Source organism: Pengzhenrongella phosphoraccumulans, assembly GCF_045689905.1.
Classification (GTDB): Bacteria; Actinomycetota; Actinomycetes; order Actinomycetales; family Cellulomonadaceae; genus Pengzhenrongella; species Pengzhenrongella phosphoraccumulans.
Genome location: NZ_CP144210.1, coordinates 4,740,866 through 4,795,305, shown reverse-complemented (window position 1 = coordinate 4,795,305; position 54,440 = coordinate 4,740,866). Strand labels below are relative to the sequence as shown.

The 54,440-nt window shown below is 70.7% G+C and carries 65 protein-coding genes (2 of these 65 running past the window's edge); 38 read left to right on the top strand and 27 right to left on the bottom strand.

Translation table 11 applies throughout. The features are described from left to right. The 3 genes from VTA80_RS22280 to VTA80_RS22270 all read right to left on the bottom strand — a co-directional run. A protein-coding gene (locus VTA80_RS22280; protein WP_407343248.1) for a MarP family serine protease crosses the window boundary here: on the bottom strand, positions 1-43 show its start. It extends 1,124 nt beyond the left edge of the window; 43 of the gene's 1,167 nt are visible here — the first part of the coding sequence; it begins with the start codon at positions 41-43; the stop codon falls past the left edge of the window. A 24-nt stretch (positions 44-67) separates the two neighbouring features. Next, a complete protein-coding gene (locus VTA80_RS22275; protein WP_407343247.1) occupies positions 68-1,087 on the bottom strand; it encodes a magnesium transporter CorA family protein in 1,020 nt (339 codons plus the stop codon). A gap of 381 nt (positions 1,088-1,468) precedes the next feature. Then, on the bottom strand, positions 1,469-2,089 hold the full coding sequence (locus tag VTA80_RS22270) for a class I SAM-dependent methyltransferase (protein ID WP_407343246.1): 621 nt from the start codon (positions 2,087-2,089) through the stop codon (positions 1,469-1,471). 189 nt (positions 2,090-2,278) lie between these two features. On the opposite strand from VTA80_RS22270, the gene VTA80_RS22265 reads away from it, so the two are divergent. After that, positions 2,279-3,472 carry a multicopper oxidase domain-containing protein gene (locus VTA80_RS22265; protein WP_407343245.1) on the top strand — a complete coding sequence of 398 codons (1,194 nt, stop codon included), beginning with the start codon at positions 2,279-2,281 and terminating at the stop codon, positions 3,470-3,472. Here the strand turns inward: VTA80_RS22265 and VTA80_RS22260 are convergent. The 4 genes from VTA80_RS22260 to VTA80_RS22245 form a co-directional block, all read right to left on the bottom strand. Further along, positions 3,454-3,813, bottom strand: coding sequence for an AsnC family transcriptional regulator (locus VTA80_RS22260; protein ID WP_407343244.1), 360 nt, complete (start codon positions 3,811-3,813; stop codon positions 3,454-3,456). The two genes, VTA80_RS22265 and VTA80_RS22260, sit on opposite strands and share 19 nt — an antisense overlap. A 66-nt stretch (positions 3,814-3,879) precedes the next feature. Next, on the bottom strand, positions 3,880-5,019 hold the full coding sequence (locus VTA80_RS22255; protein ID WP_407343243.1) for a TerC family protein: 1,140 nt from the start codon (positions 5,017-5,019) through the stop codon (positions 3,880-3,882). Beyond that, the gene (locus tag VTA80_RS22250) at positions 5,016-6,170 is read right to left on the bottom strand and encodes a hypothetical protein (protein ID WP_407343242.1); all 1,155 of its coding nucleotides are present in this window, start codon (positions 6,168-6,170) and stop codon (positions 5,016-5,018) included. The genes VTA80_RS22255 and VTA80_RS22250 overlap by 4 nt, the downstream gene beginning before the upstream one ends. 276 nt (positions 6,171-6,446) lie before the next feature. Further along, on the bottom strand, positions 6,447-6,707 hold the full coding sequence (locus tag VTA80_RS22245; RefSeq protein ID WP_407343241.1) for a hypothetical protein: 261 nt from the start codon (positions 6,705-6,707) through the stop codon (positions 6,447-6,449). Positions 6,708-7,554: 847 nt separating this feature from the next. Between VTA80_RS22245 and VTA80_RS22240 the strand changes: the two genes are divergently transcribed. The 12 genes from VTA80_RS22240 (at position 7,555) to VTA80_RS22185 (ending at position 19,859) form a co-directional block, all read left to right on the top strand. After that, a complete protein-coding gene (locus VTA80_RS22240) occupies positions 7,555-8,301 on the top strand; it encodes a hypothetical protein (RefSeq protein WP_407343240.1) in 747 nt (248 codons plus the stop codon). 166 nt (positions 8,302-8,467) lie between these two features. Next, complete coding sequence (locus VTA80_RS22235) at positions 8,468-9,043, top strand: fasciclin domain-containing protein (protein ID WP_407343239.1); 576 nt, start codon at positions 8,468-8,470, stop codon at positions 9,041-9,043. Between the two features lie 42 nt (positions 9,044-9,085). After that, positions 9,086-9,301, top strand: a complete 216-nt coding sequence (locus VTA80_RS22230) for a hypothetical protein (RefSeq protein ID WP_407343238.1) — start codon at positions 9,086-9,088, stop codon at positions 9,299-9,301. A 25-nt stretch (positions 9,302-9,326) separates the two neighbouring features. Next, complete coding sequence (locus tag VTA80_RS22225) at positions 9,327-10,835, top strand: dihydrolipoyl dehydrogenase family protein (RefSeq protein ID WP_407343237.1); 1,509 nt, start codon at positions 9,327-9,329, stop codon at positions 10,833-10,835. A gap of 166 nt (positions 10,836-11,001) precedes the next feature. Then, entirely contained in the window at positions 11,002-11,550 is a 549-nt protein-coding gene (locus VTA80_RS22220; protein ID WP_407343236.1) for a CDP-archaeol synthase, read from the top strand. Beyond that, positions 11,550-14,126 (top strand): PEP/pyruvate-binding domain-containing protein, encoded by a 2,577-nt coding sequence (locus VTA80_RS22215; protein WP_407343235.1) that lies wholly within the window; start codon positions 11,550-11,552, stop codon positions 14,124-14,126. The genes VTA80_RS22220 and VTA80_RS22215 overlap by 1 nt, the downstream gene beginning before the upstream one ends. Beyond that, on the top strand, positions 14,123-14,728 hold the full coding sequence (locus VTA80_RS22210; RefSeq protein ID WP_407343234.1) for a CDP-alcohol phosphatidyltransferase family protein: 606 nt from the start codon (positions 14,123-14,125) through the stop codon (positions 14,726-14,728). The genes VTA80_RS22215 and VTA80_RS22210 overlap by 4 nt, the downstream gene beginning before the upstream one ends. After that, positions 14,728-15,627 (top strand): phosphatidylserine decarboxylase, encoded by a 900-nt coding sequence (locus tag VTA80_RS22205; protein WP_407345838.1) that lies wholly within the window; start codon positions 14,728-14,730, stop codon positions 15,625-15,627. The genes VTA80_RS22210 and VTA80_RS22205 overlap by 1 nt, the downstream gene beginning before the upstream one ends. Continuing rightward, positions 15,624-16,553, top strand: a complete 930-nt coding sequence (locus tag VTA80_RS22200; protein WP_407343233.1) for a hypothetical protein — start codon at positions 15,624-15,626, stop codon at positions 16,551-16,553. The genes VTA80_RS22205 and VTA80_RS22200 overlap by 4 nt, the downstream gene beginning before the upstream one ends. Further along, positions 16,553-18,541: a hypothetical protein gene (locus tag VTA80_RS22195; protein ID WP_407343232.1), complete on the top strand. Its 1,989-nt coding sequence runs from the start codon at positions 16,553-16,555 to the stop codon at positions 18,539-18,541. Before VTA80_RS22200 ends, VTA80_RS22195 begins: the two co-directional genes overlap by 1 nt. Next, positions 18,538-18,813: a PEP-utilizing enzyme gene (locus VTA80_RS22190; RefSeq protein ID WP_407343231.1), complete on the top strand. Its 276-nt coding sequence runs from the start codon at positions 18,538-18,540 to the stop codon at positions 18,811-18,813. Before VTA80_RS22195 ends, VTA80_RS22190 begins: the two co-directional genes overlap by 4 nt. Beyond that, positions 18,810-19,859 carry a hypothetical protein gene (locus VTA80_RS22185; RefSeq protein WP_407343230.1) on the top strand — a complete coding sequence of 350 codons (1,050 nt, stop codon included), beginning with the start codon at positions 18,810-18,812 and terminating at the stop codon, positions 19,857-19,859. Before VTA80_RS22190 ends, VTA80_RS22185 begins: the two co-directional genes overlap by 4 nt. A gap of 18 nt (positions 19,860-19,877) precedes the next feature. Here the strand turns inward: VTA80_RS22185 and VTA80_RS22180 are convergent, their stop codons facing one another. Beyond that, a complete protein-coding gene (locus VTA80_RS22180; RefSeq protein ID WP_407343229.1) occupies positions 19,878-20,492 on the bottom strand; it encodes an alpha/beta family hydrolase in 615 nt (204 codons plus the stop codon). Between the two features lie 149 nt (positions 20,493-20,641). On the opposite strand from VTA80_RS22180, the gene VTA80_RS22175 reads away from it, so the two are divergent. Beyond that, complete coding sequence (locus VTA80_RS22175) at positions 20,642-20,869, top strand: hypothetical protein (protein WP_407343228.1); 228 nt, start codon at positions 20,642-20,644, stop codon at positions 20,867-20,869. Positions 20,870-21,069: 200 nt separating this feature from the next. Next, complete coding sequence (locus VTA80_RS22170) at positions 21,070-22,509, top strand: hypothetical protein (RefSeq protein WP_407343227.1); 1,440 nt, start codon at positions 21,070-21,072, stop codon at positions 22,507-22,509. A gap of 76 nt (positions 22,510-22,585) precedes the next feature. On the opposite strand, the gene VTA80_RS22165 is transcribed toward VTA80_RS22170, so the two are convergent. The 9 genes from VTA80_RS22165 to VTA80_RS22125 all read right to left on the bottom strand — a co-directional run bounded on the left by VTA80_RS22165 (position 22,586) and on the right by VTA80_RS22125 (position 26,072). Continuing rightward, a complete protein-coding gene (locus VTA80_RS22165; protein WP_407343226.1) occupies positions 22,586-22,852 on the bottom strand; it encodes a GlsB/YeaQ/YmgE family stress response membrane protein in 267 nt (88 codons plus the stop codon). A 67-nt stretch (positions 22,853-22,919) separates the two neighbouring features. After that, the gene (locus tag VTA80_RS22160; protein ID WP_407343225.1) at positions 22,920-23,093 is read right to left on the bottom strand and encodes a CsbD family protein; all 174 of its coding nucleotides are present in this window, start codon (positions 23,091-23,093) and stop codon (positions 22,920-22,922) included. Positions 23,094-23,181: 88 nt separating this feature from the next. Continuing rightward, entirely contained in the window at positions 23,182-23,751 is a 570-nt protein-coding gene (locus VTA80_RS22155; RefSeq protein WP_407343224.1) for a hypothetical protein, read from the bottom strand. Further along, positions 23,748-24,347: a DUF6286 domain-containing protein gene (locus VTA80_RS22150; RefSeq protein ID WP_407343223.1), complete on the bottom strand. Its 600-nt coding sequence runs from the start codon at positions 24,345-24,347 to the stop codon at positions 23,748-23,750. The genes VTA80_RS22155 and VTA80_RS22150 overlap by 4 nt, the downstream gene beginning before the upstream one ends. Next, entirely contained in the window at positions 24,344-24,718 is a 375-nt protein-coding gene (locus tag VTA80_RS22145; RefSeq protein ID WP_407343222.1) for an Asp23/Gls24 family envelope stress response protein, read from the bottom strand. Before VTA80_RS22145 ends, VTA80_RS22150 begins: the two co-directional genes overlap by 4 nt. Beyond that, complete coding sequence (locus tag VTA80_RS22140) at positions 24,711-24,890, bottom strand: DUF2273 domain-containing protein (protein ID WP_407343221.1); 180 nt, start codon at positions 24,888-24,890, stop codon at positions 24,711-24,713. Before VTA80_RS22140 ends, VTA80_RS22145 begins: the two co-directional genes overlap by 8 nt. Further along, positions 24,887-25,183 (bottom strand): hypothetical protein, encoded by a 297-nt coding sequence (locus tag VTA80_RS22135; RefSeq protein WP_407343220.1) that lies wholly within the window; start codon positions 25,181-25,183, stop codon positions 24,887-24,889. Before VTA80_RS22135 ends, VTA80_RS22140 begins: the two co-directional genes overlap by 4 nt. Next, on the bottom strand, positions 25,180-25,572 hold the full coding sequence (locus VTA80_RS22130; protein ID WP_407343219.1) for a hypothetical protein: 393 nt from the start codon (positions 25,570-25,572) through the stop codon (positions 25,180-25,182). The genes VTA80_RS22135 and VTA80_RS22130 overlap by 4 nt, the downstream gene beginning before the upstream one ends. Positions 25,573-25,586: 14 nt before the next feature. Next, positions 25,587-26,072 carry an Asp23/Gls24 family envelope stress response protein gene (locus VTA80_RS22125; RefSeq protein ID WP_407343218.1) on the bottom strand — a complete coding sequence of 162 codons (486 nt, stop codon included), beginning with the start codon at positions 26,070-26,072 and terminating at the stop codon, positions 25,587-25,589. Between the two features lie 223 nt (positions 26,073-26,295). Between VTA80_RS22125 and VTA80_RS22120 the strand changes: the two genes are divergently transcribed. The 3 genes from VTA80_RS22120 (at position 26,296) to VTA80_RS22110 (ending at position 27,812) form a co-directional block, all read left to right on the top strand. Next, positions 26,296-26,904: an RNA polymerase sigma factor gene (locus VTA80_RS22120; protein ID WP_407343217.1), complete on the top strand. Its 609-nt coding sequence runs from the start codon at positions 26,296-26,298 to the stop codon at positions 26,902-26,904. Beyond that, positions 26,901-27,380 carry a hypothetical protein gene (locus tag VTA80_RS22115; RefSeq protein ID WP_407343216.1) on the top strand — a complete coding sequence of 160 codons (480 nt, stop codon included), beginning with the start codon at positions 26,901-26,903 and terminating at the stop codon, positions 27,378-27,380. Before VTA80_RS22120 ends, VTA80_RS22115 begins: the two co-directional genes overlap by 4 nt. Before the next feature lie 186 nt (positions 27,381-27,566). Beyond that, on the top strand, positions 27,567-27,812 hold the full coding sequence (locus VTA80_RS22110; RefSeq protein WP_407343215.1) for a hypothetical protein: 246 nt from the start codon (positions 27,567-27,569) through the stop codon (positions 27,810-27,812). On the opposite strand, the gene VTA80_RS22105 is transcribed toward VTA80_RS22110, so the two are convergent. From VTA80_RS22105 to VTA80_RS22090, 4 genes are read right to left on the bottom strand one after another with little or no spacing between them, the layout of a single operon-like run. After that, the gene (locus tag VTA80_RS22105) at positions 27,796-28,758 is read right to left on the bottom strand and encodes a glycoside hydrolase family 43 protein (RefSeq protein WP_407343214.1); all 963 of its coding nucleotides are present in this window, start codon (positions 28,756-28,758) and stop codon (positions 27,796-27,798) included. The two genes, VTA80_RS22110 and VTA80_RS22105, sit on opposite strands and share 17 nt — an antisense overlap. A gap of 33 nt (positions 28,759-28,791) precedes the next feature. After that, the gene (locus tag VTA80_RS22100; RefSeq protein WP_407343213.1) at positions 28,792-29,700 is read right to left on the bottom strand and encodes a carbohydrate ABC transporter permease; all 909 of its coding nucleotides are present in this window, start codon (positions 29,698-29,700) and stop codon (positions 28,792-28,794) included. 9 nt (positions 29,701-29,709) lie between these two features. Continuing rightward, the gene (locus VTA80_RS22095; RefSeq protein ID WP_407343212.1) at positions 29,710-30,648 is read right to left on the bottom strand and encodes a carbohydrate ABC transporter permease; all 939 of its coding nucleotides are present in this window, start codon (positions 30,646-30,648) and stop codon (positions 29,710-29,712) included. Then, on the bottom strand, positions 30,641-31,942 hold the full coding sequence (locus tag VTA80_RS22090; protein WP_407343211.1) for an ABC transporter substrate-binding protein: 1,302 nt from the start codon (positions 31,940-31,942) through the stop codon (positions 30,641-30,643). The genes VTA80_RS22095 and VTA80_RS22090 overlap by 8 nt, the downstream gene beginning before the upstream one ends. Before the next feature lie 222 nt (positions 31,943-32,164). Here VTA80_RS22090 and VTA80_RS22085 point away from each other — a divergent pair, with 222 nt between their 5' ends. Beyond that, on the top strand, positions 32,165-33,193 hold the full coding sequence (locus tag VTA80_RS22085; protein WP_407343210.1) for a LacI family DNA-binding transcriptional regulator: 1,029 nt from the start codon (positions 32,165-32,167) through the stop codon (positions 33,191-33,193). Between the two features lie 81 nt (positions 33,194-33,274). Continuing rightward, positions 33,275-35,269 carry a glycoside hydrolase family 2 protein gene (locus VTA80_RS22080; RefSeq protein WP_407343209.1) on the top strand — a complete coding sequence of 665 codons (1,995 nt, stop codon included), beginning with the start codon at positions 33,275-33,277 and terminating at the stop codon, positions 35,267-35,269. Here VTA80_RS22080 and VTA80_RS22075 read toward each other — a convergent pair. Next, on the bottom strand, positions 35,247-35,597 hold the full coding sequence (locus VTA80_RS22075) for a YrdB family protein (RefSeq protein ID WP_407343208.1): 351 nt from the start codon (positions 35,595-35,597) through the stop codon (positions 35,247-35,249). The two genes, VTA80_RS22080 and VTA80_RS22075, sit on opposite strands and share 23 nt — an antisense overlap. 8 nt (positions 35,598-35,605) lie before the next feature. Beyond that, positions 35,606-36,100 carry a MarR family winged helix-turn-helix transcriptional regulator gene (locus tag VTA80_RS22070; RefSeq protein ID WP_407343207.1) on the bottom strand — a complete coding sequence of 165 codons (495 nt, stop codon included), beginning with the start codon at positions 36,098-36,100 and terminating at the stop codon, positions 35,606-35,608. Positions 36,101-36,185: 85 nt separating this feature from the next. On the opposite strand from VTA80_RS22070, the gene VTA80_RS22065 reads away from it, so the two are divergent. From VTA80_RS22065 to VTA80_RS22035, 7 genes are all read left to right on the top strand, one after another. Continuing rightward, entirely contained in the window at positions 36,186-37,193 is a 1,008-nt protein-coding gene (locus VTA80_RS22065) for an EamA family transporter (protein WP_407343206.1), read from the top strand. After that, on the top strand, positions 37,162-38,250 hold the full coding sequence (locus tag VTA80_RS22060) for a lactate/malate family dehydrogenase (RefSeq protein WP_407343205.1): 1,089 nt from the start codon (positions 37,162-37,164) through the stop codon (positions 38,248-38,250). The genes VTA80_RS22065 and VTA80_RS22060 overlap by 32 nt, the downstream gene beginning before the upstream one ends. Continuing rightward, positions 38,247-38,702 (top strand): hypothetical protein, encoded by a 456-nt coding sequence (locus VTA80_RS22055; RefSeq protein ID WP_407343204.1) that lies wholly within the window; start codon positions 38,247-38,249, stop codon positions 38,700-38,702. The genes VTA80_RS22060 and VTA80_RS22055 overlap by 4 nt, the downstream gene beginning before the upstream one ends. Before the next feature lie 89 nt (positions 38,703-38,791). Further along, complete coding sequence (locus VTA80_RS22050) at positions 38,792-39,778, top strand: ABC transporter ATP-binding protein (protein ID WP_407343203.1); 987 nt, start codon at positions 38,792-38,794, stop codon at positions 39,776-39,778. A 2-nt stretch (positions 39,779-39,780) separates the two neighbouring features. Then, entirely contained in the window at positions 39,781-40,947 is a 1,167-nt protein-coding gene (locus tag VTA80_RS22045; RefSeq protein ID WP_407343202.1) for an ABC transporter permease, read from the top strand. Continuing rightward, entirely contained in the window at positions 40,944-42,107 is a 1,164-nt protein-coding gene (locus tag VTA80_RS22040; protein ID WP_407343201.1) for an ABC transporter permease, read from the top strand. The genes VTA80_RS22045 and VTA80_RS22040 overlap by 4 nt, the downstream gene beginning before the upstream one ends. Before the next feature lie 63 nt (positions 42,108-42,170). Beyond that, a complete protein-coding gene (locus VTA80_RS22035; RefSeq protein WP_407343200.1) occupies positions 42,171-42,989 on the top strand; it encodes an isocitrate lyase/phosphoenolpyruvate mutase family protein in 819 nt (272 codons plus the stop codon). 1 nt (position 42,990) lies between these two features. On the opposite strand, the gene VTA80_RS22030 is transcribed toward VTA80_RS22035, so the two are convergent. Together VTA80_RS22030 and VTA80_RS22025 are read right to left on the bottom strand one after the other, a co-directional pair. Next, the gene (locus VTA80_RS22030) at positions 42,991-43,647 is read right to left on the bottom strand and encodes a PadR family transcriptional regulator (RefSeq protein WP_407343199.1); all 657 of its coding nucleotides are present in this window, start codon (positions 43,645-43,647) and stop codon (positions 42,991-42,993) included. Between the two features lie 57 nt (positions 43,648-43,704). Then, positions 43,705-44,280, bottom strand: a complete 576-nt coding sequence (locus VTA80_RS22025; RefSeq protein WP_407343198.1) for a GrpB family protein — start codon at positions 44,278-44,280, stop codon at positions 43,705-43,707. A 59-nt stretch (positions 44,281-44,339) separates the two neighbouring features. Here VTA80_RS22025 and VTA80_RS22020 point away from each other — a divergent pair, with 59 nt between their 5' ends. The 3 genes from VTA80_RS22020 to VTA80_RS22010 are packed head-to-tail and all read left to right on the top strand — an operon-like array spanning position 44,340 to position 47,660. Then, positions 44,340-45,035: a TetR family transcriptional regulator gene (locus VTA80_RS22020; RefSeq protein ID WP_407343197.1), complete on the top strand. Its 696-nt coding sequence runs from the start codon at positions 44,340-44,342 to the stop codon at positions 45,033-45,035. 52 nt (positions 45,036-45,087) lie between these two features. Beyond that, positions 45,088-46,011 (top strand): ATP-binding cassette domain-containing protein, encoded by a 924-nt coding sequence (locus VTA80_RS22015; protein WP_407343196.1) that lies wholly within the window; start codon positions 45,088-45,090, stop codon positions 46,009-46,011. Further along, the gene (locus VTA80_RS22010) at positions 46,008-47,660 is read left to right on the top strand and encodes an ABC transporter permease (RefSeq protein WP_407343195.1); all 1,653 of its coding nucleotides are present in this window, start codon (positions 46,008-46,010) and stop codon (positions 47,658-47,660) included. The genes VTA80_RS22015 and VTA80_RS22010 overlap by 4 nt, the downstream gene beginning before the upstream one ends. On the opposite strand, the gene VTA80_RS22005 is transcribed toward VTA80_RS22010, so the two are convergent. Beyond that, on the bottom strand, positions 47,584-48,147 hold the full coding sequence (locus tag VTA80_RS22005; RefSeq protein ID WP_407343194.1) for a hypothetical protein: 564 nt from the start codon (positions 48,145-48,147) through the stop codon (positions 47,584-47,586). The two genes, VTA80_RS22010 and VTA80_RS22005, sit on opposite strands and share 77 nt — an antisense overlap. A 151-nt stretch (positions 48,148-48,298) precedes the next feature. Further along, complete coding sequence (locus VTA80_RS22000; protein ID WP_407343193.1) at positions 48,299-49,300, bottom strand: LacI family DNA-binding transcriptional regulator; 1,002 nt, start codon at positions 49,298-49,300, stop codon at positions 48,299-48,301. 113 nt (positions 49,301-49,413) lie between these two features. Here VTA80_RS22000 and VTA80_RS21995 point away from each other — a divergent pair, with 113 nt between their 5' ends. From VTA80_RS21995 to VTA80_RS21960, 8 genes are all read left to right on the top strand, one after another. After that, entirely contained in the window at positions 49,414-49,614 is a 201-nt protein-coding gene (locus VTA80_RS21995) for a hypothetical protein (protein ID WP_407343192.1), read from the top strand. Positions 49,615-49,738: 124 nt separating this feature from the next. Next, complete coding sequence (locus VTA80_RS21990; RefSeq protein ID WP_407343191.1) at positions 49,739-50,026, top strand: hypothetical protein; 288 nt, start codon at positions 49,739-49,741, stop codon at positions 50,024-50,026. Between the two features lie 65 nt (positions 50,027-50,091). After that, positions 50,092-51,453 (top strand): hypothetical protein, encoded by a 1,362-nt coding sequence (locus tag VTA80_RS21985; protein WP_407343190.1) that lies wholly within the window; start codon positions 50,092-50,094, stop codon positions 51,451-51,453. 34 nt (positions 51,454-51,487) lie between these two features. Further along, positions 51,488-52,090, top strand: coding sequence for a hypothetical protein (locus tag VTA80_RS21980; RefSeq protein WP_407343189.1), 603 nt, complete (start codon positions 51,488-51,490; stop codon positions 52,088-52,090). A 59-nt stretch (positions 52,091-52,149) separates the two neighbouring features. Beyond that, positions 52,150-52,770, top strand: coding sequence for a hypothetical protein (locus tag VTA80_RS21975; protein ID WP_407343188.1), 621 nt, complete (start codon positions 52,150-52,152; stop codon positions 52,768-52,770). After that, positions 52,767-53,417, top strand: coding sequence for a hypothetical protein (locus VTA80_RS21970; protein WP_407343187.1), 651 nt, complete (start codon positions 52,767-52,769; stop codon positions 53,415-53,417). Before VTA80_RS21975 ends, VTA80_RS21970 begins: the two co-directional genes overlap by 4 nt. A gap of 64 nt (positions 53,418-53,481) precedes the next feature. Next, positions 53,482-54,075 carry a helix-turn-helix domain-containing protein gene (locus tag VTA80_RS21965; RefSeq protein ID WP_407343186.1) on the top strand — a complete coding sequence of 198 codons (594 nt, stop codon included), beginning with the start codon at positions 53,482-53,484 and terminating at the stop codon, positions 54,073-54,075. A gap of 171 nt (positions 54,076-54,246) precedes the next feature. After that, positions 54,247-54,440, top strand: the 5' end (the start) of a protein-coding gene (locus VTA80_RS21960) for an MFS transporter (RefSeq protein WP_407343185.1). The gene runs 1,183 nt beyond the window's last position; the window shows 194 of its 1,377 coding nt (coding positions 1-194); its start codon is at positions 54,247-54,249; its stop codon lies off the right edge, out of view.

Sequence of the window (54,440 nt, the reverse complement as noted above, 5' to 3'; positions counted from 1 at the left end):
CGATGAGCACCGCAACGATCATGATCCCGGTGACGACATTCATGACTGGTCCACGCCTTACTTGTCCCTAGAGCCAGTCTCGCCGCTTGAACGACACATAGAGCGCAAGCCCGATACCGACGATGACGGCGGCGCTCAGGACGAATCCCCACTCCTGCGCGAACCCCGGGTAGGGGACGTTCTGGCCGAACCACCCCGTCACCGCGGTGGGTACCGCGATGATCGCCGCCCACGCCGTGAGCTTCTTCATGACCGTGTTCAGGCGCGCGTCCTGCAGGGAGAGGTTCGTCTCGAAGATGGTCGTCACCATGTCGCGCAGCGACTCGGTCCATTCCGAGGCGCGCAGGACGTGGTCGTACAGGTCGTCGTACCAGGTGTCGAGCTCGCTGGGGGCGTTGATGTCTTTGCGGTGGCGCAGGACGGCGTTGACGACCTCGCGCATCGGCAGGACGACCCGCCGGAGCTCGACCAGGTCGCGTCGGATGCGGTAGGTCTGGCGCTGCAGCTCGTTGCCCAACGTGCGCTCGTCGAACAGGGCACCCTCGAGGTCCTCCATCTTGTCGTCGAGGATCTGCACCGCCTCGAAGTGGCCGTCGACGACGACGTCGAGCAGCCCGTGCACGAGTGCGCCGACGCCGTACTTCAGCAGGTCGGGGTTCTCGTCCCAGCGGGCCACGACCTGCTCGATGTCGAAGGAGTCGTCCTGACGGACGGTGACGATGCCCCGGCGCAGGATGAACGCGGAGATCCGGGACGCGCGCAGGCCCCGGACGCCCCGCCCGGCCGAGGCCGCGTCGTCGTCGTCCGCGATCGTGGTGGCGAAGACGGTCAGGAACGTGTGGGTCGCGTACCGGACGGACTTGGCCCGTTCCTGTCGTGCCAGGGAGTCCTCGACCGCGTGCGGGTCGAGGGTGAGCTCCTCGGCCAGCTCGCTCAGGTGCTGGGGATCGGGCGCGCACAGGTCCACCCAGACGAGGGCTCCCTCCTCCTCCAGGTACTCCGAGATGCGTTCGAACGGGAAGTCCTCGCTCGCGAGCACGCCGTTGCGCCATAACCGGCACCTGACCATCTGAGTGTCGGTGTTCATGGACACGAGTCTGCCCTTCCTCGACGTGTAGTTGCGCACGTTCCCGCGACGGCGGCGAGTCCTCGGCTCGGCGCGCCGGTGGGTGGCCCGGAGCTTGCCGAGCACCGTCGGGCCGCTGAAGCCGGCCGTCGCGGCGACTCGGACTTGCCGCCACGAGCCCCAACGCACCCTTACTCATGTCGCCCCTTGGCGAGGAGCGCGGCGGCAAGGTGGCTCCTGTTCGCCGAGCCCTCCACAACCCAAATTGATGAGTGGCCCGCAGGTCCCGGTGGTGCCGGAGTGCCCTGTTCGTGAGAGTCTTCACAGACTCGCCTCAACCGAATTCGCTCGACGATGCGCGAGGGAGCTCCCGGACGAGCAAGGCAAGCGAGGTCGCGACACCTACCGTGGCTGCGGTGTGCAGATCACGTAGAGCCACGGCTCGAGTCGTCCATTCACCTGCTCAATGCTGACCGCGGTCCAACCAGCGGTCGTGAGGTGCGCGCGCATCGCGGGCTCGCGCCAGTAGGTGAAGAACCGGGGTCGGTCGAGCTTGGTGGTGGTCCACTCCGTTCCGTCTCCTTCCTTGACCGTGAAGACCAGCAGCCCGTCGGGGTGAACCGCCTGCGCAGCCTTGGCGAGGACTGTGTCGAACTGGTCGACGGTCAGGTGGAGCAAGACCGCATTGGCGAACACGACGTCGAACGGTCCGCCGAACTCGTCGGTTGTCACGTCCAGGACGTCGGCCTGATGCCCGTTGGACCGAAGCCGTTCGACAAAGGCCCGGGTGCCGTCGGTTCGTCGGACAAGAAGACCGTGTTGCTCGAAGAAGAGCGCGTCGTCTCCGGGGCCGAATCCGAGCTCGAGCATGCGTGAGCCCGCTGGAAGCAGCGCCACGACGCGGTGCAAGAACTCCTCGTACGGCGGGTGCGGTGTCGGGTTCGAGGCGCCCAAGTAGGCCTCGACTCCCTGCTCGTAGGAGGCCAGCGTCACGGCGACGGTTGATTGTCTGTCGAAGTCCACAGGGACATTCTCCAACTGACGAGTTGTTGGCGGCCCCGGGATCGGGCACGGCCCCCGGCGGGCAACCTTGGCCGCCGATGCCGATGCCGATGCCGATGCCGATGAGGTGCGGTCGAGACGCCGATCGTGGTTCCTGTGCGTAACCTGTGAATGCGGGGGAATCGGCACTTTCGACCGAGAGGAATGAGGATGAGTCTCACGCGTGCTGTCACAGGAACTGCGGTGGCTGCGATCGTCGTCTTGGCCGCGTACGGGGCTCTGATCTCGTCCGCGGCCTCAGAAGACGGCGAAGCAACCGATGCGGCCACGGCCGCGAACCTTCCCGGAAAGCTGCGTACCTATTACATTGCAGCAGACCCGGTGCTTTGGGATTACGCCCCGGACGGCACCAACGACATCACCGGAGACCCGTTCACCCCGTCCGAGGAGGTCTTTACGCAGCAAGGACCGAACCGGGTCGGCCACCGCTACTGGAAATCGCTCTACCGCGGCTACACGGACGCGACGTTCACCCATCCGATCGCCGTGCCGACGGACTGCGCGCCAACCGCCAGGATCTGTGACGACAGCCTGGGCATGCTCGGTCCGGTCGTGCGGGCCGTCGTCGGCGACACGATCAAGGTCGTATTCAAGAACAACACGGCATTCCCGGCCTCGGTGCATCCGCACGGGGTGTTCTACCGCAAGGACGCGGAGGGGGCGCCATACTCCGACGGCACCGCGGCCGCCGCGAAGGCGGACGACACGGTCGCTCCGGGTGCCAAACACGTCTACACCTGGGCCGTCCCCGATCGCGCCGGGCCGGCGGCGATGGACGGGTCCTCGGTCGTGTGGATGTACCACTCGCACACCGACGAGGTGGCCGACACCAACTCGGGGTTGATCGGCGCGATGGTCATCACCGGCAGGGGACGCGCGGATCCGGCGACGGCGACCCCGCTGGACGTCGACCGCGAGATCTTCTCGTATTTCACCGTGGAGAACGAGAACGAAAGCCTCTACCTGGACAAGAACCTCCGGGAGCTCGCTGGTGAGCCGCACTCGGTCCCCCTGGATGACGAGGAGGGCTTCGAAGAGAGCAACCTCATGCACTCGATCAACGGCTACGTCTACGGCAACGGACCCGTGCCGACGGTGCGAAAGGACCAGCGGGTGCGGTGGTACGTCATGTCACTCGGCACCGAGGTCGACCTGCATACGCCGCACTGGCACGGGAACACCGTGACGATCGGCGGCATGCGCACCGACATGGCCGAGCTGCTGCCCGGAAGCATGATGGTCGCCGACATGCAGCCGGACGACGTCGGCACGTGGCTGTTCCACTGCCATGTGAATGACCACATCGTGGCCGGGATGCAGGGCCGCTACCGAGTGATCTCCTGACCGGCGGGTGGCCGGCGAATGCGTGGGCCCGGTTCTAGCGGACGGGGGACGGGGTGGCCAGGGTCGTGCTCGGTAAAGATGGCCAGGAGCTCGTCGACCCGGTGGTTGGCGGTGGCGGGGTGGCGAAAGGGTTGACCGGAGTGCACCGTATAGGTCGTCCGTCGGCCGGTCCGATTGCGGTGCAGGTAGCCGGCGGACTCGAGGTCAGACAGGATGGTCAGGGTCGCTCGCTCGGAGATGCCCACGATGGCGGCGAGGTCGCGTACGCGTGAGTCGGGGGTTTGGGCGACGGCGAGCAGCAGATGCGCGTGGTTGGTCAGGAAGGTCCATTCCGCTGTCATCGGGTCTCCTTACGTCGCTCCCGTGTCCGCCGCCTGGCAGAAGGATGGCACGAGGGCGGGGCCCGGTCATGGTCGGGCCCGCGGCTCAGGCCTGGCGCTCGGTTCTGCGTCGTCCGCAGCGCCGGTGTCGCGGGACGCACCGTCGAGGGGGTCCTTCGGCGGCGCCGGTAGAGACCGAGTGCGCGATCGTCTCTGGGGGCGGCGCCACAGCGGTTCGAGCGCGGCCATCTCGTCCGGGGTGGCGGCGCGAAACGGTGGGAAGCCCGCGGCCGGGGTGCGAGATTCCTGCCCTCGGGTGGCGCGCAGGCTCGCGGCGATGGCGACGGCGAGGATGGTCGCGATCACCGCCAGGGACAGCGTCGTGGGGATGTAGTACAGGTCGATCTTGAGAATCATCTTGATCCCGACCCAGATCATCACCAGTGCCAGGCCGACCTTGAGATAGACGAAGCGGTGGATCAGGTCGGCGAGCAGGAAGTACAGGGCCCGCAGGCCGAGGACGGCGAACGCGTTGGCGGTGAACACGATGAACGGCTGATCGGTCACCGCGAAGATCGCCGGGATCGAGTCGACCGCGAAGACGATGTCGGTGACCTCGATCAAGACCAGCACAGCCAGCAGCGGCGTGGCCAGCACGACGCCACGGGCGCGGATCACGAATTTCTGCCCGTGGAAGGCGTCGACCATCGGCACGTACCGGCGGAACAGGCGCAGCGCGCGGGACTTGTCGGGATCGAGGTGGTCGTTGCGCTGGCGGATCATGCGGTAGCCCGTGAAGAGCAGGAACGCCCCGAACAGGTACAGGATCCAGCCGAAGCTGGCGATCAGGACCGATCCGGCGGCGATGAACACCCCGCGGAACACCAGCGCGCCCACGACGCCGAGGAACAGCACCCGGTGCTGGTACTCGCGCGGTACCGCGAAGTAGGTGAGCAGGATGGCCCAGACGAACACGTTGTCCACGGCGAGGGACTTCTCGATCAGGTAGCCGGTGAAGTACTCCTGGCCGCGCTCGGCGCCGTAGACGGACCACACCCAGGCCCCGAACGCGACCCCGATCCCGACCCACACGCCGGACCAGACGGCCGCTTCCCGTACGCCGATCACATGTGCGTGGCGGTGGGCGAACAGGTCGACCGCCAGCATCGACACGATCAGGCCCAGCACGCCCGCCCAGACCCACCAAGAGACGTCCACCGGGGTCATCGCCAGCTGCGCGGCCGCAGTGTGAGGGCCACGCCGTCGTGGTCGGCCAGGGTGCCCGGCCGGGCCAGGGCGATCCAGCCACCGCGGTGCATGACCAGCTCGATCAGCTCGTCGATCAGGTCATCGATCACGTCGGGGGCGGTCGGGTCCTGGACCGGCTCGACGAGGTCCCCGTCCTCGCTGAGCCTGGCGGGCACAGTGAGGGAGTCGTCGACCACCAGCATCTCGGGTTGCTCGTGCCGCGCGGCGAACCACACCGCGGCCAGGCCCGACACCGCACGCTGGGTGCCCATGCGTTCGTCCAGCAGGGCGAGGGCTTCGTCTTGGCGTGAGTGCAGGTAGCGCTCGAGCACGGGCCGGGCCCGGGCGGCGAGCATGGGTGCAGACTCGTGGACCAGGTCCGCTTCGATCGTTCCGGCGAGCCGGTCGAGGTGCCGCGAGATGGCGGTGAAGCCCGCAACGGTGCGCGCCGACCCCGCGAGCACCAACGGTGAGGGGTGCAGTCGCAGGTGGGCACCCAGCGCCGCGTCGACGTTGCGCCAGAACGCCGCGGCGTCGGCCCGGGCGAGCCCCGGCCGGGCCGCGTCGCGGCGCCGGTCACGCACGGCCTGCATCGGGAATCGTCCGCCGCCCGCGGGGCGCAGCTGGTCGCCGGCGCCGTGGAGCAGGTTGGCCTGGCGGCTGCCCAGCACCAAGATCGCGTGGCGCGGGGTGCGGTGCATCGCGCGCACGAGGTCTCGGGTGGCGAACGTCGGGTCGACCACCACGCGCGCCGCGACCGGGACCGGCAGTCGCACGCTGACGTTGATCCCGCCCAGCGCGGCGTACAGCGCGAGACCCGACGCGGTCGGCTGGTTGGCGCACTCGAGCGCGAGTTCCGCGACTGCATCCGCGAGCTCGTGCGCGTCCTCGACGCCGTGCGCCTGCAGCCGGCGTCGGGCCGTGTCGAGCAGGCCGCGCAGCACGGCCCGGTCCGGCTCGCTCATCACGGCGCCCGGCGTCGTGGGAAGCAGTACCGACAGGGCCGGGTGCCCGGTCGCGCGCAGGAGTGCAGCCACCAGATCGGCTGGTGGTGGGCTGGGCACGTGCCGTGGTTCGGTCCAGCGACCAAGGGCGGCGGGACGGTCGGGGTGGGGATGAGACAGGGTCATGGCGGATACCTCCGGTCGGTGACGTGCCAACCGAAGGTCTCTCCCAGCCGGGGCCCGCTGCACCGGGCCCTTGCGGGCCGTCCTGACGACGCAGCGCTCGGGGATACTCCCCTTCGTCGAACAAGACCAGTGAAGCCTGCTTCATGTGTTGACGCAAGTCCTCTGGTGTCGCAAGACCCTCTCCCAAGGGCCCGGCGGTCGGCAACAACGTCGCGGGACCCGAGACACCGGCCCTCCCGGACGGAATTGACCTCCTCCTGTGGCCCGATGCGCGTGTCACATTCGTACGCCACGCATGACGAGCCGGGCGCGGAGGCGATGCAGCTGCGGCATGAGGCCGTAGATGACGATCGGTACCGCGATCGTCACGAGCGTGAGCGTGCGGAGCACGGTCGGCAGGGTCCGCAGCCAGTCGCCGAGGACGAGGTTCAGGATGGTCAGTGTGGGGAAGACGGCCAGCCAGATCATGAGCGCGAGGTGGTGCTTGCTCGGCGGCGGGACGGCTGAAGAACGTTGGGTCGGTCGATTGTTTGACATCGTCGGGCTCCTTGAAGTGCTTAGCGGGCTATGCGGAGTCGTGGCGTCTTTGTCCACATCGATGAGACTGCGGCACGCATCCCAATCCCGACAACATTCGTTGCTGTTTTCGGGACGAGGCGGTCGGCCCGGCGAGTGGTCGACGGCGCTCCCAGGGTCCCGCCCGGGGGGTCGCGGCGCTGGCCGTCGGCTACGCCACGAAGGACGAGGCCCGCGCCGAGATGGCCGGCCTGGTGGCGGCAAACCCCACCGTCGCGTTCGTCGACCTCACTGACTAGCAGCGGTCATGGATCCGGACGTCCTCGGGTCGTAGGGTCACCGATGTGATTGGCGACGTCGTGCTCCCGGTGCCCGGTGTCGGTGCGGAGACGGCCGTCGCCTGGGTCCGTACCCATCTCGGCGACCTCACCGCCGCCGACGTCGTCGCGAGTCCGGCCGTTCGCGGCGGGCAGCGCGCCGCGGACCGACACCTGGCCGAGTTCGAGGTCGCGGGCTACGCCGCGCGGCGCAACGAGGTCTGGCCGCCCGAGCGGCGGGGTGCCTCCGGGCTCTCGCCGTACGTGCGGCACGGCCTGATCGGGCTGCCCGCCCTGTGGCGGCACGTCGCGGGCGGTCCCGCACGCGACGTCACCAAGTTCCGCGACGAGCTGCTCTGGCAGGAGTATGCGCGCCACGTCTACGCCCGGTTCGGTTCCTCGATGCCCGGCGCGACCCGCTTCGCGGTAAGCCCACGCATGCCGGGTGGTCCGCCCGCGGCCGCCGTCGGCTGGCCGCGTGACCTGGCCTGCCTCGACCTCACGGTCGGTGAGCTCGAGCGCGACGGCTGGGTCCCCAACCAGGCCCGCCTGTGGCTTGCGTCGCACTGGGCCGTGCGCGGGGTTTCGGGTGGCGTGACGGCGAGGACCTGTTCTTCCGCCACCTGCTTGACGGCTCGCGCGCCGCCAACCGGCTGGGGTGGGCCTGGACGGTCGGCGCGGGCACCGGCAAGCCCTACGGTTTCGCGCGTCGTCAGGTCGAGAACCGCGCGCCGGGACTGTGCGCCGGGTGCGTGCGCCGAGATGACTGCCCGATCGAGTCCTGGCCCACGATGTCGGCGCCCGAGACGCGGCTCGACGCAGACCGCCGCTGGCGGCACGACCCCGACCTGGCCAGGACCACCGGCCCGACAGTGCCCGACGTCGCCCCCACCGCCGGCTCCGACCCGACAGCGCCCCCGCCCACGGTCGTCTGGCTGACGGCGGAGTCGTTGGGCGACGACGACCCGGCCCTGGCCGCGCACCGGGACCTACCCGCGGTGTTCGTGTTCGACGCACCCCTGCTCGCGCGGCTGCGGCTCGATCCACGGCGGCTGGTGTTCCTCGCCGAGTCGCTCGCCGACCTCGGGACGCGCCGCGAGGTGAGCGTGCTGCGGGGCGACCCCCGAACCGCGCTCGCCGGCCGGCAGCTGGCGACGACCTACGCCCCGGTGCCCGGCTGGCGCGCCCGTGCCAGGGTGCTGCGGCCCGCCCTCGTGCATCCCTGGCCGTGGCTCGTGCCTCCGCACGCCGGCCCCGTCGGCTCCTTCAGCGCCTGGCGTGCCGCCGCGCAGGGGTGACCGTCGCCACGACCGGGACCGGCAGCCGCAGCCTGACGTGTATCCGCGCTCAGCGCGGCGTGCAGCGCGAGGCCCGAAGCGGTTGGTGGGGCGAGGGTGCATCTGCGGACGCGGGTGCGCTCGTAGAGGTGGCAAGAAGATCGCCACTTGTTGAAAGGACCTCCCGATGCGCCGCCAAATCTCGCTGGTAGCCGTTCTCGCCCTTGCCCTGGCAACGACCGCCGCCTGCAGCAGCACCGACACCGCCGAGACGGCCACGACGGCCGCCACGACCGTGGAGACACCGATGGAGACGGCGAGCCCCGACGCGATGATGGCGAAGGACATCGTCGACACCGCGGTCGCTGCGGGGGACTTCACGACGCTCGCCACTGCGCTCACCGCTGCCGGGCTGGTCGACACGCTCAAGGGCGAGGGACCCTTCACGGTCTTTGCCCCCACCGATGAGGCCTTCGCTGCGCTCCCGGCGGGCACTCTGGACACGCTTCTCGCGGACCCCACCGGTGACCTCACGAGCATCCTGACCTACCACGTCGTACCCGGGAAGGTCATGGCGGCCGACGTGCTCACGCTGGACGGCCAAGAGGTCAAGACGGTCAATGGTGCACCGATCACCGTGAACGTCGACGGCAGCACCGTCTCGTTGACCGACGCCAAGGGCAACACGGTCAACGTCACCCAGACCGACATCGAAGCCAGTAACGGTGTCATTCACGTCATCGACGCAGTCCTCATGCCCTGACCAAGCTCTTCCAAAACCCATTCCGGATCTGAGGAGAATTCCATGCTCGTGCAGCAGATGAACAAGCTCGGTATTTCCAGTGACGTTCTGCAGGTCGCCGGTTTCGCGTCGATCATCGCCTCCATCGCGACCTGGCGGATGGCCAAAGGCTCCGGAGACATCCCGCACGCGGAGCGGTTCGGCATCTTCATTGGGTTGTGGGCACCGACGTTCTTCGCTCTCGCGGGACAGGTCGCGCAGGCGGAGGACCAGAAGTAGAGCCCTGTCGTTTCAGGAGACAACGATGACCGTCAGCCAGATCGGCTCCGTCGACAAGACGGTCCGGCTCGCGACTAGCCCCGGCCGGCCGGCTCGAGCCAGCACCCCAAGGACCTACGACGTCGTCGTGATCGGCGCGGGTCCTGCGGGGGTGAGCGCCGCGGTGCGGGCAGCCGAGCTGGGCGCGCGAACGGTGCTCGTGGAGGCGGCACGAGTGGGCGGGACGTGTGTGAACACGGGCTGCGTGCCGACCCGGCTCCTGGCCCGCACCGTCCGGGTGCTGCGAGATGCTCGGACAGCCGGCGACTTCGGCGTCGAGGTCCCGGCCGCGAACCTGGTCTGGGCGCGCACGGCTGCGCGTGTGCGTGCCGCGATCGAGGAGGTGCACACGGCGAAGGACATCGCCAGCCGGCTGGACGCAGCCGGGGTGCACCTGATCACGCAGGGCCGAGCGCGGTTCATCGATCCGCACACGATCGAGCTCGCGGGTTCAGGGCTTCGACTGTCCGGCGCTGCATTCGTGATCGCGACGGGCGGGAGCTCACGAACGCTCCCCATCGAGGGGATCGAGCTCACGACGGTGGCCGAACGGATCGTCGACCTCGATGCGCTGCCCGCGTCGGTGGCCATCATCGGCAGCGGCGCGACCGGGTCGCAGCTCGCCACGGTGTTCAGCGGTTTTGGGGTGGCCGTGACCCTGCTCGAGCTCGCCGACCGTGTGCTTCCCGGAGCTGATCGCGACGTGAGCCACGCGATCGAGGCAGCCTTCATCGCCGTCGGGGTCGACGTACGCACCGGGATCGGCGGAATCCGGAGCGTCCACGAGCTCGGCGACGGTCGACGCCGGGTCGTGCTGACCGGGCCCGTCGGCAAGATCGAGAGGCACGTCGACGCTGAACTGGTCGTCGTGTGCGCCGGGTGGCCGGCGCGCCTGGACGGGCTCGGGCTGGCTGCCGCCGGTGTGCGGACCACCCGCACGAGCATCCCGGTCGACGCGCACCAGCGCACGAACGTGGCGCACATCTTCGTCGCGGGGGATGCCGACGGCGAGGCCCAACTGGTCCAGGCGGGCGAGGCGAGCGGAATCGTGGCTGCGACCAACGCCGTCGTCGGCGCACGGACGGGTTCCTACCTGCGGACTGACCATTCAGTGCTTCCCGCGGGCGGCTTCACCGATCCGGACTACGGACAGGTAGGCCTGACCGAAGATCAGGCGCTCGCTCGCCACCCCGGCGCCCTGAGCGCGACCGTCCCCTATGCGCGGGTCGATCGCGCCGTGATCGACCAACGCACGACGGGTTTCCTGAAACTGGTGTCCACCCCTGACAACAGGCGCTTGCTGGGTGCTCACGCGGTCGGGGAGGAGGCGCTGGAGGTGATCCAGGCGGTGGCCGTGGCGATGGCGGCCGGGGCTGACGTCGCCACGCTCGCCTCGATGGAGTTCGCTTACCCGACCTACACCTCGATCATCGGCCTCGCCGCTGCCGCCCTGCTGCGCACGGGTGCTGACCTCACGGTGCGCCAGCCGGCCTGAACTCGCCCGGCTCGCGCTGAACGGACACGGCACCACAAGTCCGACGCCGCCCGGTCAGGGCCTCCCACCTGCGGTAATCCCGTGAGCGAGGGCATGGGACCCTAAGCCGGTGAATTCCCCGGCGCTCGGCCTCCTGGTCGCTCAGGCCTACACCACGCTGGCACCGGTGATCGTCGCCGCGGTCCTCAACATGGTGTGGGTGACGTCGTCATGGGCCCGGGCGCTCAACCGTCCGATCGATGCCGGTGCGACCCTGGCCGATCGCCGTCGGGTCTTCGGTGACAACAAGACCTGGAAGGGCCTGCTCGGCATGGTCGTGCTGGGGGCCCTGGCGGGGCTGGTCTGGGGTCTGCTGATCCACGGCACCCGACTGGAGCCGTACAACTGCTTCTACGCTTGCCACGACAACACGCCGGGGTTCAACGCCTTCGTCGGCGCGCTGCAGGGCCTGGCCTATGCCGTCTTCGAGCTTCCGAACAGCTTCCTCAAGCGGCGGGTGGGGATCAGCCCCGGCGCCCGGCACGGCGGAGCCTGGACGGTGCTGTTTGTCGTGCTCGACCAGATCGACTCCGTGGTCGGGTGTGCGTTGCTGGTTCTTCTGTTCGCGCCGGTGGGCTGGGCCTTCGTGCTCGTCACCGTGGTGGTCGGCGGAGTCACCCATCTGGTGCTCAATCTTGTGCTGTACGCGCTGCACCTGCGAAAGCACCCGCTGTGATGGCCTTCTTCATCGACCTCGGGTCGCCGGTCGCCGGCCTCGGGGGCAAGGGCCGATCCCTGGCCGAGCTGGTTGCGGCCGGCTTCGACGTACCTCCCGGCTTCGCCGTCACCGCGACGGCGCTGCGCCGCGTCGTCGAGCACAACGGTCGCCGGGAGGCGGTCCTGGCCGCGCTCGGTCGCCTGGACAAGGCGAGCCTGCCCGACGTCGTCGTCGATCTCGCGACGGCCCTCGCCGGACTGGAGTGGCCGGCGGAGCTGCTGGCGGACCTTGCCGACCAGATCCGCGTGCTCGACGGGAAGCCGGGCGGACGCTTCGCGATCCGGTCCTCCGCCCTGGCCGAGGACGGCGCGGCGCTGTCGTTCGCCGGTCAGTACCGGACCCTGCTGGAGGTCGAGCCCGCCGACGTCGCGGACGCCGTCCTGGACTGCTACCGGTCACTGTTCGACGAGCACGTCCTGCACTACCACCTCGACCACGGCGTGCCCGTCGACCCGGACGCGATGACGGTCCTCGTCCAACAGCTGGTCGACGCGGAGGTCTCGGGGGTCACCTTCACGGTCAACCCGGTGACCGGCCACGACACCGAGCTGGTGATCGAGGCCGTGCGCGGGCTGGGCGAGGACCTGGTGGCGGGCCGGGTGCGGCCCGTGCGCTACGTGCGGGACTGGTTCGGACGCACCACCGGCACGATCGCCCCCTCGGCGGACCACCCGGCCGACGGTCCGTTGTCCGCGGGGCACCTCGACGCGGTGGCCGACGTGTGCGTGCGCGTCCAGCGGCACTACGGCTTCCCGGTCGACGTCGAGTGGGCGATCGCCGACGGCGAGGTCAGGCTGCTGCAGGCCCGGCCGATCACCCGCCTCGGCTACGCGGGCATCCGCGACCAGTGGACCACCGCCAACTTCAAGGACAGCGGCGTCTCGTCGACGGTGTGCACCCCGTTCATGTGGAGCCTGTACGAGTACATCTGGGAGGACTGGCTCCCGAAGTACCTGCTGGACTCGGCGCTCCTGCGCCCCGGTGAGCTGCGTCGGCTCGGTGACCTGTTCTTCGGCCGCGTGTACTGGAACCTCTCGGTCGTCAAGCACGCCATGGCGGTCGCCCCGGGCTACCCGGAACGCGCGTTCGACGCCGAGCTGGGCGTCAAGATCACCTACGGCGGCGACGGTACGGTCACGGCCCTCACCCCTCGCACGCTGGCCCGGGTGGCCAGGGCTGCGCTGCGGCAGCGCGCGATCGTCGCCGAACGCCGCGCCACCGTGACGTCGTTGCGAGGCGAGCTGCTGGCCACGTACGCCGCTCGCCTCGACGAGCTTGCCGACGCCTCGGGCGCCGTCGAGATCACGCGGCTGTGGCGCCAGATCGTCGTGACCGACTACCACCGGAGCGAGGGCATCTACTTCTGGCAGGTCTTCATCAATCAGGTGCACCTGGCCCTGGCCCGCGACGCGATCGTCGCAGTGGTCGGCCACGAGGGCTACCTCGACCTGATCGGCGGCCTGGACGACGTCTCCCACCTGCGCCCCTTCGACGGCGCCCTGGCGCTGGCGCGTCGGGTCAGAGCTGAGCCTGGCGAGCTGGCCTGGTGGCGGAGCACGCGTCCGGACGAGATCGTTGCGGCACTGGACGCCGGGTCGACTGAGAATCGGCTCGGCGAGGTGCGGGACCTCATCGAGCGGTTCGGTTATCACTCGCTGCGGGAGATCGACGTCACCCATCCCGACTTCGACACCGACCACCGCCCGGTGGTCGCCATGGTCCTCGACGCCCTCGGGCTCGACCCCGACGACGACCCGCACGCCGACGGCCGTCGCCGCACGCGGCGGCGCGTCGAGACGTTGGCGCGCGCGCGAGACCGGCTCGTGCGACGGGTCGCCGGTCGTGAGGTGGGTCGGCGCCGGTACGCCGCGTTCGCCCGGCGCGTCACCCGGACCCGGGAGCTGCTGTGGTGGCGGGAGGAGTTCCGCGACTGCTCCACCCGTCAGTACCACCTGATCCGGCTCGCGTCCCTACGGCTGGGCGAGGTGCTGGTCGCCGAGTCGGTCCTGGGGCTGGCCGACGACGTCTGGTTCGCGAAGGCTTTCGACCTCGTCGCGTTCCTCGACGGGTCGATGAGCGGTGCCGAGCTCCGCCGACAGGTCGCCCGCAACCGTGCCTACTACGACTCGTTCCGCAACTGGGAGCCCGAGAACGAGATCGGCCACGCGTTCGACGGCGCCGGTGAGGAGCTGGTGGGCACTCCGGGCGCCGTGAGCGGCATCGGCAGCAGCACCGGCTCGGTCACGGGCACCGCCCGCGTGATCGCCGGCCTGGACGACATCGGCCGGCTGAACCCGGGCGAGATCCTCGTCACCACGTTCACCGACACGGGATGGACCAGCAAGTTCGCCCTGATCGCGGGTCTCGTCACCGAGTACGGCGGCATCCTGTGCCACGCGGCGACGATCTCGCGCGAGTACGGCATCCCCTGCGTGGTCGCGGCCACCGGCTGCACCACCCGGATCCCGGACGGCGCGACGATCCACGTCGACGGACCGTCCGGACAGGTCCGCATCCTGAGCGAGGCTCGATGATCATCGGCAGCTGGCACCCGTCTGTGGTGCTCACGTACGCGGGCGCGGTGACGTCGGCGCTCGGGATGAGCCTGGCGCTCAGCGGTCACCTGCGTGGTGCGGTGGCCTGCCTGGTGGTCGCCGGGCTGGCCGACCTGTTCGACGGTCCGGTCGCCCGGGCCATGTCCCGGAGCGAGGCGCAGCAGGCGTTCGGCGTCCAGGTCGACTCGCTGGCCGACGTGTTCTCGTTCGTGGCGTTCCCCGTCGTGCTGGTCGCGGCTCTGGTCGGCCACTGGTGGGTGGTGCCGGTGCTGGCGCTGTACACCGTCGCCGGCCTGGCCCGACTCACGCACTTCACCGTCGCGGCGGCCGTGGACGACGCGCCGCGGCGCTTCTTCCACGGACTTCCGGTCACCTACGCGGCGCTGGTGCTCCCGCTGACCGCGCTGCTGCGGCCGCACCTGGGCGCGACGTTCGGCCCCCTCCTGACCCTGGTCACCGCCGCGCTGGCCGTGCTGTTCGTCCTCGACGTGCCGGTCCCGAAGCCGCGCGGCGCGGCGTACGTCGCCCTCGGCCTGCTAGCGGTGGCGATCATGGTCGCGCTGGCTGTGGTCGGCCTGTGATGGTCGACGTCTGGGACCGTCGCAGCGCACGCACCTACGCCGAACGCCAGGTCGCAGGCGGGGCGCTGCGTCTCCTGTACGGCACTCGCCGCGGTCGGCTGCTGCTCCCGGCGGCGACCAGCCGCCTGCTGTCGGAGCTGCTGACCCTGAGCCGGCGGGGTCGCCGGTCGGCGGCGGGCATCCCGGCGTTCTGCGCCAGGTACGGCGTCACGCTGGACGACGTCGTCCGTCCGCCCGTGACCGATCGCCATCCGCAGGGCTGGACCAGCTTCGCCGACTTCTTCGTCCGCGACTGGGCACCCGGCGCGCGACCGGTCCCGGACGATCCCGCCGCCCTGCTCAGCCCGGCCGACGGCAAGCTGCTGGTGGGCCCGATCGATGCGGGCTGTCGCCTGCAGGTCAAGGGGATCTCGTACGCGCTCGCGGACCTGCTCGGTGGGGACCTGATGGCCGATCGGTTCGTCGGGGGCACGTGGTTCGTCGTCCGGCTCACCGTCGACGACGCCCACCGCTTCGTGCATGTCACCTCGGGCCGCTGCGTGGCACGCGGCCGCGCCGGCCGCGCGCTGCACACTGTCGGGCCGTGGGCGGACGGCAGACCCGTGCTGGTCAGCAACCGGCGCTGGTACACCGTTGTCCACAGCGAGGTGCATGGCCTGGTGGCCCAGATCGAGGTCGGGGCGATGCTCGTGGGTCGGGTGCGCAACCACGACTGCACCACGTGTCGGCGGGGCACGCCCAAGGGACGGTTCGAGCTGGGCGGCTCGACGATCGTCGTGCTCTGCCAGCGCGGGGCCGTCGTGCCCGACCCCGACGTGGTTGCTCGGTCCGCGCACGGCATGGAGACCCGCGTACGTGCGGGCGAACGAATCGGCGTCGCCGCAGAAGGAGAAGCATGAGCGTGTCAGTGATCGTGGCTCCGACCCGGGTCGGGCGGATCTGGACGTACCTGAGGGAGATGTTCCCGGTCGGATCCCGCCTGCTCGTGGCAGCGATCCTCTTCTTCGAGATCTACTTCGTCCTGCTCCTCAACGAAGGCGTGACTGAGTTCCACCTCGGTGCCGGGGAGCTCGTCGGCGCCTGGTCGGTCTTCGCGTTCCTGCTGGTGCTGCGGCTGGCCGACGACCTCAAGGACGTCGAGGTCGACCTGCGGCTGTTCTCGCACCGCCCGCTGCCGTCGGGACGCGTGCGCAAGGCCGATCTGTGGGTGCTGCTGGGGATCGTCGTGACGGTCACGACGGCGCTCAACGTCGCCTTCATGAACAACCTGCCGTACTTCGCGGTGCTGTTCGGCTACGGCACCGCGATGAGCCTGTGGTTCTTCGCGAAGAGCAAGATCCAGCCGAACCTCTTCCTGGCCCTGATCACGCACAACCCGGTGCTGATGGTGCTGAACGTCTACATCCTCAGCTTCGGCGTCATCAAGTACGACCTGGACCCGTTCACCCGCACGACGCTGCTGCTCGCGTGGACGATGTACTTCCCGGGCCTGATCTGGGAGGTCGCCCGCAAGATCCGCGCGCCACGGGACGAGACCGCATACGTCACGTACTCGAAGCTGTGGGGCTACCAGAAGGCGGCCAAGTTCGTCCTGGCGCTGATCTGGCTCGACATCGCCACGAACCTCACCCTGGTGTTCGCCGTGTCCCGGCTCGCCCTGATCCCGCTCGCCCTGAACGTCCTGTGGATCACGCGGACGATCGTGATCTGGCTCCGCGACCCGGAGTCGTTCGCTATCGCCCCCAAGGTCGACCGGTACACCTACACGGTGGAGGGCCTCATGGTCCTGGCGGTCGGTACCTACCTCACGCTGGGGTACTTCTGATGCTCGGCGGAAAGGCCGAGGGGCTCGCCTGGCTGACCGCGGCGGGCGAACGGGTGCCGCCCTATTTCGTCGTCGGGCAGGGGCCGGGTGCGGTACCGCCCGCCGAGGCGCTGGCCGTCTTCGACCGGACGTTCGCTGCGACCGACGCGGTCGCGGTGCGGTCGTCGGCCCTCGACGAGGACGGGCCGCTCAGCCGGGCCGGGCACTACCTGACCCGGCTGGACGTCGCGCGCGCCGACCTGCCCGCCGCGCTCGTCGAGGTCCTGGCCAGCGTCGGCGACGGCACCGCGGTGGTGCAGCGGATGGTGCCGGCGCAGCTGTCGGTCGTCCTGTTCACTGCCAACCCGTCGGGCCTGCGCAACGAGGCGGTCGTCACCGTGGCCGCGGGCGTCGGGACGGCGGTCTCCGACGAGACGCCGGCCACGACCGGGTATGTGAACCTCACCGACGGCCAGGCCTGGACCGAGTCCCCACCCGGAGCGCCGGAGCTGCCGGCCTGGCTGCTGGACGGGGTGGTGGCGACGGGGCTGCGACTGCAGGCGCACGCCGGTCACCCGCTGGACATCGAGCTTGCCGTGCTCGACCGGGAGGTCTGGGTGCTCCAGGCCCGTCCGATCACGACTCTCGGTGGCGGCCCGTCGGTGACGCTCGACTCGTCGAACATCGTCGAGTCGTACCCGGGACTCGTCTCCCCGCTCACCGCGTCGTTCGTCCCGCTGGCCTACGAGGGCGTCTTCCGCAGCCTGGCCGAGCGGATCACCCGAGATCCTCGCGTGGTCGGTGCGTACGCGGACACGGTGAACGCGATGGTCCAGGCCCACTCCGGGCGCATGTACTACCGCATCGACAACTGGTACCGGCTGATGCAGCTGGTCCCCTTCTCCCGCTGGTACATCCGGGTCTGGCAGGACTCGCTCGGCGTCACCGACCGTGAGTACGACGAGCCGCCGATCGCCCTGAGCCGGCTCGCCCGGATCAGGGTTGGTGGGCGGCTGCTGCGGGAGCTGGCCACGGTTCCCCGTGGGCTCGTCACGCTGCGGGCGGCAGTCGAGGCCGAGCGGGCGTCGTTTCCGGCCAGGCTCGCCGCGTGCCACCGTCCGACCGATCTGGGCGTGGTGTTCGAGTGGCTGCACCGCCGGTTGTTCAGCCAGTGGGACGTCACCCTGCTCAACGACGTCCGCGCGTTCGTCTTCCCGGCTCTGGTCGAGAGGTGGCTGACCCTGCGCCGGGATCGTGACCCGGCCGGCCACGCCAGGGCCTGGGTGTCGACCGGGGTGCTGGAGAGTCTGAAGCCGCTGGGCGAGCTGCGCCGGCTCGCTGCCGACGCGCCGCCCGAGCTCGCCTCGATGGACGACGACGCCGCACGGGCGTACGTGAACGGGCAGGGGGAGTACCCCGCCCGGCTCCGGGCCTACCTGGCGGAGTACGGGGACCGCTGCTTCGAGGAGCTGAAGCTCGAGTCGGTGACGCTGCGCCAGGACCCCGCCCTGCTGGTCAGGCTCCTGGTCGCGGGAGCGCTGGGGCCCGTCACCGAGCCCACGGCGCCCACGCTGCCGCGGGACCCGGTGCTCCGTCTGCTGGTCGCCCGGGCACGGGCCGCGATCGCCGGTCGGGAGTCGTCGCGGCTGGATCGCACAAGGGTGTACGGGATGGCCCGCGACCTCGTCGTCCGCAGCGGTGAGCTCGCCGCCCAGGCCGGTCGGCTCGACGCGCCGCGCGACGTGTTCTGGCTCACGCTCGACGAGGCGTTCAGTGATGAGGCGTTCAGCGACGACGGCGATCTGCGCGGTGCGATCGCCGCCCGGCGCCGCGACCAGGCGGCGTTTGCGCTGCTGCCCTACTACCGGCGGCTGGTCTTCACCGGCGAACCCTTCGACCGGCGACCGGCCGCGCCGGTGACGCTCGCCGCGGCGGTCGACGCCACCCCGGGCGCCTCACGGGCACCGCCGTCTCGGGTGGCACCGCCAAGGGGACGGTGCGGATCGTGACGGATCCCGGTGCCGTGCGCCCGGGCAGCGGCGACGTGCTCGTCACCGTGATGACCGACCCGGGTTGGGTGTTTCTCCTCGCCGGCGCGACAGCGGTCATCGCGGAACGCGGTTCACCTTTGAGCCACACCGCGATCGTGGCGCGCGAGCTGGGCGTGCCGATGGTCGTGGGGGTGCACCAGGCCACGCGGCTGCTCCGGGACGGCGACGTCGTCGAGGTGGACGGCACCGCCGGGATCGTGCGGGTCATCGAACAGGACCCGGAGCGGTGATCGCGCCGGTCAAGAATTCGGCGCAGCGGGCCTCCTTCGTCCGGTCGCCGGGGCAGCTGAACCGTCGCGGGACGTACGAACCGGCCGGGGCGGCCGAGGCGGCCCTGCTGTCGGGGGCCCATCCGCTGAGCGGCACGCTCACCCTGCGGGCGTGGTTGTCGGAGCGCGGCGGCGACGTCGTCGGCCGGATCGCGCTGACCACCTACCCCGGCGACGAAACCACCGGGTACGTCGGCTTCCTGGAGGCGACCGACGACCTGAGCGCGGCGGAGCTGTTCGACGCGGCGGCACAGGCTGCGGCCGCGGACGGTCGCACCACGCTCGTCGGACCGGTCGACGCCTCCTTCTGGTGGCGGTACCGGCTGAAGGTCACCGGCTTCGACGAGCGCCCGTACTTCGGTGAACCGCTCAACCCGCCCAGCCATGTCCGCTGGTGGCAGCAGGCGGGCTTCGCGGAGACGGATCGCTATCGCAGCGCGTTCACCGTCCGCCCCGACCGGAACCTGGTAGTGCCGCGATTCGAGCAGCGCGCGAGGCTCTTCGAACGCCGCGGATTCGAGCTCCGTGCGCCCCGGCCGGCCGAGTGGGACCAGCTCCTGGGCGACCTGCACGGGCTGCTCGCGGAGCTGTACGCGGATTTCCCCACGTACCGGTCGCTCCCCGAACAGACGTTCCGCGAACTGTTCGCCCCGATGCGGCTGATCGCCGACTTCTCGGTGCTCCGGATGGCATATCGAGACGGTCGACCCGAGGGTTTCCTCGTGGCGTTGCCCGACTACGGGCCCGGGCTGGCGTCGTCCCGACCGTTCCAGCTCGCCACCGTCGCCCGCCACCGCTGGCGCAGCGACCGCTACGTCCTGCTCTACCTCGGAGCGAGGCACCCCGGCCTCGGCTCGGCGCTGATGCACTCCTTCAGCGTGGAGATGGTCCGGCGCCGGGCGACGGTGATCGGCGCCCTTTCCCACGTCGACAATCCGACCGGCGGGTATGCCGCTGCCCACATCCGCGCGCGAAACGACTACGTCCTGCTCCGCCGGGAGCTGTAAGGCTGGGCGCGGCGCTCGCTAGCTCAATCGTCCTGCGAGCCAGCCTCGCGTGACTGCCGCGACCGCGTCCAGGTCCGTGGTGAGCGCGTGGTCACCGGCCACGACGACGACGGTCCGCGCGAGCCCGTCGGGCGGCAACCCGAACCGGTCGTGGTCGCCCTGCACGACCAGCACCGGCACCGCCACCGCGTCGAGCTCGGGCAACCGGCTCGGTGCGGCGGCGGCCCCCACCCGCCGAGGGGGCTGCAGCGGGAAGGCCAGGCACAGCACGGCCACCGCGCCGGTGGAGGCCGCGGTGCGGCAGGCGACGCGCGCGCCGGACGACCTCCCGCCGACCACGAGCGGGAGCCCGCCGAGCTCGTCAGCACGCAGACGCTCCAGGACCGCCGTCCACGCGGCGTCGAGCGTCGGCGCCCGCGGGGGAGCGCGTCGGCCGTCGACCCGGTAGGGCTGCTCGACGAGCGCGACTGTCACACCTACCTCGCGCGCCGCATCCGTGACCGCGACCAGGTCGCGCGCGGCGACGCCGCCGCCGGCCCCGTGCCCGAGAACGAGCGCGGCGCGGGGCTCGTCGACCGGGTGCAGGTGCACCACAGCGACGCCGTGCGGGGTGTCGACGTTGATCGTGCCCATGCCCCGATGCTGCCACCCCCCGACGCCGAGCCGGGCGGTGAGCCACTCCTCCGGCCAGACCCGCCCGACGCGTGGGGAAGTTCTGCGCGCGGTCGCCCACCGGCGTTATCGTCGCAAGATCGGACCTTAGGCAACCCTGAGGAGAACTCATGCCAAGACGAATCGTTGCCGAATCAACCCTGGCGCTGGTGGCCGGAGTCCTGGCCGTCGTCACCGCCATCAACGCCGAGTGGATCGAGTGGCTCACCGGCGCGGATCCCGACGGTGGCTCCGGGGCGCTGGAGTGGGGCGTCGTCGTGATCCTGGCACTCGGCGCCGTGGTCTCGGGCGTCCTGGCGAGGAGGGACCTGCTCAGGTGGCGGGCCGCGACGGCCTAGGTCGATGAGCCAGCCCGAGCAGCCGGACGACGACCCAGCTCGCAGTCCCGAGCGGGGTCGGGCCCGTCGCTCCCACAAGAGTGCGGCGCGCACCGCCGGCGCACCGTACCCACCCGAAAACACGCACGGCTTCGGCCCGGAGCGCACCGCGCCCCCGGTGCCGTCGTCGAACGTGCCACCACCCGACCCGGGAGACGATGATGCCTGAGAACCGCGCCCGCGTGGCCACCCGAGAGAGCGCCTACATCGAGGGGGAGCCGTTCCCCAAGCCGCGCACCCGGCGCCTGGGACAGCGCAAGAAGCTCAAGCGCGACGTCGAGGTCCCGCTGAGCCGCGAGCCACGCGAGCTGCGCGAGCTCCCCGGCCCGGCGAAGGTCGCGCGCGCGGACGACGCCGGCGATGGCGACGTGCGGATCACCGACTACGGCGGCCCCAGCACCGTCACCCGCGGGCTCGACGGCGCAGCGGACATGAGCGGCTCGGACTCCGAGAACGACGTCGTGATGGTCAGCTACAACTGGGGCTGCGACGTCAGCACCGACGGCGGGGCGACCTGGAAGGTGCTCAGCCCGTACACCGTCTTCCCCAACACCCTCGCCGGCGGATTCTGCTGCGACCAGGTGGTCCTCTACGTGCCGAAGGTCGATCTGTTCGTCTGGCTCCTCCAGTACGGCGCGGACGCGGCGGGACAAGGCGCCTTCCGGATCGCGGTGGCGACCTCGGACTCGGTTCGCCGGGACCCCACGGCGTGGACGTACTGGGACTTCGTGGCCGGGGACTTCGGCTGGTCGACGTCCGACATGGATTACCCGGATCTGTCGTACTCCAACCGCTACCTCTACGCCTCGACCGACGTGTTGGGTTCGGGCCGCGTGACCCTGCGGATCCAGCTCGAGGAGCTGCGCGCGGGCGGCACGGTCACCTTCGAGTTCACCGACCCCGAGGACGGCAAGAACGTCTGGGGCGCCCACCTGGTGCAGCAGACGACCGACCAGGGTCTGTGGGCCGGTCACCAGGACAACTCTCACCTGCTCCTGTACCGGTGGCCCGACGGCTCCGGCACCTACTCCTGGAACACCGTCACCGTCGCTGCCTGGCCGAACGGCACCATGTCGTGCGCCGGGCCCGACGGCAACGACTGGCTGACGAAGCTGCGGGACTTCCCCGGGAACGCGGTCACGGGGGGCGTCCAGACCGCCAACGGCGACCTCGCTCTCGCCTGGACCGCGAGTAGCGGCCAGGCCAACGGCGCCGGCCACGACTTCAAGCAGAGCCATGTGCGCTACGTCGAGATTAACCTCGGCACCAGCTCGGTCGTGCGCGAGATCCCGGTCTGGAACGACGACTACGCGTTCGCGTACCCCTCGCTCGCCCGGGCCGGGGACCATGTCGGGATCGTGCTGGGTTGGGGCGGTGCGTCCGACCACTCGAACTGCGCGATGGGCATCATGGGGGACTTCGTCGTCTGGTTCATCGACGCCTCGACCAGGACCACTCGCCGCTTCGGCGACTACCTGACCTGCCGCAGCGCACCCCGCACCGGCAAGTTCTCGGCGTACGCCGTCTGGTACGAGGCGCACGCCACCGACGCCAGCAAGATCATCTACCACCCCTACTTCGCGCGGTTTGGGCGGCCGTAGTCTCCGTGGAGCGCCGGGGACCGGCCGACGACGTCGCCGGTCCCCGACTCCTCATTCGTGTTCGGTTCCGAACGGGTCAGGCGCTGATCCGGCCGCGCGAGCCGGTGTAGATCGACACGCCGACCGCGGCGAGGACGACCTGGATCACGAGCTTGATCCAGTCGATGCCGTTGGTCTCGCCGACGCCAAGAGCGTTGGCGATGAACGTGCCGATGAGCGCCGCGACGATGCCGATGACGATGGTGGCCAGGATCGAGATGTTCTGGCGGCCGCGCACGACCAGGCGCCCGAGGGCGCCGATGATCGCACCGACGATGATCGCGGAGATGATGGCGGAAAGCATGAATGGAACTCCTTCGTGAGGGTGCTGCTGGTGTGTTGGGGTAGCCGAACCGCCGGAGCGGGTGGGATCAGTCGGTCAGGGCGTCCTTGACGTTCTCGCCGGCCTTCTTCAGGTCGGCCTTCGCCTGGTCGGCGCGGCCCTCGGCCGAGAGCCGGTCGTTGCCGGTCGCGTTGCCGACGGCTTCTTTCGCGTGACCGGTGAGGTCCTCGGTGGCGTTCTTGATCTTGTCGGTGGCGCTCATCGTTGCTCCTTGGTGGGGGTGGTGAAGCGGACGCCGGTCGGCGTCCACGAAAGAAGTGGTCCCGTCGCCTCGTAGTGGGCGGGGGCTGCTACCTGACGCGGGGCTGTGCCCGGGTGCGGGTGGCGGTCTTGAGCTGGACCTGGCACTGCAGGTCGTCCCGGCCCAGCACGGCCCCGAGGTCGGCTGCGAGCTGGTCGGCCGTCGTCGCGATGGCCTGCAGATCGGCCCGGGTCTCGATGGTCGCCGTCAGGCGCGCCACGAGGCGGCCCCGCTCGCGCAGGACCTTGCCGGAGGCCGAGCGGACGCCGGGGGCGCCGGCCAGCATCTGTGCGGCCGCGCGGGCCACGGGGTTGGCGGCCGCGCGGAACCTGCCTCCCGGGTCGGAGCCCGACAGCGTGAGGTCGTCCACGGCGCGGTCGGGCAGGTGGCCGATCAGCCACCGCAACCCCACCAGCACCGCGACCAGGCCCGCCACACCGGCGACCCACGGCCACCACGACTGCCCGACCGTGTCGCGCGCCCAGGACAGGTCCATCTGGGCGGGCAGCCAGCTGACCAGGTCGAGCCACCAGGCGATCCCGGCGGCGCCGACCCCGATCAGACCAATCGCCACGATGAACAGGACGACCCGATCGAGGCCGATCGTGGTCCGGCTCATCGGGGGCCCCCCACGGACGTCACCCGGACGCGGATCTGGGGCGCGACCGCCAGCGCGCGCAACACCTGGGCGACCGCGGCCCGCGCGTCGGCGGCAACCTGGGCGGTCTCGGTGCCGCGTGCGGACACGGACACGGACACGGTGCGCCGGGTGGCCTTCACCTTGGCGGCCGCGACGTCGTCGACGTCGTCGATCGCCGCACGCGCGATGCGGGCCACGTCCTGGGGTCGTAGGTACACCCCGGTGCGGGCTGCCAGTGCGACCCCGGTGCTGGGCCGGGGGCGCACTGCGACGACCAACGCCCACAGGCCCAGGAGCACGAGCAGGATCCCGGCCGGAACCATCCACGGCGCGGGTCCGGCCCGGTCCAGCGCGGCGATGGCCGAGTCGATCCACGCCGGACCGGCCACGAGCCCCGTGGCGATCAGGGCGTCATGGAGGGCGACGACACCGAGTCCGAGCAGACCCAGCGCGAGCAGGACCCCGGCTGCGGTGATGACGCCCGGGCGCAAGGGTGCCTTCGCGGCCGCCAACGGTTCGGGCGGAGTCTCCTCACGAGGCTGCGCGACATCAGCGGGTCGCTCGACGGTGGTCATTGGACCCTCCTGGTCTCGGGTGCGGAGACATGCACGACGGTGGACACCGTCACGTCGACCACGTCGACCGTCATGCCGACGAGGTCGCTCACCCGGGTGCGGACCTGGTCACGGACCTGGGCGCAGACCGGCGCGAGCGGGTAAGGCCAGGCCACGGCGACGTCGACCCGGATGCGGGCCCGACTGCCCAAGACGGTCGCGTTCGCGCTCGGGTAGCGGTGACCGAGCAGCTGGTCGAATCCCGACCCGGTGCTCACGACTCCGGCGACCTCGGACGCCGCGGTCCTCGCGACCTTCTCCAACACGCGCACGGCGATCTCCAGCGTGCCGCGGTCGCTCGGTGCGGGCCGCGTCAGGTCGGTCTTAACCACGTCGGCGCGCGCCCAGGACGTGGGCCAGGTCGAACTCGCCGTCGAGGTGCCCGCCGACGCCGTACCCGATGGCACCGAGGACCAGCGCGATCAGAAAACCGATGAATCCTCCGGCGGCGGCGGCGATACCGAGCAGCAGGCCGGCGATCAGGCCGATGGTGGACGTGGTCATAAGGATCTCCTCCAGGTGGGCAGAGCGTTCCGAGTCAGTCGGCGCGTGCGGTGCACCCAGCGGCGCGCCGCGCGCCGGGTCGCGGTCAGGCGGCCGACCCGGGTGGTCGGCCGTGCCCGGGTGGGACGCGGCGTGCCGCCAGGATCGACGCACAGCCCGTACCTCGCGTCGATCGCGGTGATGACACGCAGGTACTCCTGCGTGTCCCCGCCGATGTCCGGGTGGTGGTCGCGGGCCGCGCGGCGCCGCTCAGCGCGCCACGCCACCCGGACCTCGTCGGGTGGTGCGGTCATGGCGTTCCTGGGGTGCCGGCGTGGTGTCCGGTACCCAAGCCGACAGGCCCGACGACGTCCTCGACGCTGACATCGACCGGGGTTCCTACCAGGGGCCCGACGACGGCGCGGACGCGATCGGCCGTCGCGAGCACCGGCGCGCCCCAGGCCAGGACGAGGTGGACCGAGCAGCTGTCGGCGCGGAGCTGCACCCCGTCCACCCGGCGTCCAGCGAGGTAGGTGGCGACCTCGCCGAACGTCCCGGTGTGCAGTGCGACGACTCCCGGCACGGCGAGGGCCGCGGCGGCGACCGCGTCGGCGAGCAGGACCCGGTCCGTAGGCACGGGCTGCTCGGCGACGAGGTCGAAGGAGGCCGCGCGCACCTCGGCCACCGCGCGCAGCTCAGCCACCTCGTCCCGCGGGTTCACTGGACGCGCGGGGCGTCGTCGGTGTCGTCGTTCTCGTCGTCGGCAGGCAGGTAGACGTCCTGGACCGTGATGTTCACCTCGGTCACGGACAGCCCCGTCATCCGCTCGATCGCCATGATGACGTTGCGACGGATCCCGGTCGACAGGTCCGTGATCGACACGCCGTACTCGGCGACGAGCTCGAGGTCCACCGCCGCCTCCCGCTCCCCGACCTCGACCGAGACGCCCTGGGAGTGGTTGGTCCGCCCGCCCGGGATCCGCTCCCGGAACGCGCCCACGGCCCTGGCGGTGCTGCCGCCCAGGGCGTGCACGCCGGAGACCTCGCGGGTCGCGATCCCGGCGATCTTCGCCACGACGGCGTCGGAGATGGTGGTCTTGCCGTGCTCGGTGACGAGCAGGCTCGCCGGTGCCGTCGCGACCGCGCTGGACGGGCTGCCGGGCACGCGGGTGGTGTTGGTCTTGTCGGTCGTGGTCTCGCTCACGGGATCTCCTCACATCGAAACTGGTCGCGTACAAATGAGTTAGATGCGGTTTCAGCGCAATCGTCACGGTCGCCGCGGTGTGGTGTAGATCACAGTTTTCTATCAGGTAAGGTCGTGCCCCGCTTGGCCGACATCGTGCGGCTCGGTGGGTCGAGACCTCGTTGGCCAGTCAGATCGTGAATGCCCCGACCACGCGGTCGGCGAGCTGCTAGGGGGTGATCGTGTGGGCGACGCGGGCGGGAACACCCCTGCCGACATCGGCGAGATGTCGCACCCGGCGCCGATCGAGCACGCCACGGACCTGGAGCTGGCACGCAGCGCCGGGCTGGGGGACCGGGCGGCCTTCGCGGTCATCTTCGACCGCCACGCCGCGGCGATGTTCCGGTACGCCGTCAACATGCTCGACGGCGACCAGGATGCCGCCGAGGACACCGTCCAAGATGCCCTCGAGCGAGCCTGGGCCAACCTGCCCGGCTTCCGCGGCGACGCCCAGCTGCGCACCTGGCTGTTCCGGATCACTGCCAACGTCGTGCTGTCCGCGCGCCGACGGCGGCGCCCGATCGCCGTCGACGACGAGCTGCTCACGGCGCTGCCTGCCACCCCGGAGGCCGAACCCGTACAGCAGGTCCAGGACTCCGAGCTGCGCGCCGCCCTCGAGCTCGCGCTCACCGAGCTGCCCTGGCGTCAGCGCGCAGCGTGGCTCCTGCGCGAGATGGAGGGGTTGTCCTACGACGAGATCGCGGACGTCCTGCAGACCAGTCCCGCCGTCGTGCGCGGACAGCTGCATCGCGCGCGGGGGACCTTGGCTGTCAGGATGGTGCAGTGGCGATGACCCCCCAGAACGCCCACCGATCAGACGAAGCCGACGCGCCCCGAGTCTCCGATGCCCGTTGGGACGCCGCGATCGCCGCCAGCCGCGCGCATGCCGAGGCCCGCTGGGTGCAGATCTCAGACCGGGTGCGCACCCGCGCGCTGCAGATCACCCGCCGATCGATGCCCATCCAAGCCCAAGCACCCAGCGGCCCGATTCACGTCAGCGAGCAGGTCCTCATCACCTACCTGCGCGACGCCCTCTCGGTCGTGCCTGGCGCGCGGGTCGACGACATCACGATCGCCATCGGTGCCGACGACACCTACGCCGGCATCACCGTGCTCATCAGTGCCCGCTACGGCGAGCCGCTGCTGCCCATCGCCGACGCCCTGCGCGACCTGGCCGCCGCGCGGCTGCGCGAGCTGCTCGGCGATATCACGCCGCCCGTCACGGTCACCACGATGGAGGTCCACGTCGAGGACGTGCACGGGGACTAGGACGGTCGCCTACCGGCCTCCTGCGCCGGAGCGGTGGCGTGCTCGTCGGCTGCGCCCTGTCCATGAATCGACGGCTGCAGATGCTCGGGTGGACCACGACGCACCGGCCAGGAGAAATGTGCTGGTTTGGTAGCAAATAGACCTGAAGAAGGTCTCTATCTGGTCACGCGGGACTATGTTGGAGGTATGACAACGACAAAAATCACAATGCATCCCGGAGCTGAACGAAAGGTTGCACCCATTGTTCTGGCTGCTGCCAATGAGGCGGCGGTCGCCGTCGGGCCTGCGGCTGGCCGCTCCGCGACGGAGATCGCTGGACAACTTAACAACGAGCTCACGACCCGGGGGATGGACCTGCCCCCCGAAACGTTGAAGAACGCTGCCGCCGAGATTGTGGCAGGAAACCCGTTCGAATTCAGCGGCGGTCTTTAGGCACGACGACCGGTTCGTCACCGTTCCAGCCGAGCGGCACCGCGTTCATCCCGCGGTAGACCCCAGCGGGATCCCAGGAGTGGAAGGTAAGCCAGTCGGTCCCGTCCGGTGCCTGGACGACGTCCTGGCCTCCCGGACCGGTGAAGCGTCCGTCGGAGGATGCCGTGCTCAGCAGCGGCTCCGGGTGTTTGACGTACGGCCCGGTGATCGTCTGCGCGGTGGCGTAGCCGATCGCGTACGAGCCGTCGCCGTAGTTGTTCGCGGAGTAGAGCAGCACGTAGCTCGACCCGTGGCGTACCAGGACGGGCGCCTCGACGAGTGCCCCTTCCCACGTGGCCGTCTGCTTGATCAGCGGTGTGGTCGGTCCGGCGACCGTCAGGCCGTCGGCTGACAGCGGGGTGAGCTGCAGCCACGTGTCGAGCGCGCGGCTGTTGCCGTCGTTCTTCCACACGAGGTAGCGGGTGCCGTCGGTGTCGAGGAACGTGCTCGGGTCGATCGCTCCGCCTTCGTCCACCGGGCAGAGCAACGGCGCGTCGCCCTCGGGAACGAAGGGTCCCTCCGGGGAGGTCGCGGTCGCGACACCGATGCACTGGGTGGACGGGGTGGTGTTGGCGACGGTGAAGTACATGACGAATCGCCCGGGCGAGGGCTCCGAGACGTCCGGAGCCCAGGTCTTGCCCGGTGCGGCCCACGTCGGCAGGATCGGCAGCGCGTCGGTACCCGACACGGTCCAGCTGGTCAGGTCGCGTGAGGTTGCGACCTGGATGTTGGCCGCGGCGGAGTTGGTCGCGTAGGCGTAGTAGTCGCCGTCGACCCGGAGCAGGTCCGGGTCGGGGAAGTCCTGGTCGATGACGAACCCGGGCGGTGGGCTCGTGCCGGCAGTGGCGGTGGTTGGGGCGCTGGCGCACCCGGACAGGCACACGGTCAGGGCGATGGCAGCGGCCATGGCGCTCGGGGTGGCTCGGTCAGGATGCACGGCCTAGCCCTTGATCCCTGAGCTGGCCACGCTCTCGACGATCTGGCGCTGGGCGAGGGTGAAGATGATCAGGACCGGGATCGAGGCGATGACCGCGCCGGCCATCACGATGCCGAAGTGGGTGGAGTACGCACCTTGGAGCGCGGAGAGCCCCGGCTGCAGCGTCAGGTTCTCCGGGCTCAGCAGGACGTAGACGGGCCACAGGAAGTCGTTCCAGTTGGCGAGGAAGCTCAGGACGGCGAGCGTGGCGATGGCGGGACGGGACAGCGGCAGGACGATCTGGAGAAAGATGCGCAGGTCGCCTGCGCCGTCGATGCGGGCGGCCTCCTCGATCTCGAGCGGCAGCCCGACGAAGAACTGGCGCAGGAAGAAGATGCCGAACGCGCCGGCGGCGCCGGGGACGGACACGGCCCAGAGGGTGTCCAGCCACCCGAGGTTCTGCACGATCAGGTAGTTCGGGATGAGGAAGATCACGGGCGGGACCAGCAGGGTCGCGATGATGGCGCCGAACACGACACGCTTGCCCCGGAAATCCATGCGCGCCAGGGCGAACGCGCCCATGGACGCCGTCACGAGGATGAGCACGGTCTGCAGGGACGCCGCCGCGAGGCTGTTGAGGAACCACCGGAAGATCGGCTGCTGCCCGCTCGACAGCGTCTGGTAGGCGTCGGTGACGAAGGGGTTCGGCCACGGCGAGGCGGGTGTGTTGATCGCATCGAAGTCGGTCTTGAACGAGGTCAGGAAGATCCAGACCAGCGGCACGACGATCAGCAGCGCGGTGAAGGTCAGCACCACGTAGACGGCGGCACGACCCGGGCGCATCGGCCGGGCGCCGGAGCGCGGCCGGGCAGCGGTGCTCGGCCGGGGTGCTGTGTCCGGCGCCGGCCGCGGGGGAACGAGGTGGGTTGTCATGGGGATCACTTACGACCTGTCGCGTTGGAGGCGGAAGTTGATCAGGCTGATCACGGCGAGGAACGCGAACAGGACGTAGCTCATGGCGGACGCAGCGCCCATCTGGTTCTGCGACAGGCCCTGGTCGGAGATGTACATGATCGCGGTCCGGGTGGCGTGGCCGGGCCCGCCGTTGGTGAGCAGGTACGACTGGCCGAACATGTTCGCCGACGCCAGGATCGTCACGGTGATCACGAAGGTCATCACGGGCCGAAGGCCCGGCAGGGTGACGCTGAGAAACTTGCGCATCGCGCCGGCGCCGTCGACGGCGGCAGCGTCGTACAGCTCGGGGTTGATGCCCTTGAGCCCGGCGAGCAGGATCACGGTGTTGAAGCCGAGGGTCCACCAGATCGTGACTCCCACGAGCGAGATCCAGACCCAGGGCGTGTCGACCGTCCACGGTGTGTCCGAGGGCAGGCCGAAGAGCCCGAGCACGTGGTTGACGACGCCCATCTGCGGGTCGAGCAGGTACTTCCAGATCACCCCGATGACGGCGACGCCGAGCACGTACGGCGCGAAGAAGATGGCCCGGAACACGGTGCCGCCCCGGATCTTCTGATTCAGCAGGGCGGCGATGAGCAGGGGGATGACCAGCAGGAACGGCACGCTGGCCACGGTGAAGATGCCCGTGGCCCGCATGCTCTCCCAGAAGTCGCCGGAGGTCAGGGTCCCGGCGGTGAACAGCTGGGTGTAGTTCTCCAGGCCGATGAACGGCTGGTTCGGCATCAGCGGGTTCCACCGGTGCAGGCTGATCCACAGGCCGTAGACCGCCGGGGCGAGCACGAAGGCACTGAACAGGACGAGGAACGGCGCGAGGAAGAGGTACGCGGTGCCGGTCTTGCGGCGCGCCCCCGTGCCCCCGGGGCGCGAGCCCCGGGGGAGGGAGACAGCGAGGGCGGTGTTAGCCACCGTACTGAGCCTTGTTCTGCTCGAGCAGTTGGTCGGCCTGGGCGGCCGCGTCGTCGAGGGCCTGCTGGGGGCTCTTCTTGCCGAGGATGGCCTCATTGATCGCGGTGGTGATCATCGCGTTGGCTGCGTTGATCCCGGGGGAGACCGTCTCGTAGTGCGCGTAGGGCAGCTGGTCGAGGAACGGCTTCAGGTTGGGGTACTCGGCGAGCAGCGTCGGGTCGTTGCGCACCGTGTTGTCGGCCGGGAGCTCACCGGTGGCGGCCCACCCGGCGGAGTGGTCGTTCATCCACTTCACGAAGGTGGCGGCTGCGGCGGTCTTGTTGGCGTCCTGGTTCTTGTTGTTCATGAACACCCAGTGGGTCGAGCTCGACCAGACGGCCTTCTCCGTGCCGATCTGCGGTACCGGTGCGGCCACCCAGTCGACCTTGGCCAGCGCCTCGTTCGTCGTCTGCCAGACGCCGTTCCAGTTGAAGGCGGTCTGGCCGGCGACCAGGGCGTTGAAGTTGCCGTCCTGCGCGACGTCCGAGGGGCTGTAGCCGTTCTTCTCGAGGTCGGTCATCCAGGTCAAGGCCTTGACCCCGGCCTCAGAGTTGAAGGTGGCCTTGGAGACGTCCTTGTTGTACAGGTCGCCGCCGAACTGCCAGAGCAACGACTCGAACTCGAAGGTGCCGGTGAAGACGTACCCGTCGACCCATTCGCCCTGGACCCCGGCCGCCTTGAGCGCGTCGAGCACCGTGAGGTACGAGGCCTGGTCGGTGGGGATCGCGGCCGGGTCGAGGCCCGCCGTGGTGAGCACCGCTTTGTTCACGTAGAGCCCGAGCGGGGTCACGCTCCACGGGATGGCGTACTGCGCGCCGGCGTAGTTCCCGGCGTCGAACACCCCGTCCGGGAAGTCGCTCGCGCTGTAGCCGAGCGTCTTGACGATGTCGTCGCTCTTGAGCAGGAGGCCCTGGGCCGCGTAGGTCGCGAGGTCATCACCGTGGGCGACCGAGACGTCGGGACCTTTGCCGGCCTTCACCGCGAGGGGCATCTTGGCGGAGATGTCGCCCCATTCCATCGGCACGTCTTTGACCGTGATGTTCGGGTGGGAGTCGTTGAACTCCTTGACGAGCTTCGGAACCAGGACCGGGGCCGCGCCGCCGGTCCACCCGTTCCAGAAGCTGATGGTCACGGGCTGATCGCTCGAGCCGCCGTCGGCAGTGGTGGCGGAGCTGTCGCCGCAGGCGGCAAGCGTTGCTGCCATTCCCGTGGCAAGGACCGCCGCGAGGGCGCGTCGACTGAACCTCTTGTGCACAGTGCTCTCCTTTGAGTCTGATCGCCCGGACGTCGCGGCGTGATTCCCTCAGCCCGTGAAGCCGCTCCCACCGGGAGCTAGGTCATCTTCGAACTTGCGGCAAATTTACAGCGCTGTAATGATAAATGTCAAACGATCACGGTTGCCCCGCGCAGGGCGCCAGTAGAGTCATCGCGGCGCCGAACCCACGTGCCCGGTGCCGAACTCGGGAGGAACGCGACGATGGCCAAGGTTCGACTCCAGGATGTTGCCCGGGTGGCCGGGGTCTCGATGAAGACCGTGTCCAACGTGGTGCACGACTACCCCCACGTCAGCGCCCCGATGCGCGAACGGGTCCAGCGGGCCATCGACGAGCTCGGCTACCGACCGAACGCGCTCGGGCGGCGCCTCGCCACCGGCAAGACGGGTCTCCTCGCGCTGGCCTTCGCCGACGTCAGCATCCCCTACTTCTCCGAGCTCGCCCGCATCGTCAGCGCGGCCGCCACCCGGCGCGGCTACCGGCTCCTGCTCGAGCAGACCGGCGGGACCCTCGAGGGGGAGCGGGCTGTGGTGTCCAGCAGCGAGGCGGGACTGGTCGACGGCGTCATCTTCCAGCCGTCGGTCATGTCGTCCTCCGAGATCGCCCTGCACCGCGGCGACGTGCCCCTGGTGCTCCTGGGAGAGGGTGCTGCCCCGTTGAGCGTGGATCACGTCATGATCGACAACATGGCGGCCGCGCGCGAGGCGACGCGGCACCTCATCGGACTGGGCCGGACGCGGATCGGGTTCGTCGGCCACGAGCAGCACGGTCAGAGCGCCACCTCGAGCCAGCGACTGATGGGTTACCAGGAAGCACTCGAGACCGCGGGTCTGCGGCTCGACATGTCCCTGCTCCTGCCGAGCGAGGCGATCTCCTCGCACGACGCGTCGAGGGCCGTGGGCACGGCGCTCGACCATGGAGTGACGTTCGACGCCCTGGTGTGCCGTGACGACCTCGCCGCGATCGGGGCGCTGCGCGCGATCCAAGAACGCGGGCTCACGGTTCCGGGCGACGTCGCCCTCACGGGCTGGGACAACATCTCCATGGCCGCCTTCACCTATCCCAGCCTGACGACGATCTCCCCGAACACCCACGCGATCGCCGAGGCCGCCCTGGAGATGCTGCAGGAGCGGATCGCGGGGTTCGACGGGCTGGGGCGCCACCGCGTCGTCGATTTCGAGCTGGTGACCCGGGAGAGCGCGCCGGCCGACGCCGCCTCTCTGGCGCGCTAGCTTCCTCGGGGATCGGACGAGACCGGCGCCCGCGACACGCCGTGGTTTACAGCGCTAGAAAAGTGGGACACACTGGCGTCCATGATCACCGATGCCGTCAGTGAGGACTCCACCGAGCTGCGAGCGAGCATGCAGGACGGCACCTACCCCCGACCTCAGCTGCTTCGTCCGGCGTGGGCCGACCTGTCCGGGGCGTGGAAGTTCCAGTACGACGACGCCGACGAGGGGCGCGCCGCTCGCTGGCACGTCGACCCCCACTTCGGCAGCACCATCGCGGTGCCGTTCCCGCCCGAGTCGGCGGCGTCGGGCATCCACGACACCACGCACCACACCGTCGCCTGGTACCACCGCGAGATCCAGGCGGCCGACCTCGCCGCCGCCGGGCCTGCGTCGACCGGCGAGCGCGTGCTCCTGCACTTCGGCGCCGTGGACTACCGCTGCGGGGTCTGGCTCAACGGCGTCTTCCTCGGCGGGCATGAGGGCGGGCACACGCCGTTCGACTTCGACATCACCCATGCCCTCGAACCCGATCGGGCGACCCAGACCTTGGTCGTGCGGGTGGAAGACGACCCGCTCGACCTGTCCAAGCCCCGCGGGAAGCAGGACTGGCAGGCCGAGCCCCACTCGATCTGGTACCACCGCACCACGGGAATCTGGCAGCCCGTGTGGCTCGAAGCGGTCCCGGCAGTCTCGATCGAGGCGGTCCGCTGGACCTCGGACCTTCCGGCGGCCTGCGTGCGGGTCGCGGTCCGCCTCAGCTCTCGTCCGGCGCCGGGTGCTCGGCTGAGGATCACGCTCGGCCACCAGGGCGAACGGCTGGCCTCCGTGGTGGTCCCGGCCGCGGACCACCGCGTCGAGGCCGTCATCTCGCTGCCGATCCAGCGCAACGGCCAGGGGTACGAAGACCTGCTCTGGGCGCCGGACCAGCCGCGCCTGCTCGACGCCGTCGTCACTCTCGAGCCCGACGTCACCGAGCCCTACGCTACCGAGCCCGACGCCGCCGAGGTCGACGGCCGCGACGTCGTCTACTCCTACCTCGGGCTCCGTTCCGTCGCCGTCGACCGAGGCACGTTCCTGCTCAACGATCGCCCCTGCTACCTACGGTCCGTGCTCAGCCAGGGCTACTGGCCCGAGTCCCACCTGGCCAGCCCGAGCGCCGACGCGTTGCGGGCCGAGGCGCAGCTGATCAAGGACCTCGGGTTCAACGCCGCACGGGTGCACCAGAAGGTCGAAGACCCCAGGTTCTTGTTCTGGGCCGACAGGCTCGGGTTGCTCGTGTGGGGCGAAGCGCCCAGCGCACTGGAGTTCACGCCGAAGGCCGTGAACCGCATGATCGCGGAGTGGACCGAGGTCCTGGAGCGAGATTCCTCCCATCCGTGCATCGTGACCTGGGTGCCGCTCAACGAGAGCTGGGGCGTGCAGCACATCGCCCACGACCGAGCCATGCAGGACTACGCGCGCACCCTGTTCCACCTGACCAAGACCCTCGATCCCACCCGCCCCGTCATCTCGAACGACGGCTGGGAGCACCTGGACTCGGACATCTGGTCCGTGCACGACTACGAGGCCGCCGCCCCCGTCGTGCGGGAGCGCTACGCGGACGCCGCGGCGAAGGACCGGCTCTTTGCCGGGATGGGTCCGGCCGGGCGCCGGCTCAGGCTCTCCGCGGAACCCGACCGCGGCCAGCCGGTCATGCTCACGGAGTTCGGCGGCATCCAGTTCGCGGAGCACCCCTCGTCCGACGACGCCTGGGGCTACTCCAGCGCGTCGTCCCGGACGGACTTCCGCGACCGGGTCTCGACGCTCGTCGCCGCTGTCGTCGCCTCGGACTTCCTCGCCGGCTTCTGCTACACCCAGCTCACGGACACGATGCAGGAGGCGAACGGGCTCTGCGACGCGAACCGGGTCCCCAAGCTCCCGCTCGCCGAGATCGCCCGAATCATCCGAGGCACGGAGGCCGGGTCGGGAGCCGATCTCGGGTCCCCAGACGCGGTTGTCGAGCTGCCCGCCCTGACGCTGGCCGGGGCCTCGTCCGGGTCCGGAATGCCGCCGGTCAGGCCTGGTCGACTGGCCTGAGCAGCCGGAGCGCGAGCGAGTTCAGCGCGTACACGACCGCCAGCGCGATCGCGGCTGCGGTGCGGCCCGTGATCGCCAGCGCGACAACCCCCGTACCGAACCAGGCGATCTGAAACGCGATGTTCGCCGCGCCGCGCAGGGGCTTGGAGGCACGGGGTGCGGCGAAGAGCCCCCACAGGACCGCCAGCAGCAGCGGCGCCCCGAGCCCGACGACGATGCGTGTCGCGACGGCGTCGGGCAGGGTGAAGCCGGCGTAGCCGGCAGCGAGCAGCACCGCCAGCTCCAGGAGGAAGGCGATCGCCAGGCAGGCGTACCGCAGCGGCTTCATCCCGGCGCTCAGGAGGTAGCTATCGCCGCGAGGGCCTGGCGCAGGCAGGCGTCCAGCTCGTGGCGGGTGGCCGGCGGCAGCGGGTCGAGGAGCTGCCGTTGGGTCTGCAGGCCGGCGGCCACGGCGGCATCGATGAGCTCACGGCCCTGGGGGGTCAGGGCCACGATCTGCCCGCGCCGGTCGGACGGGTCCGGGGCCCGGGTCACCAGCGCGGCCTTGTCGAGCCGGTCCACCCGTTGGGTGACCCCGCCCGAGGTCAGCATCAGGGACCCGCTCAGCGCCGACGGCGACAGGGCGAACGGCTCTCCCGCGCGGCGCAGGGTGGCCAGGACGTCGAAGTCGCCCCGGGTGATGCCGAACCGCGCATAGGTCTCCGCGGACGCGTCCCCGGCGGCCTTGGCGATGCGCAGGATGCGCCCGAAGATGCCCATCGCCTCGGTGTCGAGGTCGGGCCGCTCGCGCGCCCATTGCTCGAGGATGCGGTCCACGCCGTCGTCAGCCATAGCCCAAGCATGTCACCAGTGACCTTCTTGACACTTGCTTACCGCTCGCTATCTTAGTATCTAAGATAATTCGAGAGGACCCACCATGCACCGCACGACCTCGCTGCGACTGACGACGCTCACGGCGCTCGCTCCGGCCCTGTGGGGCACCACGTACCTCGTCACCACGCAGTGGCTGCCGCCCGACCGCCCGCTCCTGGCGGGCACGTTGCGTGCGCTGCCGGCCGGGCTCCTGCTGATCGCCGTCGGCCGCCGCCTGCCTCGCGGCGAGTGGTGGTGGAAGGCCGTGGTGCTGGGGGCCCTGAACATCGGGGTGTTCTTCGCGCTGCTGTTCTTCGCCGCCTACCGGCTGCCCGGGGGCGTCGCCGCGACCCTCGGCGCGGTCCAGCCGCTGATCGTGGCCGGGCTGTCGATCCGGCTGCTGGGGGACAGGCTCCGGGTCCGGACCGTCGTCGCCGGACTGGTCGCGGTGCTCGGCGTCGCGCTGCTGGTGCTGCGGGCCTCGGCCCGACTGGACCCGGCCGGCGTCGTGGCCGGGCTGGCAGCGACCGCCGCGATGGCGCTCGGGGTCGTGCTGACCAAGCGGTGGGGCCGTCCGGTGCCGTTGCTCACGTTCACCGGGTGGCAGCTGGCCGTCGGTGGGCTCCTCCTCGCGCCCGTGATGGTGGCCGTCGAGGGCCTGCCTGCTGGTCTGACCGCGGCCAACGCCGGTGGATTCGCGTACCTCGCCCTGGTGAACACCGCGCTCGGGTACGTGCTGTGGTTCCGCGGGCTGGAACGCCTGCCGGCCGCCCGGGTGTCCTTCCTCGGCCTGCTCAGCCCGGTGGTCGCGGCGGTCGCCGGCTGGCTCGTGCTCAGCCAGAGCCTGACCGGGTGGCAGCTTCTCGGCGTCGCCCTCGCGCTCGGGAGCCTCGTCGCCGCTCAGCGCGCCGCGGCCGACGACGACGCCCCACACCGCTTTCGCACCGACCGCACCGAGGTGGGGCCGACGAGCGTCGGCGATCGGGGACCGGCTCGCGGGCCGCAACAAGGACGACACACGGCCCCCGTACGGTCGGGCCATGGACATAGCGGTGCTGGGGGCGACGGGTGACGTCGGTCGACAGGTGTGCACGCAGCTCATCGCGCGGCGGGTGCTGCCGACCTCGTCGCGGCTGCAGCTCGTCGGGCGCCCGGGAGGTGCGTCGGCGCGCGCGACGTACGGGCTGCGCGCGGACCTCATCGACGCGTACGACGAGCACGCCCCGCTGATCGACGTCGCCCTGGCACCGTGTGATGTGGTGGCCGACGTCGTGGTGATGGCCGCCGGGTTGACCACGCCCGCGACGGCCGGCGGGACTCATGACCGGGCGCGGCTCGCGACGGACAACCACGCCGTGTTCGAGTCGTACGCGCAGGCGCTGCTCGAGCACGGCTCGGGGCACGAGGTCGTCGTCGTGGTGTCGAACCCGGTCGAGCTCGGGGTCGCGGTGATGGCGCGCGTGCTCGGGCGCCATCGGGTGATCGGCATGGGGGCGTGGCTCGACACGCTCCGGTTCCGCAGCGAGATCGCGGCATCGCTCGGGCTTCGGCGGCACCGGATCGGCGGGTTCGTCGTCGGGCAGCACGGCCCGGACCTCGTGCCGCTGTGGTCGACCGTGCGGATCAGCGGGCTCGACGTCGAGGAGCGTCGGGTGGCCGTCGAGGGGCTGCGTCGGGGCCGCACGCTGGCGACGTTCGGCGACGAGATAGCCGAGGCGCAGCGCCGCCTGCTCGCGATCGCCGCCGACGGCATCGGTGCCGCGTTCGCCCTCATCGACACCTGGCCGCCGGACCTGCGGGTCGCCGTGCGCCCGTGGCTGACCCATACGAGCGGGGCGAAGACCGCGAACGCGACGGCCAGCGCGACGGTCGACCTCGTCGACACGCTGCTCGACGGGCGCGAGATCGTCGTGGCGGGGCAGGTCGTGCTCGACGGTGAGGTGAGCGTGGGCGGGCGGCCGCTCAGCGGCGTGCTGGGCGCCCCCGTCGTGCTGGGCCCCGAGGGCTGGACGCGCGTGCTGCTCGACGAGCCCGCACCGGACGAGGCCGCGCTGCTGCTGCGTTGCCAAGACCGGATCGATTCCGCGCTCGTGCCGTTCGGCCTCGGCCGGCAGCGGGACGTCGCATGAGCACGGCGGACAGCTGGGTGGTGCTGGTGCGCGGGACCGACCGACCGGGCACGCTCACCGCGTTGACCAGCGTGTTCTCGACGCGCGGGGTCAGCTTCTCGTCCCTGGCGACCGGCGCGGTCGACGGCGACGTCGGCACGATCGCGGTCACGTTCCGCGCGAGCCCGCGCCGCCAGCAGCTGCTCGTGCGGACGGTGGAGCGGTTGTCGGTGGTCCGCTCGGTCGAGGTGCGATCGGCTGATGACCCGGCGGTGCGCGCCGCGGGCGTCGTGCAGATGCCCGCTGGGGTTGCGTTCACCCCGCCGCCCGCCGTCGGCGTCCGGTGGTCGGGCGACGCGTCCGCTGGGCAGCTGGTGCTGGTCGAGGGCTCGCTCGCCGACGTGTCCACGGTCGTGGCGCACGCTCGAGCGCAGGGTGCGGCGATGACGGCGACGGTCGTCGTCGCCGTCTGAGAACCGGTGAGCCCTGCCGGTCCGATGATCGCTAGGCTTCGGGTCAGGCCGATCGAGCACGGTCGCCGGTCGACGACGGGGGACAGGTAGTGACCACCAGCGTGGGCACGCAGGGCGCGCGATCCGACAGGCCCACCCGGGAGCACGTGCTCGAGGTCCAGGGCCTCGTCCGCCGGTACGGCGACCTGACCGCCGTCGACGGCGTCTCGTTCCACATCGGCGCGGGCGAGACGTACGGACTGCTCGGCCCGAACGGCGCGGGCAAGACGACGACGATCTCCATGGTCGCCGGCCTGATCGCGGCCGACGCCGGTTCGATCACGGTCGCCGGGCAGGCGATGGGACCGAGCGGAGTAGCGGTCAAGCGTCACATCGGTCTGGTGCCGCAGGACCTGGCCATCTACCCGGAGCTCTCGGGCCGGGAGAATCTCGCCTTCTTCGGGCGGCTGCAGGGGCTCCACGGCAAGCAGCTGTCCCAGCGCATCGACACGGTGCTCGAGCTGATCGCCATGTCCGACCGCGCCAAGGACGCCACCAAGGAGTACTCCGGTGGCATGAAGCGTCGCCTGAACATCGCCATCGGCCTGCTCCACCAGCCCACGCTGCTGATCCTCGACGAACCCACGGTCGGGGTGGACCCCCAGTCGCGCAACGCGATCCTCGAGTCCGTCGAGGCGCTCTCGGGTGAGGGGATGGCGGTGCTCTACACGACGCACTACATGGAGGAGGCCGAGCGCCTGTGTGATCGCATCGCGATCATCGACTCCGGTCGGATCCAGGCCGAGGGCACGCAGGGCGAGCTCATCACCCTGATCGGCGGGGTGGACCACATCCGCCTGGCCGGAGCGGGCGTGAGCGACGCCACGGCGTCGGCGCTGCGCGACCTGGCCGCCGTCGAGCAGGTCGCCGTCGACGGCCGCGCCCTGACGCTGACCGTGCGCGACGCCCCGAGCGCCGTGGCGAGCATCGTGACGACGGCGACCGCGCACGGGATGACGCTCAGCGAGGTAGAGATCACCCGACCCGACCTCGAGTCGGTCTTCCTGCACCTGACCGGGAAGGCCTTGCGGGACTGACGATGCGCCAGCTGTGGATCATGACCGCCTCGGACCTGCGACAGCGGGTCAGGGACCGGTCCGTCATCATCTTCGCGCTCGTCGTGCCGCTGGCGTTGATGTTCGTCTTCAACCTGACGACCGGCGGCTCTGGGGGCGTCACCCTCGAGCCGGTCACCGTCGCGGTCGCCGCGCCCGCCGACGACGCGCTCGCGGGCGCCGTCACCTCGGCTCTGACCGAGGTGGACGGCCTCAAGGTCACGGTGCAGGACGTGACCGCCGACGAGGCCCGGCAGCGCGTGCGGGCCGGCTCTGCCGAGCTCGCGGTCGTGGTCCCGTCCGGCTTCGGCGACGCGGTCACGAAGGGCGCGGCCACCACCGTCGAGCTGACCGAGGGCAACGGGACCGGCATCGAGACGGACATCCTGCGGTCGGTGGTGCAGGGCGTCCTCGACCATCTCGCAGCGGGCGCGGTGACCGCCGCGGCCGGTGCCGCGAGCGGCGTCGCGGTCGATCAGCTCGGTGCGCTCGCCGCGGGAACGGCTACCGCGGGGCCGTCCCTCACGCTGGTCGAGGGCACGGCCTCCACCGAGCAGCTGAGCTCCACCGCGAGCCTCGTCGCCGGTCAGGCGGGTCTGTTCCTGCTCTTCACCGTCGGTTTCGGGGTCCTCGGGCTGGTCGCGGAGCGTGAGCAGGGCACGATGGCGCGCCTGCGCTCGATGCCGATGCAGCCCGGGCTGATCGTCGCCGCGAAGGGCCTGGTGAGCTACATCCTCGGCGCCGTGGCGACGTGCGTGCTGCTCACCGCCGGCACGCTCTTCTTCGACGTCTCGTTCGGGTCGCCGGTGGCGGTCCTCGCGCTCGTGCTGTGCGCCGTCGCCGCCGGAACGTCGCTGATGTTTGTCATCGCGCGCGTGGCGCGCACGGCGGAGCAGGCCAGCATGGTGCAGTCGATCATCGCGCTCCTGCTTGGCATCGCGGGCGGGGCGTTCTTCCCGCTCGCGCTCACCGGCCTGGCCGACCGCCTGCTCGGCCTCAACCCGATCGCCGCGTTCACGCGCGGCCTCGGCATCACCTCGGGTGGTGGTGGCCTGGGCGACATCGGGGTCCCCGTGGCGATCATGCTCGGCTTCGCAGTGGTCAGCCTCGCGCTCTCCCGCCTGATCCCGGACCGGGGGAAGGACCTGTGAGGGCCGCGCGAGCGATCGCAGCCGTCGAGCTGAAGCGCTTCCTGCGCGACCGCTCGAACATCTTCTTCGTCTTCATCTTCCCGCTGCTGCTCGTGCTCGTCCTCGGCGCGCAGTTCGGCGGGGGCGGCGGCGCAGGCAGCGTCTCCGTCAGCGGAGCCGACAGCCCGTTGCGCACCGCGGCGACCTCCGCGCTGCGAGCCAACGGGGTCACGGTCACCGTCGCCTCGACCGATGCGGTCCGCGAGCGGGTCGCCCGCGGGCAGACCGACGTCGGGCTCTTCATCTCGCCGGCCGCGGCCACGGCGTACGACGGCGGCGAGGACGTCACGCTCGAGGTGGTGCCCGGCTCGCAGCAGGGCACTCAGGCGACGCTGCAGCGGGTGCGCACAGCGGTCGCCGGCCTCGCGGCCGAACGTGGTCAGCTCGCGGCCCTCGCCGCCGCGGGCATCCCCGAGGCTCCCGCACGGGCAGCTCTGGCCGGCGCGCGAGACGCGATGACGCCGCCCAGCCTCACCGTGGTGGACGTCAACCAGATCAGCCAGGAGCTCTCCGGGCTCGGCAAGTTCGACCTCGGCGCGGCGGGCGAGACGCTGCTGTTCGTGTTCCTCGCCTCCCTCACCGGGTCGGCCACCCTCATCCAGACCCGGCGGCTCGGCGTGATGGCCCGGACGCTGTCCGCCCCCGTCTCGGCCGGCCAGGCGATGATCGGGCAGGCCACGGGCCGGTTCGCGATCGCCATGTTCCAGGGCGCCTACATCATGGTGGCGACCGCTGTCCTGTTCCAGGTGAGCTGGGGCAACATCTGGCTCTCGCTGCTCGTGCTGGCCACGTTCAGCGCGGTCGCGGCCGGGGCGGCGATGCTTATCGGCTCGGTCCTCGACAACGAAGCGGCGGCGTCCGGCGTGGGGATCGGGCTGGGGCTGGTGCTGGCGGCCCTGGGCGGGTGCATGCTGCCGCTCGACTTCTTCCCTGCCACGCTCCGCACCATCGCGCACATCACCCCGCACGCCTGGGCGTACGACGCGTTCGCTCAGATCCAGCGGCACGATGCGAGCCTGGTCGACATCGCGCCCCAGCTCGCCGTCCTGGTCGCCATGGCCGTCGCGACGCTGACCCTGGGGACGCTGGCGCTGCGCCGCAGCATGGCGCGCGCGCTCTGAGCTGCTGCTCGCCGGGAAGCGTCCGGGGTTGTCGCGAGTGACCCTCTCGCCGATCATGGGCTCATGACCACCGGGACGTCGACGGATCGGGCGGCCGCGCTGCTCGCCTTGCACGCGGGGCCCGGCTTCGTGCTCCCCAACGCCTGGGACGCCGGGTCGGCCCGGATCCTGGAGCAGGTCGGCTTCCCTGCCATCGCCACGTCCAGCGCCGGTATCGCGTGGTCCTCGGGGGTCCCCGACGGGGAAACGCTGGACCGCGACACGATGCTCGAACACGTCGGTCTCATCGCGCGCGCGGTGCGCGTGCCCGTGACCGCGGACCTCGAGGCCGGGTACGGCGACACCGCGGACGACGTCGGCCGCACCGTGTCCCGGGCAGTCGAGCTCGGGGCGGTGGGGTGCAACCTGGAGGACGCCGGGAGGGGTGGGCTGTTCGGCGTCGAGGAGGCCGTCGAGCGCCTCGCGGCCGCTCGGGCCGCGGCGCCCCGCGGCACCTTCGTGCTCAATGCCCGCACCGACACGTACTTCGTCGGTACGAGCGGCGACGTGTTCGCTGAGACGGTCGAGCGGGCGGTCCGGTACGTCGACGCCGGGGCCGACTGCATCTTCGTGCCCGGGGTTGCGGACGTGGACACGATCCGACGGCTGGCCGCAGCCATCCCGGTCCCGCTCAACGTGGTGGCCGGGCTGGTGAACCTCATCGACGCACCGACGCTCTTCGCCCTCGGCGTCAAGCGGGTCAGCCTGGGCGGGAGCCTGGCGCGAGCCGCGCTCAGCCAGCTGGAACGAGCAGGCCGCGAGCTGCTCGACTCCGGAACCCTCGGCTTCCTCGACGGCGCGATCGCGTACGCCGAACTGCAGCGTCGCTTCGGCTCGAGCTGAGTCAGGTGGCGTCGGTGGGGGAGGGGGCCGGGTCGACCGGGGTATCAGCGGCCTTCTCGGCGTCGTCGTCGTCGGCCAGGATCAGGTAGAGCGAGCGGCGCGCGTCACGCAGGACGGTGCGGGCGGCACCTTGCTGGCCGGCCGTCCCCGAGCGGGCGAGCTGACGCACCGCGCTGAGAAGGTCCGCGACGGGCTCTCGCAGGTCGATCCGGGTACCGAACTCGCGCGTCAGGGCGGCGAAGGGGTCGCCGAGCTCCTCAGCGTGCTCGGCGATGTAGGCGCGACCCTCGTCGGTCAGGGTCGCGAGCTTGCGGCCGTGGCCGCGGGTGACCTCGACCAGGCCCTCGTCCTCGAGCAGGGCCAGCACCGGGTAGATCGTGCCGGGGCTGGGGCGCCAGGCACCTTGGCTGCGCTCGGCGATCCGCTGCATCAGCTGGTACCCGTGCATCGGCTCCTCACCGAGCAGCTGCAGGACGGCGGCGCGCACGTCGCCGCGAGGGGCCCGCATGCCGTGCCGGCGGCCGCCTCGATGCCCCTCGCCCTCGCACCCCGGCCCGCCGGGGCCGAAGCCCGGCCCGAAGCCGGGACCGAACCCGGGGTGGTGGTGCCAGGGTCGGTGACCCTTGTGGTTGAGCTCGTCGTTCATTGCGTCTCTCATGACGCTCCCTTCATCGATACGCCAACGATATATCGCTAACCTATCGCCCGCAAGGGTTTACGAGGAGCTGGGGTGCGCTCGGGCGGCTCGCCACGTTCGCGCCCGGGTGAGGATCTCGAGCACGACGTCGGTCTTGGCGTCGGCGTAGTCGTTCATGTCCGTCCACTGCTGCTGCGCGAGGCGCCGCTTGACGGTCGCGTACAGGGTGCGGTCGTCGCTGCTGACGCGGAGCCAGTCGCGCAGATCCAGGTAGTCGCGCGCTTCCGGTCGGCCCGAGGCGTAGACGTGCAGGTGCAGGTCTCGCTGCGGGGTCCGGAACATGCGATGGTCCGGCTCGCGGACGCGGAGCTCGAAGCCCGCCGCCTCGAGCGGCGGGATGAACGCGGCCTCGTCCTGGACGTCGTCCACGAGCAGGAGCATGTCGATCAGGGGCTTCGCCGCCAGGCCCGGCACCGCGGTCGACCCGATGTGCTCGAGGCCACGCACCCGTGGCCCCAGGGCTCGCCTGACCCGGTCGGCGAGGACCTCGTAGCGAGCGGGCCACGCGTCGTCGTAGTCGACCACGACGATGCTCGCCGGCTCGCGTCCACCGATCAGCACGGAATCGAGGTACGCGTCGCGTTCGTCAGTCACGACCCCATTCTCCTCTGGATCGATTGCGGGCTGCTGGTGGCGCATATAGCATTTCAGTCATGCGTATAGCCGAGGTGTCCCACGGCCGTCCGGCGTCCGATCTGACCGCGCGAGCGAGGATCCGGGACGCGGCGATCGAGTGCTTCTCCGAAGGGGGCTTCGACGCTCCGTACCGCACGATCGCGGCGCGGGCGGGCGTCTCGCCCGGGTTGATCACGCACCACTTCGGCACCAAGGCCGCGCTGCGGTCGGAGTGCGACGCCGAGGCGTTGCGGCGCTACGACGCTCTGAAGACCGAGGCGATCGCCAACCCGAGCGGGTACCTGATGGAGAACCTGGCGGTGCCTGGGCCTGCCGCCACGCTCCTCGTGTACATCCTGCGCGCGATCCACGCCGGCGGTCGGCCGGCGCAGGACTTCCTGGAGAACCTCGTCGACCATGTTCGCGCGGTGATGGCCGAGAGTGTTGCCAGCGGCCTGGTGCGTCCCTCGCGCGACGAGGAGATGCGCGTGCGCTACCTGACCTCGCAGACCATCGGCGCGATGCTCGTGCAGTTCCTCACGACGCCCGACCAGACGCCCGACGCCTTCGTCGGGTCGCTGCACTCGAGCCAGCGCGGCACGGTCCTGCCGACCCTCGAGCTGTTCACCGAGGGGCTGCTGGCGAGCCGCGAGATGCTCGATGACTACCTCGAGTTCGTCGGTGACCCACCGTCGAGAGCCGGCCGACCTGGCCAGGGCGACCGCACCGCCTGACGCCCACCGCCCCCTCCTCGATCCCGTCCCGCGAACAACCCGAAGGAAGATCATGTCCAGCACCGAGATGGCCATCGACGTTCGTGGCCTCGAGAAGAGCTTCGGCGCCGTGCACGCCTTGCGGGGGCTGGACCTCACGGTCCCGACCGGCCAGGTCACCGGCTTCCTCGGCCCGAACGGGTCGGGAAAGACGACCACGATCCGGATCTTGCTCGGCCTGCTCAAGGCCGACGGCGGGCGGGCAACCCTGCTGGGCGGGGAACCGTGGGCCGATGCGGTCGCGCTGCACGCACGCATCGCGTACGTGCCCGGGGACGTGACGCTGTGGCCCAACCTCACCGGCGGCGAGGCGATCGACATCCTGTGCCGGCTGTCCGGCCCGCTCGACCAGAAGCGCAAGGCGTCGATGCTCGACCGGTTCGACCTCGACCCGACCAAGAAGGCCAGGACCTACTCCAAGGGCAACCGGCAGAAGGTCGCCCTCGTCGCGGCCCTCGCTTCCAACGCCGAGCTGCTGCTGCTCGACGAGCCGACCAGCGGCCTCGACCCCCTGATGGAGGCGGCCTTCACCGAGTCGATCCGTGAGGTGATGGCGGCCGGCCGGTCGGTCCTGCTGTCGAGCCACATCTTCGCCGAGGTGGAGAAGCTGGCCGACCGGGTCACGATCATCCGCGACGGTGCGACCGTCGAGTCCGGGACGATCGCCGAGCTGCGTCACCTCACGCGCACCCAGGTCACCACCGTGCTCGACCGCGGGGTGGACGGCCTCGCGACTCTGCCGGGCGTGCACGACCTGGCCGTCATCGACGGCCGGGTGTCGTTCGCCGTCGACGACCTTGAGCTGCCCGCCGTGCTCGCCGCTGTCGCGGCCCTGGGGCCCCGCTCGCTGGTGGCCAACCCGCCGTCGCTGGAGGCGTTGTTCCTTCGGCACTACGGCGACGAGCTGGCCGCGATGACCACGCGGAGCCCGAAGTGACCACCACCGTTCCGGCCCCACGGGTCGCTGCGCCCGCCACGCCCCACCCGTTCGCGGACAACCTGACCGGTCTCGGCACGATGGTGCGGCTCGTCGTGCGCCGCAACCGCGTGCGGTTTGCCGTCTGGTTCGTCGTGCTCGTCGGGATGTTCGCGTTCATCGCGTCCTACTACAAGACCCTCTTCCCGACCCAGGCGTCGCTCGACGGCTTCGCCGCGATCTCGAACTCCCCGGGCATCAAGGCCTTGACGGGGCTGTCCCCGGCGGCGAACACCCTCGGCGGTGCCGTGTGGACCAAGGGCTGGATGACGATCGCGCTGAGCCTGGCGATCGGCGCCGCGTTCCTGGTCACCCGCAACGGCCGGGCCGACGAGGAGGTGGGGCGCACCGAGCTGCTGCGTTCCCGCATGCTCGGCAGGCACGCCTGCGCCGCCGCGTCCTGGCTCGTCATCGGGCTGCTGTGCGTGGCGGTCGGCCTCGGAATCGCGCTCGCCTCGGCAGCGAACGGTCTCGACCCCGACGGCACCGGCCTCGCGGGCTCGTTCATCCTCGGCGCGTCGGTCGCCGGCGTCGGACTCGTGGGGCTCGGCGTCGGCGCGGTCGCCGGCCAGGTCGCCTCGACCTCGCGCGGTGCCAATGCCTTCGCTTCGACGGTGATCATCGGCTTCTACGTGCTGCGCATGGTCGGAGACCTCGGCAACGGCGTGCTCTCCTGGGCCTCGCCCATCGGCTGGGGCCAGGAGATGCAGCCGTACGCCGGCAATCGTTGGTGGCCGTTCCTGCTGCTCGTGGTCCTGACCGCTGTCTTGCTCGCGGTCGCCGCCCGGATCGAGGCGACGCGCGACCACGGCTCCGGGTTGCTCGTCGGGCGCCCCGGACCGGCCGCTGCCCCTCGGCGCCTGGCTTCGCCGCTCGGGCTCGGGCTGCGCCTGCAGCGGGGGCCGATCATCGGCTGGACGCTCGCCGTGGTGCTCGCCGCCGTCCTGTTCGGCTCGGTCATCGACGCGATGACCACGCTGCTCGCCGACGCGGGCGGCGGGGTGGCGGACATCCTGCGGGGCTCGGGCGTCCAGGCGATGCTCGCGATGCTCGCCGGGATGATCGGGCTGATCACCGCGATCTTCGCCACCCAGTCGGCTGTGTCGCTGCGGACGGATGAGGCGAGCGGGATCATCGAGCCGCAGCTCGCCGGTGCGCTGTCCCGGAGCCGTTGGGCGCTCGAGCGACTGCTCATCCCCACCGTCTGGTCGGCCGTGCTGCTGCTCGTCGGTGGGGGGCTTCTCGGGGCGGTCTACGGCTCGGTCATCGGCGACTCGTCGCAGGCGGCGACCATGGCGGGTGCCGCCCTCGCCTACTGGCCCGCTGTCATGGTGCTCGTCGGTATCGCGGTCGCGCTGTTCGGCTGGCTGCCGCGAGTGGCGATCCCGGTCACGTGGGGCGTGATGGCCGCCATGTGGTTCGCCATGATGTTCGGCGAGGTGTTCGGCCTGCCGACGTGGCTGCTCGACGCGCTGCCGTTCTCCGCCGTGCCGTACTTCCCGCTCGAGCCGATGTCGTGGACGCCCCTGGTGATCATGACCCTCGCCGCCGGCGCCCTGGTCTGGTTCGGCCTGGCCCGGTTCGCGCGCCGCGACGTGCAGGCGGGTTAGGCGTCCGGCCGAAGTGGGCGGCGCTCGGGCGGGTGGCGAGCAGCACGACCAGGGCGACATTCATCACGATCGCGACCACGCTGAAGGCGTCGCTCCGTCCGTGCTGGTCCGCCGTGACGAGGACGACGACCCCGAAGAAGGCGTTGGCGCCCGCAAGGAACCAGACGACGACCTGAGCCCAGTGCGCGCCCACCAGCACCTGCCGGGCGAGCAGCGCATAGAGGGCGGAGGAGAAGACCGCAATGAGGATGACCCACACGGTCACCTCGCCGACCACCTGGTCGTAGGGAGTCAGCTCGCCCCCCGGTGGCGTGTCGCCGTGGGCCGCGTTCAGCGCCAGCGCGATCCCGACCCAGGACAGCACGATCTGCGCGAGCATCACCCAGACCGCTTTGACGATCGACGAGGGGTACCGGGGCGCTGGGTCCTGTGCCGACCCGCCGTCCGACGACGATGTGCTGCCCGGTGCCTGCGTCTGCCCGCTCATGCTGTTCCCCCTGGCCATGCGTTGATGAACCGTGCACCGGATGTGGCCGACTCTAGGGGTCGCACGTCCGACCCGGGGGAGAGCTGACCTTCGACTGACGTCGGCGCGAGCGCGCACGGCCGCTCGGGCTGCGGGGCTCGGCCGCCCGTGGTCAGCGCGGGGGTGCGCTGCTGTCGCGCCGGGTCAGGACCGCGGCCAGCAGCCGGGTCTCGGCCGGCTGGTCCCCGGCGATCCGGGCCATCGCCATCTCGACGGCCACGCTCCCGATCGCGTGGGCGGGGATGTCGACCGAGGTCAGGGGGAGCGGTTGTCCGACCGCGACGTCCAGCGGGCACACGGCGACGACCGAGACGTCGTCGGGCACGACCCTGCCCCGGTCGTGCAGCGTGGCGAGCACCCCCGGCAGCGCGACCTCGTTGTGCACGATGAGCCCGGTGATCCCGGGGTTGCGCGCGAGCACCCGGTCGACCGCCGCGACCGCCCCGGCGTGCGAGGACTCGCACGGCTCGTACACGCCCTCGATCTTCAGTTCCGCGGTCTGCGACTGGAAGCCGCGGAGCATGCGGTCGACGTACGACGTGTGCCGCTCGAGCACGGCGCGGGGCGACCCGATGAGGGCGATCTGCCGGTGGCCGAGCTCGGCGAGGTGGCGCACCGCGACGCGCCCGGCGGCCTCGAAGTCGAGGTCGACGCAGGACAGGCCCTCGGGATTGCGCGGCAGCCCGATGAGCACACCGGGCTGGCGCAGGCCGGCGAGCACCGGCACGCGCGGGTCGTCGGCCTCGATGTCCATCATGATGAGCGCATCGACCATCGAGCCGTCCGTGACCCGCTCGAGGCCCGCGCCGTCGTCCTGCGTGAGCAGCAGGACGTCGAAGTCGAAGGTCCGCGCGCTGGTCACGACGCCGGCGACGAACTGCATGATGACACTCACGTCCACGCCGGCCCGCAGCGGCGCCATCAGCGCGAGCACGTTGGTCTGGTTCGACGCCAGCGCGCGGGCGCCGGCGTGCGGGCGGTAGCTGAGCTCGCGGATGGTGCGCTCGACGCGCTGCCGGGTGGGCGCGGAGATCGGGCGCTTGCCGGACAGCACGTAGGAGACGGTCGACGCCGAGACCCCCGCGGCGCGCGCCACGTCGTCGATGGTTGCCACTGGCGTGCCCCGGATCTGGTGGTGATGGTGCCCGCGACGCCGACGGCGTCGGCGCTCACCATAGTGGCGAGACCACGCACCCGCCGTTCCAGATCGACGGGAACTTGGGCTTCGTGGCGGCGCTGCGCTGGGAGCCGGACGGCGGTGCGGCCACGTTGGTCGAGGCGGCGTTCACGGCGCGCCGTCTGCCGGGTCGCACGCGGCACCGGGTGGTCTGGGCCGGCCGGGAGGCGTCGATCGACCTTGCAGCGGGAGGGACGGTCACCCTCCACGCGCGTCACTTCGCCGCTCCTTTCAGCAGGTCAGCGCCCTGACGGACGCCCGACCTGGGGATGTGGGTGGCGCGCTATGGTCATCCCTAGCGGGGGCGACTGTTCTTCGCGACCGGACGTCACGGAACCTCCGCGGCGCGGGCACCAGGACAGCGGAGGACTCGCCATGGCCGACTCCTTGCGTGTGGACACCTCGGCTATGACCGCGGCCGGGACGAGCCTGGACGCGGTCGCGGACGAGTTCGCCACGGCGAACGCGACGGCGCGCGAGCTCCGCTGTGCGATCGGGCATGACGGTCTCGCCGATCAGGTGGCCGGGTTTGCGATGGGGTGGGACGAGATCCGCATCGGGATGGTCAAGGACATCACGTTCCTCGGCGAGGCCTGCACACGGATCGGCACGACCCTCGAGGCGCTCGACAGCGAGCTTGCTACGAGAGGGACAGCGCCGTGAGCGGTACCGAATCGTCGTGGTACCCGTTGGCGTGGTGCGATCCCGTCTCGGGCGACCCGGGGTCGGTGCGCGCCGCGGGCGAGGAGTACGCCCGGGTCGCCACCCAGATCCAGACTGCGGCGGCGACCTTGCGCGCGATCGCGGGCGGGTTCGATCAGTGCTCGGAAGCGATTTCCGAGGTCCAAGCAAAGGCGCACAAGGTCGCGGACTCGATCGAGCGCGCCCAGGAGCGCTACGCAACCACCGGCAACGCCCTGGTCACCTACGCCGAGACTCTCGCGCGTGCGCAGGGCATCGCCCAGGAGGCGTTGAGCCAGGCCCAGATTGCGGTGCAGGCGCAGTACGACGCCGAGCAAGACATCTCCTACTGGTCTCGGCAGGAGGCTGACCTGCTCGACGGCGCGATGACGTCGGCCTACGCCAACCGGGTTGCCATCGCGCGCAACAAGCTGACTCTGGGCGACGAGAGTCTGTCCGCCGCTCGCGTGACGCTGGGCACCGCGACGGCGATGCGCGACGAGGGAGCCGAGGCGGCAGCGTCGTTGATCAAGACGGTGGTGTCCGCCGATGATCTGCACGACAGCGTGTGGCAGAACCTCGGCGGCGGCGCTCAGGAGGTCGGGTTGTGGGCGTGGAACGGTATGGACGAGCTCGCGGCCGGGCTCGGGCTCCTGGCCATGGTGCTGTGCTGGGTGCCAGGGCTGAACGCCGCGTTGGGGGCGGTCGCGCTGATCGCCGGTGCGCTGGTCCTTGTGCGTGACACGGTCAACGCCTCGACGGGCAATGGGACCTGGGGCGAGGCGGGGTTCAGTGCTTTGGCGTTGGTCACGTTCGGTGTGGGACGTGTTGCGAGTCAGGGCGTCCGCATGGCCGCAAGCAGTGCGCGCGCCAGTTCCGTAGCGCGCACCGCCACCGTTGCGGGCAAGACGAGAGGTGCTGCGACCTCCGCTGCGAGGGCGGTGTCGTTGCCTGCACGAGGCATCACGTCATACCGTTCAACGACCCGTGCAGCATCGCCCAGCATCGGGGGGCGTGCGGGAGAGTTGTTCGGGGTGCTGAAGCCGTCGGCCATCGTGGCGGACACGGCTTCGGATCTGCGGGGCGGAGCGAGGCTGCTGCAGTCGACGGCGCTCGGTCCGCCCGGGTTGCACGCCCGGGGACCGGCCTCCAACCTCGCCGATCCTTTGAGCGAGGGCGCCGCCAACCTCACCAATGCCTTCAAGAATGACCGTTCCGCGCTGGCGTTCAAGGTCCTCGGGCAAGAAGAGGTGGCCCGTGATGGTTCCTATCTCTTCCACAACAAGTCCGCTGGACCCCTTCTCCGCTCACCCACGGTCTGGGGTCGCGTGGGGGTGGGGCTGCTTGGCGCCAACCAAGTGGTCGAGCGGTCCCTCGCGGTGGATAGCGCCCGAAATTCCGTTCAATGAACGACAACCAAGGCAACGAAGGAAGTCCGCTGAGATGGCATTGATTGTCGACACGGTGAGATTTGGCTTCCCCGACCTCGATTGGCCAGCGTGGGATGTCGGTGCGGGTATCGAGGCGGTCGCCGACGAGATCGCTGCGGCCCACGCGGACGGGCCTGCCGCCGTCGCGGTGGTGCGTCGCTCGGTGCTTGCACTGAACGCGGATGCGCTTTCCAAAGGTCCCGTCAGTGTTCAGATGGCGATCTGGGTTCCCGACCGGTCCACGGGGGAGGGCGTGGCCGTGCTGGACACCCTCACCTGGGGGTTCAAGCCCGGTGAGGTGGTCTCGGCGGAGGCGTTCGTGGCGCGGCGGAACGTGAAGAAGGACATGGGTCGCGGGTCGAAGGTCTTCGACTACGACGTGGGGATCACCGATGTGCCGGCCGGTGAGGCGGTCGTGGAGGCGTACACCCTCCGTCGGCGCCACGAGACGACGATCCAGGGTTACATCCTGTTCACGATCTTCCCGCCCGGTGCAGTGGACGCGTTCTGCCTGCAGTTCAACACGGTGCACCTGGGCTTGATGGAGGAGCTTGGGAGCCTGGCCAGGATCATCGCCGAGTCGGTCGTGATCACGTTGTGGGACGCCCCAGCGTGACGAGTTCCGGCACAGGGACCAGCGAGGTACGCCGGGTCCGCGATCCTGGGGTCGGTCTTGTGCTGCCCGGGGACTGGTGGACGGTTCCCCTGGAGGACGACGACGCCCGCGCGCGTGCGGTGACCGCCTTGGTGGCGAGCCGGTTCGGTCATGCGGACGCCAATCCCGGGTTGAAGCGGCAGGTCCGCAACGAGGTGCTGGCTGGTGCGCAGCGGGCGGCCGCGGCGGGCGGCTGGGTGATGGCGATGATGCTGACCCGGGCGGGGCCGGTGTCGTTTCCGGCCACGATGACGGCTTACCGGGTCGCGGGTTCTTTCGACACCGACGGCGGCGTGCGCGCCGTTCAGGAGCCGCTGACGGCGTCGTTGCCGCCCGGTGGGTGCGTGGATGCGGGCGAAGGCGTGTTCGGGCTGGTGCTGCGCGCCGTGCGAGAACGCCCCGGGCCGACTGCGTGGGGTGAGGCGGACCGGCCGGTCCTGGTGTGTGAGTACTGGTCGGACCCCGCCGACGGGCAGGGGCTGGTGAACCTGACGTTCTCCACGCCATTGGTCGACCTGCGTGACGGCTTCGTGGACCTGTTCGACGCGATCGCGGGCAGCCTGTACCGGCTCGACGACGCCGCTGACCCGACCGACCGAGACAGCGAAACGTCGCCCTGGGCGGCACTGGAGGAAGCATGAACAGTCCGACATCGTCGGCCGGCTCGGTGGACGGCCGCCGGCTGCGAACCGCGCAGATCGCGTCATCCGCGGCGCAAGTGGCGGGACTTGCGGGGTTGGCCGGCGTGCTCGTGTTCCGGGCTCTGCAAGGCGGTGCGGACGCCTCCACCATCGTGCTCGTCGCCTTGGCGCTCGCCGCCGTCGGGCCTGCGGTCGCATCGGTGGTGGTGAGCCGGGTGCGCAGCACCCGCTCGGTCATAGCCAAGGCTCGACCCGGGTCCCGCGCAATGGCCGGGTACGCGACCGCGGACCTCGCGGAAGCCCTGGCCGGGTACGGCGTCGACCTACCCGGTGCTGGTTCGGGACGTGCGCTCGTGGTGCTCGTGGTGTGGCCCGACGGGATCGAGCTGGTCGCCGCCAACCAGGTCCGCCTGCTCGTCGTGCCGTGGACGGAGGTGGCGACGCTCACCGTGGGCCGCGCCATGGTCGGGTTCCGCCCGTCACCCACGGTCCAGCTCGACCTGATCAACGGCGCACGACTTGCGGTGCTCCCCGCAGCGGGCACCTGGTGGACCACCCTGGTACCGAGCCAGGCAGTGGCCACCCGCCTGGTCCAACGCCTCGAGTCCCTGCGCCGCAAGGCCACCACCGAACCCAGCCACGGCTGAGGGTCACGTCCCCATTTTCACAAAGCTCGTTGCCGTTTCCGGGACAGGGCGCTACGGTCCAGAGATGGACGAGCTGGCGGCGATGGCGGCGACCCTGGACCAGGTCGGCCCGCGCCTCAAGCGGTTGCGAGCCCAACGGAACCTCACCCTGACCGCGCTCTCCGAGGCCACGGGTATCTCGAAGAGCACCCTGTCGCGTCTGGAGACCGGCCAGCGCCGCCCGAGCCTGGAGCTGCTGCTCCCGCTCGCGCACACGTATCGGGTCCCGCTCGACGACCTCGTCGGCGCCCCGGAGGTCGGTGACCCTCGGGTCCGGCTCAAGCCCCGTCGCGCGAACGGCCGGACGGTCGTTCCGCTGACCCGGCAGCCGGGTGGCATGCAGGCCTGGAAGATCATCATCCCGATCACCAAGACCGAGCCGGACCCCAAGGCCCACGAAGGCTACGAGTGGCTCTACGTCCTGTCCGGACGCCTGCGCCTCGTGCTCGGCGACCACGACCACGTGCTCACCTCCGGCGAGGTCGCCGAGTTCGACACCCGAGTTCCCCACTGGTTCGGCAGCACCGGCGAAGGACCGGCGGAGGTCCTGAGCCTCTTCGGCCGCCAGGGCGAGCGGATGCATGTCCGGGCCAAGCCTCGCGCTGAACCTGTCGGCTGACGGCGCCTCGAGGGGCCGCTCGATCTGGCCGGCGACCGCCGTCCCGGTATCGGCAACGAATCTTGCCGGTCGTGACCCGACTCCCGCACGCTCCCCGGTATGCGCCCACCACCTTCCCTCACACCACGCCCCGCCTTGCCAGCCGCCGTCGATGCGGCGCGATCACCCTCGGTGCGATGGGCGCTCGCGGCGCTCGCGCTCACGATGCTGCTGTCCTCGCTCGGCACCAGCATCGCCAACGTCGCCCTGCCGACCTTGGCGCACGCGTTCACCGCCTCGTTCCAGGAGGTCCAGTGGGTCGTCCTGGCCTACCTGCTGGCCATCACCACGGTGATCGTCAGCGTCGGGCGGCTCGGCGACCTCAC

Coding starts and splice junctions, on each gene's coding strand:
- VTA80_RS22275 (WP_407343247.1), bottom strand. CDS start 1,087: ATGAACACCGACACTCAGATGGTCAGGTGCCGGTTATGGCGCAACGGC.
- VTA80_RS22265 (WP_407343245.1), top strand. CDS start 2,279: ATGAGTCTCACGCGTGCTGTCACAGGAACTGCGGTGGCTGCGATCGTC.
- VTA80_RS22260 (WP_407343244.1), bottom strand. CDS start 3,813: ATGACAGCGGAATGGACCTTCCTGACCAACCACGCGCATCTGCTGCTC.
- VTA80_RS22255 (WP_407343243.1), bottom strand. CDS start 5,019: ATGACCCCGGTGGACGTCTCTTGGTGGGTCTGGGCGGGCGTGCTGGGC.
- VTA80_RS22250 (WP_407343242.1), bottom strand. CDS start 6,170: ATGACCCTGTCTCATCCCCACCCCGACCGTCCCGCCGCCCTTGGTCGC.
- VTA80_RS22245 (WP_407343241.1), bottom strand. CDS start 6,707: ATGTCAAACAATCGACCGACCCAACGTTCTTCAGCCGTCCCGCCGCCG.
- VTA80_RS22235 (WP_407343239.1), top strand. CDS start 8,468: ATGCGCCGCCAAATCTCGCTGGTAGCCGTTCTCGCCCTTGCCCTGGCA.
- VTA80_RS22230 (WP_407343238.1), top strand. CDS start 9,086: ATGCTCGTGCAGCAGATGAACAAGCTCGGTATTTCCAGTGACGTTCTG.
- VTA80_RS22225 (WP_407343237.1), top strand. CDS start 9,327: ATGACCGTCAGCCAGATCGGCTCCGTCGACAAGACGGTCCGGCTCGCG.
- VTA80_RS22215 (WP_407343235.1), top strand. CDS start 11,550: ATGGCCTTCTTCATCGACCTCGGGTCGCCGGTCGCCGGCCTCGGGGGC.
- VTA80_RS22210 (WP_407343234.1), top strand. CDS start 14,123: ATGATCATCGGCAGCTGGCACCCGTCTGTGGTGCTCACGTACGCGGGC.
- VTA80_RS22205 (WP_407345838.1), top strand. CDS start 14,728: ATGGTCGACGTCTGGGACCGTCGCAGCGCACGCACCTACGCCGAACGC.
- VTA80_RS22200 (WP_407343233.1), top strand. CDS start 15,624: ATGAGCGTGTCAGTGATCGTGGCTCCGACCCGGGTCGGGCGGATCTGG.
- VTA80_RS22195 (WP_407343232.1), top strand. CDS start 16,553: ATGCTCGGCGGAAAGGCCGAGGGGCTCGCCTGGCTGACCGCGGCGGGC.
- VTA80_RS22180 (WP_407343229.1), bottom strand. CDS start 20,492: ATGGGCACGATCAACGTCGACACCCCGCACGGCGTCGCTGTGGTGCAC.
- VTA80_RS22175 (WP_407343228.1), top strand. CDS start 20,642: ATGCCAAGACGAATCGTTGCCGAATCAACCCTGGCGCTGGTGGCCGGA.
- VTA80_RS22170 (WP_407343227.1), top strand. CDS start 21,070: ATGCCTGAGAACCGCGCCCGCGTGGCCACCCGAGAGAGCGCCTACATC.
- VTA80_RS22165 (WP_407343226.1), bottom strand. CDS start 22,852: ATGCTTTCCGCCATCATCTCCGCGATCATCGTCGGTGCGATCATCGGC.
- VTA80_RS22160 (WP_407343225.1), bottom strand. CDS start 23,093: ATGAGCGCCACCGACAAGATCAAGAACGCCACCGAGGACCTCACCGGT.
- VTA80_RS22155 (WP_407343224.1), bottom strand. CDS start 23,751: ATGAGCCGGACCACGATCGGCCTCGATCGGGTCGTCCTGTTCATCGTG.
- VTA80_RS22150 (WP_407343223.1), bottom strand. CDS start 24,347: ATGACCACCGTCGAGCGACCCGCTGATGTCGCGCAGCCTCGTGAGGAG.
- VTA80_RS22140 (WP_407343221.1), bottom strand. CDS start 24,890: ATGACCACGTCCACCATCGGCCTGATCGCCGGCCTGCTGCTCGGTATC.
- VTA80_RS22135 (WP_407343220.1), bottom strand. CDS start 25,183: ATGACCGCACCACCCGACGAGGTCCGGGTGGCGTGGCGCGCTGAGCGG.
- VTA80_RS22115 (WP_407343216.1), top strand. CDS start 26,901: ATGACCCCCCAGAACGCCCACCGATCAGACGAAGCCGACGCGCCCCGA.
- VTA80_RS22110 (WP_407343215.1), top strand. CDS start 27,567: ATGACAACGACAAAAATCACAATGCATCCCGGAGCTGAACGAAAGGTT.
- VTA80_RS22105 (WP_407343214.1), bottom strand. CDS start 28,758: ATGGCCGCTGCCATCGCCCTGACCGTGTGCCTGTCCGGGTGCGCCAGC.
- VTA80_RS22100 (WP_407343213.1), bottom strand. CDS start 29,700: ATGACAACCCACCTCGTTCCCCCGCGGCCGGCGCCGGACACAGCACCC.
- VTA80_RS22085 (WP_407343210.1), top strand. CDS start 32,165: ATGGCCAAGGTTCGACTCCAGGATGTTGCCCGGGTGGCCGGGGTCTCG.
- VTA80_RS22080 (WP_407343209.1), top strand. CDS start 33,275: ATGATCACCGATGCCGTCAGTGAGGACTCCACCGAGCTGCGAGCGAGC.
- VTA80_RS22075 (WP_407343208.1), bottom strand. CDS start 35,597: ATGAAGCCGCTGCGGTACGCCTGCCTGGCGATCGCCTTCCTCCTGGAG.
- VTA80_RS22070 (WP_407343207.1), bottom strand. CDS start 36,100: ATGGCTGACGACGGCGTGGACCGCATCCTCGAGCAATGGGCGCGCGAG.
- VTA80_RS22065 (WP_407343206.1), top strand. CDS start 36,186: ATGCACCGCACGACCTCGCTGCGACTGACGACGCTCACGGCGCTCGCT.
- VTA80_RS22060 (WP_407343205.1), top strand. CDS start 37,162: ATGGACATAGCGGTGCTGGGGGCGACGGGTGACGTCGGTCGACAGGTG.
- VTA80_RS22055 (WP_407343204.1), top strand. CDS start 38,247: ATGAGCACGGCGGACAGCTGGGTGGTGCTGGTGCGCGGGACCGACCGA.
- VTA80_RS22045 (WP_407343202.1), top strand. CDS start 39,781: ATGCGCCAGCTGTGGATCATGACCGCCTCGGACCTGCGACAGCGGGTC.
- VTA80_RS22035 (WP_407343200.1), top strand. CDS start 42,171: ATGACCACCGGGACGTCGACGGATCGGGCGGCCGCGCTGCTCGCCTTG.
- VTA80_RS22030 (WP_407343199.1), bottom strand. CDS start 43,647: ATGAGAGACGCAATGAACGACGAGCTCAACCACAAGGGTCACCGACCC.
- VTA80_RS22020 (WP_407343197.1), top strand. CDS start 44,340: ATGCGTATAGCCGAGGTGTCCCACGGCCGTCCGGCGTCCGATCTGACC.
- VTA80_RS22015 (WP_407343196.1), top strand. CDS start 45,088: ATGTCCAGCACCGAGATGGCCATCGACGTTCGTGGCCTCGAGAAGAGC.
- VTA80_RS22005 (WP_407343194.1), bottom strand. CDS start 48,147: ATGAGCGGGCAGACGCAGGCACCGGGCAGCACATCGTCGTCGGACGGC.
- VTA80_RS21990 (WP_407343191.1), top strand. CDS start 49,739: ATGGCCGACTCCTTGCGTGTGGACACCTCGGCTATGACCGCGGCCGGG.
- VTA80_RS21980 (WP_407343189.1), top strand. CDS start 51,488: ATGGCATTGATTGTCGACACGGTGAGATTTGGCTTCCCCGACCTCGAT.
- VTA80_RS21970 (WP_407343187.1), top strand. CDS start 52,767: ATGAACAGTCCGACATCGTCGGCCGGCTCGGTGGACGGCCGCCGGCTG.
- VTA80_RS21965 (WP_407343186.1), top strand. CDS start 53,482: ATGGACGAGCTGGCGGCGATGGCGGCGACCCTGGACCAGGTCGGCCCG.